The sequence below is a fragment of the Bradyrhizobium sp. CCBAU 45321 genome (assembly GCF_028128975.1).
Classification (GTDB): Bacteria; Pseudomonadota; Alphaproteobacteria; order Rhizobiales; family Xanthobacteraceae; genus Bradyrhizobium; species Bradyrhizobium yuanmingense.
On the sequence record NZ_LFKZ01000115.1, the window covers coordinates 1 to 56600 of the forward strand.

Annotated in this window: 52 protein-coding genes, 1 other RNA gene and 1 pseudogene (1 of these 54 running past the window's edge); 23 read left to right on the plus strand and 31 right to left on the minus strand. The window is 65.2% G+C overall.

What is annotated here, in order from left to right:
- Nucleotides 1-96: 96 nt before the first annotated feature.
- Together ACM43_RS14075 and ACM43_RS14080 are read left to right on the plus strand one after the other, a co-directional pair.
- Nucleotides 97-879: an ATP-binding cassette domain-containing protein gene (locus ACM43_RS14075; protein ID WP_271540695.1), complete on the plus strand. Its 783-nt coding sequence runs from the start codon at nt 97-99 to the stop codon at nt 877-879.
- A complete protein-coding gene (locus tag ACM43_RS14080) occupies nt 876-2435 on the plus strand; it encodes an ABC transporter permease/substrate-binding protein (RefSeq protein ID WP_271540696.1) in 1560 nt (519 codons plus the stop codon). Before ACM43_RS14075 ends, ACM43_RS14080 begins: the two co-directional genes overlap by 4 nt.
- Nucleotides 2436-2589: 154 nt before the next feature.
- Here the strand turns inward: ACM43_RS14080 and ACM43_RS14085 are convergent, their stop codons facing one another.
- Together ACM43_RS14085 and ACM43_RS14090 are read right to left on the minus strand one after the other, a co-directional pair.
- Complete coding sequence (locus ACM43_RS14085; RefSeq protein WP_157284708.1) at nt 2590-4302, minus strand: sulfatase-like hydrolase/transferase; 1713 nt, start codon at nt 4300-4302, stop codon at nt 2590-2592.
- A 210-nt stretch (nt 4303-4512) separates the two neighbouring features.
- On the minus strand, nt 4513-5166 hold the full coding sequence (locus ACM43_RS14090; protein ID WP_271540697.1) for a TetR/AcrR family transcriptional regulator: 654 nt from the start codon (nt 5164-5166) through the stop codon (nt 4513-4515).
- A gap of 105 nt (nt 5167-5271) precedes the next feature.
- Between ACM43_RS14090 and ACM43_RS14095 the strand changes: the two genes are divergently transcribed.
- Nucleotides 5272-5892 (plus strand): hypothetical protein, encoded by a 621-nt coding sequence (locus ACM43_RS14095; RefSeq protein WP_271540698.1) that lies wholly within the window; start codon nt 5272-5274, stop codon nt 5890-5892.
- Nucleotides 5893-6107: 215 nt separating this feature from the next.
- On the opposite strand, the gene ilvC is transcribed toward ACM43_RS14095, so the two are convergent.
- The 8 genes from ilvC to miaA all read right to left on the minus strand — a co-directional run bounded on the left by ilvC (nt 6108) and on the right by miaA (nt 14081).
- Nucleotides 6108-7127 carry a ketol-acid reductoisomerase gene (gene ilvC / locus ACM43_RS14100; protein WP_027577255.1) on the minus strand — a complete coding sequence of 340 codons (1020 nt, stop codon included), beginning with the start codon at nt 7125-7127 and terminating at the stop codon, nt 6108-6110.
- A gap of 133 nt (nt 7128-7260) precedes the next feature.
- The gene (locus tag ACM43_RS14105) at nt 7261-7863 is read right to left on the minus strand and encodes a LysE family translocator (RefSeq protein ID WP_036006650.1); all 603 of its coding nucleotides are present in this window, start codon (nt 7861-7863) and stop codon (nt 7261-7263) included.
- An 8-nt stretch (nt 7864-7871) separates the two neighbouring features.
- Nucleotides 7872-8747 (minus strand): EamA family transporter, encoded by an 876-nt coding sequence (locus ACM43_RS14110; RefSeq protein WP_271540699.1) that lies wholly within the window; start codon nt 8745-8747, stop codon nt 7872-7874.
- Between the two features lie 49 nt (nt 8748-8796).
- The gene (locus ACM43_RS14115) at nt 8797-9492 is read right to left on the minus strand and encodes a class I SAM-dependent methyltransferase (protein WP_036006616.1); all 696 of its coding nucleotides are present in this window, start codon (nt 9490-9492) and stop codon (nt 8797-8799) included.
- Nucleotides 9493-9495: 3 nt separating this feature from the next.
- A complete protein-coding gene (ilvN, locus tag ACM43_RS14120; protein ID WP_018640841.1) occupies nt 9496-10038 on the minus strand; it encodes an acetolactate synthase small subunit in 543 nt (180 codons plus the stop codon).
- A 22-nt stretch (nt 10039-10060) separates the two neighbouring features.
- Nucleotides 10061-11032: a threonine dehydratase gene (locus ACM43_RS14125; protein WP_271540700.1), complete on the minus strand. Its 972-nt coding sequence runs from the start codon at nt 11030-11032 to the stop codon at nt 10061-10063.
- A 4-nt stretch (nt 11033-11036) separates the two neighbouring features.
- Nucleotides 11037-12812: an acetolactate synthase 3 large subunit gene (locus tag ACM43_RS14130; RefSeq protein WP_271540701.1), complete on the minus strand. Its 1776-nt coding sequence runs from the start codon at nt 12810-12812 to the stop codon at nt 11037-11039.
- A gap of 327 nt (nt 12813-13139) precedes the next feature.
- Nucleotides 13140-14081, minus strand: a complete 942-nt coding sequence (gene miaA, locus ACM43_RS14135; RefSeq protein ID WP_271540702.1) for a tRNA (adenosine(37)-N6)-dimethylallyltransferase MiaA — start codon at nt 14079-14081, stop codon at nt 13140-13142.
- Nucleotides 14082-14092: 11 nt separating this feature from the next.
- Here miaA and serB point away from each other — a divergent pair, with 11 nt between their 5' ends.
- Nucleotides 14093-14998, plus strand: a complete 906-nt coding sequence (serB, locus tag ACM43_RS14140) for a phosphoserine phosphatase SerB (protein WP_271540703.1) — start codon at nt 14093-14095, stop codon at nt 14996-14998.
- Nucleotides 14999-15139: 141 nt separating this feature from the next.
- Here the strand turns inward: serB and ACM43_RS14145 are convergent, their stop codons facing one another.
- From ACM43_RS14145 to ACM43_RS14190, 10 genes are all read right to left on the minus strand, one after another.
- Entirely contained in the window at nt 15140-16657 is a 1518-nt protein-coding gene (locus ACM43_RS14145; protein ID WP_271540704.1) for a Do family serine endopeptidase, read from the minus strand.
- 144 nt (nt 16658-16801) lie between these two features.
- Nucleotides 16802-17008, minus strand: a complete 207-nt coding sequence (locus tag ACM43_RS14150; protein ID WP_025038031.1) for a DUF2065 domain-containing protein — start codon at nt 17006-17008, stop codon at nt 16802-16804.
- Between the two features lie 72 nt (nt 17009-17080).
- On the minus strand, nt 17081-17977 hold the full coding sequence (hflC, locus tag ACM43_RS14155) for a protease modulator HflC (protein WP_271540705.1): 897 nt from the start codon (nt 17975-17977) through the stop codon (nt 17081-17083).
- Nucleotides 17974-19110: an FtsH protease activity modulator HflK gene (gene hflK, locus ACM43_RS14160; protein WP_271540706.1), complete on the minus strand. Its 1137-nt coding sequence runs from the start codon at nt 19108-19110 to the stop codon at nt 17974-17976. The genes hflC and hflK overlap by 4 nt, the downstream gene beginning before the upstream one ends.
- Nucleotides 19111-19263: 153 nt before the next feature.
- A complete protein-coding gene (locus ACM43_RS14165) occupies nt 19264-19773 on the minus strand; it encodes a dihydrofolate reductase (RefSeq protein ID WP_271540707.1) in 510 nt (169 codons plus the stop codon).
- Entirely contained in the window at nt 19773-20258 is a 486-nt protein-coding gene (locus ACM43_RS14170) for a GNAT family N-acetyltransferase (protein ID WP_271540708.1), read from the minus strand. The genes ACM43_RS14165 and ACM43_RS14170 overlap by 1 nt, the downstream gene beginning before the upstream one ends.
- A gap of 6 nt (nt 20259-20264) precedes the next feature.
- On the minus strand, nt 20265-21059 hold the full coding sequence (locus ACM43_RS14175) for a thymidylate synthase (protein ID WP_271540709.1): 795 nt from the start codon (nt 21057-21059) through the stop codon (nt 20265-20267).
- Nucleotides 21060-21231: 172 nt separating this feature from the next.
- Complete coding sequence (locus ACM43_RS14180; protein WP_271540710.1) at nt 21232-22212, minus strand: tripartite tricarboxylate transporter substrate binding protein BugD; 981 nt, start codon at nt 22210-22212, stop codon at nt 21232-21234.
- A gap of 140 nt (nt 22213-22352) precedes the next feature.
- Complete coding sequence (locus ACM43_RS14185; RefSeq protein WP_271540711.1) at nt 22353-23867, minus strand: tripartite tricarboxylate transporter permease; 1515 nt, start codon at nt 23865-23867, stop codon at nt 22353-22355.
- Between the two features lie 7 nt (nt 23868-23874).
- Nucleotides 23875-24636 carry a tripartite tricarboxylate transporter TctB family protein gene (locus ACM43_RS14190; RefSeq protein ID WP_157284718.1) on the minus strand — a complete coding sequence of 254 codons (762 nt, stop codon included), beginning with the start codon at nt 24634-24636 and terminating at the stop codon, nt 23875-23877.
- Between the two features lie 585 nt (nt 24637-25221).
- Here ACM43_RS14190 and ssrA point away from each other — a divergent pair.
- The 10 genes from ssrA (at nt 25222) to ACM43_RS14240 (ending at nt 34893) form a co-directional block, all read left to right on the plus strand.
- Nucleotides 25222-25588, plus strand: a transfer-messenger RNA (tmRNA) gene (gene ssrA, locus ACM43_RS14195).
- A gap of 115 nt (nt 25589-25703) precedes the next feature.
- Entirely contained in the window at nt 25704-26222 is a 519-nt protein-coding gene (locus ACM43_RS14200; RefSeq protein WP_157284719.1) for an SspB family protein, read from the plus strand.
- A gap of 89 nt (nt 26223-26311) precedes the next feature.
- A complete protein-coding gene (gene fumC / locus ACM43_RS14205) occupies nt 26312-27745 on the plus strand; it encodes a class II fumarate hydratase (RefSeq protein WP_271540740.1) in 1434 nt (477 codons plus the stop codon).
- 275 nt (nt 27746-28020) lie between these two features.
- A complete protein-coding gene (locus tag ACM43_RS14210; protein WP_109144934.1) occupies nt 28021-28209 on the plus strand; it encodes a DUF4169 family protein in 189 nt (62 codons plus the stop codon).
- The gene (locus ACM43_RS14215; RefSeq protein WP_025038043.1) at nt 28206-28457 is read left to right on the plus strand and encodes a ribbon-helix-helix domain-containing protein; all 252 of its coding nucleotides are present in this window, start codon (nt 28206-28208) and stop codon (nt 28455-28457) included. The genes ACM43_RS14210 and ACM43_RS14215 overlap by 4 nt, the downstream gene beginning before the upstream one ends.
- 116 nt (nt 28458-28573) lie before the next feature.
- The gene (locus tag ACM43_RS14220) at nt 28574-28849 is read left to right on the plus strand and encodes a FeoA family protein (protein ID WP_036006563.1); all 276 of its coding nucleotides are present in this window, start codon (nt 28574-28576) and stop codon (nt 28847-28849) included.
- Nucleotides 28850-28885: 36 nt separating this feature from the next.
- Entirely contained in the window at nt 28886-30757 is a 1872-nt protein-coding gene (gene feoB / locus ACM43_RS14225) for a ferrous iron transporter B (protein ID WP_271540741.1), read from the plus strand.
- A 187-nt stretch (nt 30758-30944) separates the two neighbouring features.
- The gene (locus ACM43_RS14230; RefSeq protein WP_271540742.1) at nt 30945-31442 is read left to right on the plus strand and encodes a GNAT family N-acetyltransferase; all 498 of its coding nucleotides are present in this window, start codon (nt 30945-30947) and stop codon (nt 31440-31442) included.
- 233 nt (nt 31443-31675) lie between these two features.
- On the plus strand, nt 31676-33190 hold the full coding sequence (locus ACM43_RS14235; protein WP_271540712.1) for an ATPase domain-containing protein: 1515 nt from the start codon (nt 31676-31678) through the stop codon (nt 33188-33190).
- Complete coding sequence (locus tag ACM43_RS14240) at nt 33187-34893, plus strand: ATP-binding protein (protein ID WP_271540713.1); 1707 nt, start codon at nt 33187-33189, stop codon at nt 34891-34893. Before ACM43_RS14235 ends, ACM43_RS14240 begins: the two co-directional genes overlap by 4 nt.
- A gap of 41 nt (nt 34894-34934) precedes the next feature.
- Here ACM43_RS14240 and ACM43_RS14245 read toward each other — a convergent pair whose 3' ends face one another.
- The 4 genes from ACM43_RS14245 to ACM43_RS14260 all read right to left on the minus strand — a co-directional run bounded on the left by ACM43_RS14245 (nt 34935) and on the right by ACM43_RS14260 (nt 41685).
- Complete coding sequence (locus ACM43_RS14245; RefSeq protein WP_036024966.1) at nt 34935-35177, minus strand: hypothetical protein; 243 nt, start codon at nt 35175-35177, stop codon at nt 34935-34937.
- A 31-nt stretch (nt 35178-35208) separates the two neighbouring features.
- Nucleotides 35209-36327 (minus strand): DUF2336 domain-containing protein, encoded by a 1119-nt coding sequence (locus tag ACM43_RS14250; protein WP_271540714.1) that lies wholly within the window; start codon nt 36325-36327, stop codon nt 35209-35211.
- Between the two features lie 334 nt (nt 36328-36661).
- The gene (locus ACM43_RS14255) at nt 36662-40321 is read right to left on the minus strand and encodes an AsmA family protein (protein ID WP_271540715.1); all 3660 of its coding nucleotides are present in this window, start codon (nt 40319-40321) and stop codon (nt 36662-36664) included.
- Between the two features lie 134 nt (nt 40322-40455).
- Nucleotides 40456-41685, minus strand: a complete 1230-nt coding sequence (locus tag ACM43_RS14260) for a cytochrome P450 (protein ID WP_271540716.1) — start codon at nt 41683-41685, stop codon at nt 40456-40458.
- A gap of 131 nt (nt 41686-41816) precedes the next feature.
- On the opposite strand from ACM43_RS14260, the gene ACM43_RS14265 reads away from it, so the two are divergent.
- Nucleotides 41817-42428, plus strand: coding sequence for a TetR/AcrR family transcriptional regulator (locus ACM43_RS14265; RefSeq protein WP_271540717.1), 612 nt, complete (start codon nt 41817-41819; stop codon nt 42426-42428).
- Between the two features lie 26 nt (nt 42429-42454).
- Here ACM43_RS14265 and ACM43_RS14270 read toward each other — a convergent pair whose 3' ends face one another.
- Entirely contained in the window at nt 42455-42781 is a 327-nt protein-coding gene (locus tag ACM43_RS14270) for a hypothetical protein (protein WP_271540718.1), read from the minus strand.
- Nucleotides 42782-43152: 371 nt separating this feature from the next.
- Here ACM43_RS14270 and ACM43_RS14275 point away from each other — a divergent pair, with 371 nt between their 5' ends.
- The 3 genes from ACM43_RS14275 (at nt 43153) to ACM43_RS14285 (ending at nt 44111) form a co-directional block, all read left to right on the plus strand.
- Nucleotides 43153-43419 carry a hypothetical protein gene (locus tag ACM43_RS14275; protein WP_271540719.1) on the plus strand — a complete coding sequence of 89 codons (267 nt, stop codon included), beginning with the start codon at nt 43153-43155 and terminating at the stop codon, nt 43417-43419.
- A complete protein-coding gene (locus tag ACM43_RS14280) occupies nt 43412-43708 on the plus strand; it encodes a hypothetical protein (RefSeq protein WP_157284730.1) in 297 nt (98 codons plus the stop codon). The genes ACM43_RS14275 and ACM43_RS14280 overlap by 8 nt, the downstream gene beginning before the upstream one ends.
- Before the next feature lie 124 nt (nt 43709-43832).
- Complete coding sequence (locus ACM43_RS14285) at nt 43833-44111, plus strand: DUF1488 domain-containing protein (protein ID WP_036037411.1); 279 nt, start codon at nt 43833-43835, stop codon at nt 44109-44111.
- 99 nt (nt 44112-44210) lie between these two features.
- Here the strand turns inward: ACM43_RS14285 and rpsU are convergent, their stop codons facing one another.
- Nucleotides 44211-44486, minus strand: coding sequence for a 30S ribosomal protein S21 (rpsU, locus tag ACM43_RS14290; RefSeq protein WP_128263103.1), 276 nt, complete (start codon nt 44484-44486; stop codon nt 44211-44213).
- A 438-nt stretch (nt 44487-44924) separates the two neighbouring features.
- Between rpsU and ACM43_RS14295 the strand changes: the two genes are divergently transcribed.
- From ACM43_RS14295 to ACM43_RS14305, 3 genes are all read left to right on the plus strand, one after another.
- Nucleotides 44925-45134, plus strand: coding sequence for a cold-shock protein (locus tag ACM43_RS14295; RefSeq protein ID WP_197961561.1), 210 nt, complete (start codon nt 44925-44927; stop codon nt 45132-45134).
- 90 nt (nt 45135-45224) lie between these two features.
- Nucleotides 45225-45467 carry a transcriptional regulator gene (locus ACM43_RS14300; protein WP_157284815.1) on the plus strand — a complete coding sequence of 81 codons (243 nt, stop codon included), beginning with the start codon at nt 45225-45227 and terminating at the stop codon, nt 45465-45467.
- Between the two features lie 49 nt (nt 45468-45516).
- Nucleotides 45517-45738 carry a hypothetical protein gene (locus ACM43_RS14305; RefSeq protein WP_027572524.1) on the plus strand — a complete coding sequence of 74 codons (222 nt, stop codon included), beginning with the start codon at nt 45517-45519 and terminating at the stop codon, nt 45736-45738.
- 348 nt (nt 45739-46086) lie between these two features.
- On the opposite strand, the gene ACM43_RS14315 is transcribed toward ACM43_RS14305, so the two are convergent.
- The 4 genes and pseudogenes from ACM43_RS14315 to ACM43_RS14330 all read right to left on the minus strand — a co-directional run bounded on the left by ACM43_RS14315 (nt 46087) and on the right by ACM43_RS14330 (nt 53136).
- Entirely contained in the window at nt 46087-46278 is a 192-nt protein-coding gene (locus tag ACM43_RS14315; RefSeq protein ID WP_271540721.1) for a hypothetical protein, read from the minus strand.
- A gap of 129 nt (nt 46279-46407) precedes the next feature.
- Nucleotides 46408-48992: pseudogene (locus ACM43_RS14320) on the minus strand (EAL domain-containing protein).
- 156 nt (nt 48993-49148) lie between these two features.
- Nucleotides 49149-50444: an MFS transporter gene (locus ACM43_RS14325; RefSeq protein ID WP_271540743.1), complete on the minus strand. Its 1296-nt coding sequence runs from the start codon at nt 50442-50444 to the stop codon at nt 49149-49151.
- 262 nt (nt 50445-50706) lie between these two features.
- On the minus strand, nt 50707-53136 hold the full coding sequence (locus tag ACM43_RS14330) for a bifunctional diguanylate cyclase/phosphodiesterase (protein ID WP_271540722.1): 2430 nt from the start codon (nt 53134-53136) through the stop codon (nt 50707-50709).
- A 290-nt stretch (nt 53137-53426) separates the two neighbouring features.
- On the opposite strand from ACM43_RS14330, the gene ACM43_RS14335 reads away from it, so the two are divergent.
- Nucleotides 53427-54593, plus strand: coding sequence for an ABC transporter substrate-binding protein (locus tag ACM43_RS14335; protein ID WP_271540723.1), 1167 nt, complete (start codon nt 53427-53429; stop codon nt 54591-54593).
- Between the two features lie 6 nt (nt 54594-54599).
- On the opposite strand, the gene ACM43_RS14340 is transcribed toward ACM43_RS14335, so the two are convergent.
- Complete coding sequence (locus tag ACM43_RS14340; RefSeq protein WP_271540724.1) at nt 54600-55577, minus strand: hydroxyacid dehydrogenase; 978 nt, start codon at nt 55575-55577, stop codon at nt 54600-54602.
- Nucleotides 55578-55764: 187 nt separating this feature from the next.
- On the opposite strand from ACM43_RS14340, the gene ACM43_RS14345 reads away from it, so the two are divergent.
- On the plus strand, nt 55765-56600 hold the 5' portion of the coding sequence (locus ACM43_RS14345; RefSeq protein WP_271540725.1) for a caspase family protein. It continues 634 nt past the right edge of the window; only the first 836 of its 1470 coding nucleotides appear in the window; it begins with the start codon at nt 55765-55767; its stop codon lies beyond the right edge, outside the window.

The window sequence follows — 56600 nt, forward strand, 5'->3', positions numbered from 1 at the left end:
TCAGAATCGATTTCTCTCCAAATCGCAATGCCTTAGGATTACATGCGATTCCCCTGCCCTCCAGGGGAGGGTAAGAGAAGAGAGAGCTCACCTGCGATGTCTTCCAAGCTGGCGATCAGCTACCAGCACGTCACCAAGCGCTTCGGCTCCCTTGCAGCCGTCGATAACGTGTCGTTCGACATCGCCGCGGGTGAGTTTGTGGCCGTCGTCGGCGGCTCGGGCTCGGGCAAGACCACGCTGCTGCGGCTCGCCAACCGACTGATCGAGGCCGATAGCGGCACCATCACCGTTGAAGGCGAGGACGTGCGGAATGTCGATCCGGTCGCGCTTCGGCGCCGGGTCGGCTACGTCTTCCAGAGCGGCGGGCTGTTTCCGCATCTGAGCGTCGCCGACAATATCGGCATCACGCCGAAGCTGCTCGGCGAGCCGGAAGCGGCCGTTGCAGGCCGCGTCGACGAGCTGCTGGAGCTGGTGCAGCTCGACCGCGCATCGCATCGCGACCGGCTGCCCGAGGCGCTCTCCGGCGGCGAGCGTCAGCGCGTCGGTGTGGCGCGGGCGCTCGCGGCAAGGCCCCGCATCGTGCTGATGGACGAACCGTTCGGCGCGCTCGATCCCCTCACCCGCGATGCGCTCGGTGACGATTATCGCGCGCTGCACCGCAAGCTCGGCCTGACCACCGTGATGATCACCCATGACATGACCGAGGCGATCCTGCTCGCCGATCGCATCGCAGTGATGCGCGGGGGACGATTGCTCGCACAGGGTACGGCTGCGGAGCTCTCGAGCAGCAGCGACGATTACGTGCTCGAGCTGTTGCGTACCCCGCGCCGCCAGGTCGAGCGGCTGAACGCGTTACTGCCGATGGGCGGTGCGGCATGAGCCTCTTCACCGATCCGCGCTGGGGCGAGGCGCTGTCGCATCTGCCTGATTACCTCGGCAACCATGTGCGGGTGAGCCTCGCCGCCCTCGCGCTTGGCCTCGCCGTGAGCTTGCCGCTGGCGATCCTGACGCGCAATCGTCCGGCGCCACGCGGCATCCTGCTCGCGTTGGCCAGCATCGTGCAGACTGTACCCGGGCTGGCGCTGCTCGCGCTGTTCTATCCGCTGCTGCTGCTGGCTGCTTCCGTCACGCTGGCCTGGTTCGGAATATCCTTTTCGGCGTTCGGCTTCCTGCCGGCGATGCTGGCACTGGCGCTCTATTCGATGCTGCCGGTGCTGCGCAACGGCATCACCGGCCTCAACGGCATCGATCCCGCGCTGATCGAGGCTGCCGAGGGCGTCGGCATGACCGCGCGGCAATCGCTGCTGATCGTCGAGCTGCCGCTCGCGCTGCCGGTGATGATGGCCGGCATCCGCACCGCGGCGGTGTGGGTGATCGGCACCGCGACGCTGTCGACGCCGATCGGGCAGACCAGTCTCGGCAATTACATCTTCGCCGGCCTCCAGACCCAGAACTGGGTATTCGTGCTGTTCGGCTGCGTGGCTTCCGCCCTGCTCGCGCTCGCAGTCGACCAGTTGCTCGGCCTGATCGAGAGCGGCCTGCGCCGCCGCAGCCGCGCACGCAGCGGCCTCGGGGCGCTCGGAATCGCGGCGCTGGTTGCAGCAACGCTAGTGCCGACCATGGGGCGCTCGTCGTCAGGCTACGTGGTCGGCGCCAAAACCTTCGCGGAGCAATATGTGCTGTCGGCGTTGATGAGGGATCGCCTCCAGGCCGCCGGTCTGTCCGCGACGGCGCGCTCCGGCCTCGGCTCCAGCGTGATCTTCGGGGCGCTGAAGGCCGGCGACATCGATCTCTATGTCGATTATTCCGGTACGCTCTGGGCCAACCAGCTGCATCGCACCGACATCAAGCCCCGCGCAGAACTGGTCGCGGAATTGAAGACGGCGCTCGCCAAGGACAACATCACCCTGCTCGGCGAGCTCGGCTTCGAGAACGCCTATGCGCTGGTGATGCCAAGACGACGCGCCGATGCGCTCGGCATCCGAACCGTCGCCGATCTCGCCGCACATGCGGCTACGCTGTCGATTGCCGGCGACTACGAGTTCTTCTCGCGCCCCGAATGGGCTGCGCTGCAAAAGGCCTATGGGCTACAGTTCCGCGCCCAGCGCCAGATGCAGCCGGACTTCATGTATGCGGCCGTGGCCAGCGGCGAGGTCGACGTCATCGCTGGCTACACCAGCGACGGCTTGATCGCCAAATACGAGCTCACGGCGCTCGACGATCCCAAACGCGCGATCCCGCCCTACGACGCCATCCTGCTGCTTGCGCCCAAGCGCGCCGGTGACGCGCGACTGCAGGCGGCGCTCAAGCCATTGCTCGGCAAGATCGACATCGCCACCATGCGCGAGGCGAACCTGCGCGCCAGCGGCAATGATGCGAATTCATCACCGGATGCGGTGGCGAAGTGGCTGTGGGAGAAGGTGGGCGGGCGATAAGGTGAGATTTCGTAGGGTGGGCAAAGGCGCGTAAGCGCCGTGCCGACGGTCTTTGCGTGTGAGAGGTGGTGGGCACGCTTCAGCCTTCGCTCTCCGAGCTACGGCGGACAAGTCGCTTTGCCCACCCTACGGGTTCTCAGGTTGACGGTAAGGGCTACAGCCCCCGGATCATCCCCGCGTCGATCAGCAGCCGATTCAGCCGCCGCGCCTCGGCGCCATCCTTGCACCCGTAGAAGATGCCTTTGCAGCGGAGCATGATCTCCTTCTGCTCGGCAAAGGACGGATCGAGCGGGATGCCGGCGGCTTCCTGAACCACCAGCGGCAGATAGGGACCGTCAATCGTGTCCATCACGGCCTGGCTTCCGACCGGTTCGAAATTGATGGCGTCGATGGCGTAATAGGTCGCGTAGAGGCGCGGATCGTAGGCGTCGAGCTTCTTGCCGATGGCGCCCTCGTCGAGCCCGGGCTCGAGGATAGCAGCCGCAAACTCCGGCTGATGATCGCCGTAGCGAACGATCAGGAATGGCTCGCCGGGAAAGGTCTTCTTCAAACCGGCAACGAACGCCTTGTACTGCTCTGCGCTCATGGTCTGGCGGCGCAGATATTCATCGATGGACGGCATATTGCCCGGCGCGCGCCAATTCGGCAGCAGATCGGGACGGAAGCGGGTCTCCCAGGGGAAGTGGTTGGCACCGAGATAGATGAAGGCGAACAGCGGCTTGTTCGGCGGCTGCTGGCCGATCAGCTGAAGCGCCTTGTCGTAGAAGAAGCTGTCGGGCTCGACATCCTTGGCGCCGAGATCCTTGGAATCGAGGAAGCGCTCGATTCCCGTCGTCATCTGGAAGCTGCGCGCGCCCATGAAGCCGCCATGGGCGGGGTAGAGCGACAGCGTGTCATAGCCGCAGCGGCGCAGCGCCAGCGGCAGGCCGCGCTCGACCCGGTTCGAGGCGATGCGCGTGACGAAATAGGCGAAGCGGCCGAATGAACGCGAGGAAAGCCCTGCGAGCACGTTATACTCGGTGAACCAGCTCGGCCCGCCATTGCTCTCGGCGAGGAACGTGCGCTGCTTGCCGTCCCACGATTTGAAATAGTCGCCATAGCGCGGCGGCACCTTGATGCCCTGGGCGGCGCGGATGTCGAAGCTCGATTCATCATGGATCATGATGATGTTGGGGCGGCGGCCCGCCGGGTGGCAGGCATCGACCAGCGGCATGTTGAGCCGCTCGCCGGTCGAAGCAGACGCCTCCATGAAGCCGTATTGCGCAAAGTCGGAGACGGCCGTGACGCCCGAGCGGAAGAATTTCGAGAGATAGCCGTCGTCGTAATAGCCGCGCCAGGCCTCGTCCGGGTGATAGAGCGAATAGCTGACCAGGGCGGCAAGGCAGGCGAGCTTGCAGGCGAGCGCCGGCAGGCGACGGATGCGGAACGGATCGAGCCACCACAGCGCATACATCAGCGGCAGCGTGACGAGACCGGCCAGGATCACCGACCAGCGCAAATTCGGGAAGATCGTGAAAAGGAACGCGACGGTGTCGCGGTCGATCATCATCAGGTCGATGAAATTGACCGTCATCTGCACGACGTCGTGCTTGAGCCGCGACAGCAGCACCAGCACGACGACCATCGTCAGCGACAGCGCGCCCGACAGCGCGGGGCGACGCAGCAGCGTGATCCAGAAGAAATTAAGGATTCCCCAGGCCAGTGCGAAGGTCAGACGCGAGCCGAAATCGGTCTCGGTCTCGTACATCAGCGCGAGAGCCGCCAGATGCGGCGCTGCAACCGCGAGCAGCCGCCAGATGCCGAGCGCGGCGACGCTCGCCAGCACGGCCGTCGTGGCAGAAGGACCTGGATTGGGCGCGGACGCCATCGACGACACGCAACTTCTGGTCCGGCGCGGTGATGCCAAGCCTGGCTGGCCGACCTAAAAACAGCCAGGGCGTCCGGAGCAGCCGGAAGCCTGCACCGTGTCATAAAACTGTAACGGAATGGTCAAGGAGAGGCAACGCGCGGCGCGGTCCGACCTTCGCTTAATGTTAGCGGGCTGCGCCGTACGGCATCGACCAGAGCCGTTGGCCCGCTAGGGCTTTGCGATACCTGCGATGAACAGGTCGATCACCCCCTCCGCCATCCGTTCGATCTCGCCCTCCCCGACGCCCCAGCGCGGGAAATGGCCGTCGAGATTCATCCGGGCGAAACCGTAGACGAGGGCGCGCCCGGCGATCTGGATACGCTTAAGGTCGGCCGACCGCAGCAGGCCTTGCTCTGCCGCGTCGACCAGCATCTGCTCCGTTAGCGCGATCAGCTCGGCGTTGTCTCGTGTCAGGTCCGGCGAGCTGCCATGGGCAAAATAGCGCCCGGTTGAGATGATCTCGAAATGCGCGGGATTGCGCATGGCCCAACGCAAATAGGCGAGACCGAAGGCGCGGAAGCGGGCGAGCGGGTCGGCGGCCGGAGCCTCGCGCAGCGCCGCATCGATCTCGGCGCGAAAGCGCCGCTGCGCCTCCTCGGCCGCGGCTGCCATGAGCGCATCGCGGTTGGGAAAGTGTCGGAACGGCGCCCCCGGCGACACCGCGGCCCGGCGCGCGGCCTCCCGCACCGAGACTTCGGCGCCTTCCGCTGCGAGTTGCAGCGCAGCATCGATCAACACGCGGCGGAGGTCGCCGTGATGGTACGGCCGGGCTTCGGTGGCAGGGCGGCGCGCGCGCGGCTTGGACGGCTGACGGACAGGCATGGATCCTTCTAGCCTCACCCGAACGTGAATGTAAGCGATGATTACACCATTGACGGCCCGCAACGTCCAAATGTAATCACTGATTACATAGAGAGGGAGATCGCCATGTCCGAACGTCGAAGCTGGCTCGAAGGCTGGCGCCTGCTGGCCGTCCTCTGCTTGAGCCTCGTCACCCTCAGCCTATGGATCGCCTCGATGCGGCAGTTCGAGGTCGAGGGCGTTCGCATGGTGATCCGCTTCACGGCGCGAAGCTCGCTCCTGTTGTTCTGCCTCGCCTTCAGCGCCGCGGCGCTGGCGCGGCTATGGCCCAATGCCTGGACGCGCTGGCAGAAGCGCAACCGCCGCTATCTGGGCCTCAGCTTCGCGGCCTCCCACGCCATCCACGCGGCGGCGATCATGACGTTTGCCGGGATGGATCCGGCCGGATTTGCCGAGGCCATCTCGGCGGCCTCCTACATCTTCGGCGGCATCGGCTACGGCTTCATCATCGCCATGAGCGCGACGTCGTTCGACCGCACCGCTGCACTGATCGGCCCGCGCGCCTGGCGGGCCCTGCACCTTGTGGGCGGCTATTACCTCTGGCTCCAGTTCATGGTCTCGTTCGGCAAGCGCGTGCCGACGATGCCGCTCTATGCCGCCTTCCTACTTCCGCTGCTCATCGTGCTGGCGCTGCGCATGATTGCGATGGCCCACCATCCGCGTGGGCAGACCGTCCCGGCCGGCTGATGCGACGGCGTGCTTGGCAGGAGCCGAGCCGCTTCAGGCCGCGGAAAGAATGAGAGAGCAATGTCTCGCCGAGACGAAAGAGCGAGACCGCTGTTTGCGATCTCGCTCTACCATAGCCGCCAAGGTCCAAGATTTGGCTTGGCGAGCGAAGCTTGAATTTCGCTCGTCATTCCGCGGCGCGCGCTGAGCGCGAGCCCGGAATGACGGCGCAGACGTCAGTTCTTGCTCTTGTCGACCAGCGCGCCCTTCTTGATCCAAGGCATCATGTCGCGCAGCTTGGCGCCGACTTCCTCGATCGGGTGTGCGGCGAGCTTGGCGCGGGTCGCCTTGAACGAGGTCTGGTTGACCTTGTTCTCGAGCATCCAGTCGCGGGCGAACTTGCCGCCCTGGATGTCGGCCAGAACCTTGCGCATCTCCTTCTTGGTTTCGTCGGTGATGATGCGCGGGCCGGTGACGTACTCGCCGTACTCGGCGGTGTTGGAGATCGAGTAGTTCATGTTGGCGATGCCGCCTTCATAGATCAGGTCGACGATCAGCTTCACTTCGTGCAGGCACTCGAAATAGGCCATCTCCGGCGCGTAGCCGGCTTCGACCAGGGTCTCGTAGCCGCCCTTGATCAGCTCGACCAGGCCGCCGCACAGCACCACCTGCTCGCCGAACAGGTCGGTCTCGCACTCTTCCTTGAACGTGGTCTCGATGATGCCGGCGCGGCCGCCGCCGATGGCGGAGGCGTAGGACAGGCCGAGGTCATGGGCATTGCCCGAGACGTCCTTCGCAATTGCGATCAGGCAGGGCACGCCGCCGCCGCGCTGATATTCCGAGCGCACGGTGTGGCCGGGGCCCTTCGGCGCGATCATCAGCACATCGAGGTCGGCACGCGGATCGAGCAGGTTGAAGTGAACGTTGAGGCCGTGCGCGAACACCAGGGCAGCGCCCTTCTTCATGTTGTCGTGCAGGTGCTCGCGGTAGATGTCGCCCTGGAGCTCGTCCGGGGTCAGCATCATGACGAGGTCGGCCCATTTGGCAGCTTCCGCAACTTCCAGCACCTTGAAGCCGGCGGCTTCCGCCTTCTTCGCCGAAGCCGAACCCTTGCGCAGCGCAATGGCGACTTCCTTGACGCCGGAATCCTTCAGGTTGAGCGCATGGGCGTGACCCTGGCTGCCGTAGCCGACGATGGCGACCTTCTTGCCCTTGATCAGGTTCAGGTCGGCGTCGCGATCGTAATAAACACGCATAGGTCGTTTCCTCGTTCAGGGCCGAAATCGGCCAATGGTCAGTGTCCGAAGGGTGAAATTTGCGGATTTCGGGGGCTGTCTAGAGCATTTTCAGCCCTGAGGGAAACCCGTTTCTGCATGGAAATCCGCGACATCATGCATCCATGAAAACGGGGTAGAGGGAGGCCAGCAGCAGGATCGCCATCAGGATGTTGAAGGCGCGGACCAGCCGCTCGGAAGTCAGAACCGGCCGCAATGCGGTGCCGAACAGCGCCCAGACCACGGTCGAGACCGTGCCGACGACGAGGCTGATCACGGTCTGAATGGCGATGTTGAGCGGGAATTGGGCGATCGCCGCATAGGCAGTGATGGTGCCGATCACGATCACCCAACCCTTGGCATTGATCCATTGGAACATGGCCGCGCCCCAGAAGGTCATGGGGCCGCGGCCATTCTCCTCGCCCGGCTTGGCCGGACCGGCCATGGCGATCACAGCGGCGAGGTAAATCAGATAGGCAGCACCGGCATATTTCAGGATGGTCTGGAGGATCGGATAGGCCAGGAACACGGAGCCGAGCCCGAGGCCGACCGCGGCGACCATGAAGGCGAAACCGAGCACGATGCCGACGATGTGCGGGATGGTGCGCCGGAAGCCGTAGGTCAGGCCGGAGGACAGCAGCATGATGTTGTTCGGCCCGGGCGTGAAATACATCACGACCATGAAGACGAGGAAGGCGTAGAGCAGCGAGTAGGTCATCATCACCCTCACGCAGTCTTCGGTAGAACTTGCGGGCGCTTCGCCAGCACCATCACGGCGATCCCAAAGATCGCGGTCAGCATGCCGGCGAGGCGCAGCGGCCCGAACCGTTCGCCGAACACGATGCTGGAGGCCGCCGAGCCCACGAACGGCACCAGCAGTGCGAACGGCACCACTTGTGCAGCCGGATAGTCGCGCAAGAGGCGGCCCCATAGCCAATAGGCGATGCTGGTGGAAATGCCGCCGAGCATCAGCATGCAGAGCGCCGATGCCAGCGACATGTGCGTCAGCGACGTCCAGGTCGGCGCCGGACCGTTGGCGATCAGCGCCAGCACGAACAGCGGCACGGCCGAGGCGAGGCAGAGCCAGGCGAACAGATCGAACATCGGCACGCCGCGGGCGCCGCGCAGCAACAGATTGCCGATGGCGAAGCTGAGCGGCGAGACCATCAGAACCGCGAAGGCGCCGACGCTGAAATCATAGCCGACGGTGCCGCAGATCATCAAAAGGCCGGCCGCGGCAATGACGATCCCCAGAGTCTGCATCGGCGTCGGCCGCTCGCCGAACGCGAGCGCGGCAAAGCCGATCGTGAAGAGTGCCTGGCTCTGCACGACGACGCTTGTCAGGCCCACGGGCACCCCATGAGCGATGCCGTAGGCCTGCGACAGGAACTGACCGAGGAACAGCGTGAAGCTGATCGCGATCAGCAGTGACCAAGCGACCTTCGGCCTGGGAATGAACAGGCACGGCACCGCGGCGATGGTGAAGCGCAACGCCGTCATCAGCTCCGGCGACAGCTCGTCGAGCGCGATCCGGCTCGCCACGAAGGCAAGCCCCCAGATGATCGCCACCATGACGGCGATGAGGATGTCGGCCGGCTTCATTGTTGTTTCCGGTTCTGCTTTGTCTCGCAGCCCTGCTTGTTGTTTTGGTCTAGCCTTGCTCGCCGGCTTTCGGTTTCCGCAGCAGATACGTGCCGTGCATCGGCGCGTGGTAGTCGGCCGCGACCAGGGTGAAGCCGACGTCGGTCAGCATCCGCTCCATCACCCAGCCGAAGGTGGAATATTCGTCGCGCATGTGGGTCACCACGCCCTCGCGGGAGAAATCGTGGTTCTTGATCTGGAAGTCGGCCCATTGCTCGACGTCACGCTCGATCGCGTCGGGCATCGATGAGTAAACAATGTCGCGGAGATAAAATGTCGCTCCGGGCTTGAGCGCGCGAAAAATCCGCGACATCGCCACCGCTTTCCAGAAATCCGGCAGGTGGTGCAGCGTGAACTCGCTGACGATGAGATCGTAGGACTCGGGCCGGTAGGCGAAGCTGAGCAGACCGGCGGATTGGGTGCGCACGGGCGCCTTGCGGTCGCGGGCGTAGATCTCGGCGAGCGCCAGCATGGCCGGGGAAATGTCGATGGCGTCGACGTCGGCCCCCATCAACGCCGCTTCGGTGGCGAGCACGCCGTTGCCGCAGCCGATATCGGCAATGCGCCAGCCGCGCTGGACCCCGAGCATCTTCAGAGCGGCGCGCGCCCGTAGATCGGCATCGTCATGGTTGTCGTAGATCGAGGCCACAGCGGGCTCGATCCCCATCCGGTTCCGCTCGTTGTAGTACCAGTCGCGCGCCAACATGGCTCACATCCCTTCAGGCCCGCGACCGATCGCGGCAACACCCGTGCGCGACACCTCGACGAGGCCGAGCGGGCGCATCAGATCGATATATTGATTGATCTTGTCCGTATTGCCTGTGATCTCGAACACAAAGCTCTCGGTGGTGGCGTCGATCACACGGGCGCGGAACGCGTCCGCCAGTCTGAGCGCCTCGACCCGATGCTCGCCCTGCCCGCGCACCTTGACCATCGCCAACTCCCGCTCGATCGAGCGCTTGGTCTGGGTCATGTCGACGACCTGATACACCGGGATCATGCGGTCGAGCTGGTTCTTGATCTGCGCGATCACCATCGGCGTGCCCGTGGTCACGATGGTGATGCGCGACAGATGCTTCTGTGCCTCGGTCTCCGAGACCGTGAGGCTCTCGATGTTGTAGCCGCGCCCCGAGAACAGGCCGATGACGCGCGCGAGCACGCCCGGCTCGTTCTGCACGAGCACCGCAAGCGTATGCGTCTCGTTGGGATCGTGACGGTCCTCGATGAAATAGGCGGATGCGGGCTGGTTCATTGTCGTCCCCTCTGTCTCTCCGTCACGCCGTCGCCGGCGCGTCCGTCCCGACCCAACGGCGGAACAGTTCGAAATCGATATTGCCGCCGGACAGCACGAGACCGACGCGCTTGCCCTTCAGCTTGCTCTTTTCCTGCAGCGCCGCCGCCAGCGCGGCAGCTCCAGCGCCTTCGGCGAGATTGTGCGTGTCGGTCCAATAGGCGCGGATCGCGAGCGCGATCTCATCGTCCGTAACCTGGACGATGCGCGAGGCGCCCTTGCAAACAAGCGCAACAGCTTCCGCGTCCGGAAAGCGTGTCGCCACGCCATCGGCCAGCGTATCACTGGTCTCGGTCGTTACGACCTTGCCGGCCGCGAACGAAAGCGCATATGACGGCGCCTCGGTCGATTGCACACCGATGATCTCCGTCTTCAGGCCCAGCAAGTCGCGCACTAGGATGCAGGCGCTGATACCGGAGCCCTGCCCGATCGGAACGTAGAGCACGTCGAGATCGGGCACCGCGCGGAACAGTTCCAGTGCGTAGGTCGCCACCCCCAGCACGAGGTCATGGTGGAACGAAGGCACCATGTGCAGGCCTTCGAACTGCGCGCGGCGCCCGGCTTCTTCGCGCGCTAGCTGGAAATCGTCGCCGTGCTCGACCAGATCGGCGCCGAACGCGCGCATGGCATGGTTCTTCTCAACCGAATTGCCTTTTGGCACATAGATCACGGCGGGCACGCCGTGACGCCGCGCCGCGAAAGCAAGACTCTGGCCATGATTGCCGCGGGTGGCCGAGATGATGCCCGGCACGTTCGGCCGCTCTCGCTTCAGCCGATCGAGATAGACCAGGCCGCCACGCACCTTGAAGGCGCCGGTCGGCGTGTGGTTCTCGTGCTTGACCACGACCGCGGTGCCGAGCCGGCGGCTGAGCAACGGCCAGGCATGCGCCGGCGTTGCCGGCACCGCCTTCCCCACGATCGCATGTGCGCGCTCGAGTTCGTGCAGGTCGAACATGGCGTCACACCAACGCCTTGCCGCCGGCGAATGCCTTCGCGGTCGCCTCGTCGTTGGCCTGCTCCGGCAGCAGCATCTCGTTGTGGGCCTTGCCGGAGGGGATCATCGGGAAGCAGTTTTCGAGCGCCGCGACGCGGCAGTCGAACAGCACCGGGCGCTTGACCGAGATCATCTCCTTGATGGCGCCATCGAGATCGGGCGGCTTGTGCACCTGAAGCCCGACGGCGCCGTAGGCCTCCGCGAGCTTGACGAAATCCGGCAGCGCTTCCGAATAGGAATGCGACAACCGGTTGCCGTGCAACAGCTGCTGCCACTGGCGCACCATGCCCATGTACTGGTTGTTCAGGATGAAGATCTTGATTGGCAGCTCGTACTGAACCGCCGTCGACATCTCCTGCATTGTCATCTGCACCGAGGCATCGCCGGCAATGTCGATGACGAGGCTGTCCGGGTGGGCCACCTGAACGCCGACCGCGGCCGGCAGGCCGTAGCCCATCGTGCCGAGACCGCCCGAGGTCATCCAGCGATGCGGCTCCTCGAAGCCATAGAACTGCGCCGCCCACATCTGATGCTGGCCGACCTCGGTCGTGATGTAGGTATCCTTGCCGCGCGTCTGTTCGAACAAGGCCTGGATCGCGTGCTGCGGCAGGATGACGTCGCTGCTCTTCTTGTAATAGAGCGAGTTGCGGGCGCGCCATTGCGCAATCTGCTGCCACCACGACTTGATGTCGGGCTTCTTCGCCTCCGCCTTGAACACCTGGAGGATGTCGCCGAGGACGTTGCCGCAATCGCCGATGATCGGCACGTCGACGCGGATGTTCTTGTTGATCGAGGACGGATCGATGTCGATGTGGATCTTCTTCGAGCCGGGCGAAAACGCATCGACGCGGCCGGTGATGCGGTCGTCGAAGCGCGCGCCGACGCACAGCATGACGTCGCAATCATGCATGGTCATGTTGGCTTCGTAGGTGCCGTGCATGCCGAGCATGCCGAGCCAGTTGTTGCCCGACGCCGGATAGGCGCCGAGGCCCATCAGCGTCGAGGTGATCGGGAAGCCGGTGACCTCAACCAGCTCGCGCAACAGCCTGGTCGCCTCGGAGCCGGAATTGATGACGCCGCCGCCGCTGTAGATCACGGGACGCTTGGCGTTCGCGAGCAGCGAGACCGCCTTGCGGATCTGCGTCGCATCGCCCTTCACGCGCGGCGCGTAGGAGCGGTGCACGTCGGACTTGCGCGGGGGATGGTAAGTGCCGGTGGCGAACTGCACGTCCTTGGGAACGTCGACCAGCACCGGGCCCGGACGGCCCGAGGTGGCGACGTAGAAGGCCTCATGCAGCACCTTGGCGAGATCGTTGACGTCGCGCACCAGCCAATTGTGCTTGGTGCAGGGACGCGTGATGCCGACGGTGTCGCATTCCTGGAACGCGTCGTTGCCGATCAGATGCGTCGGCACCTGGCCGGAGATGCAGACCAGCGGAATGGAGTCCATCAGCGCATCCGTCAGCGGCGTCACCATGTTGGTGGCGCCGGGGCCGGAGGTCACCAGCGCAACGCCCGGCTTGCCGGTGGAACGCGCATAGCCCTCGGCGGCATGGCCCGCGCCCTGTTCGTGGCGGACCAGGATATGCTGGACCTCGCTCTGCTGGAAGATCTCGTCATAGATCGGAAGCACCGCGCCGCCGGGATAGCCGAAAATGTCGGTCACGCCGTGATCGATGAGTGCGCGGACGATCATCGCGGCGCCCGTCATCTGGTTCGGATCGTGGCTCTTGTCGCTCATTGGCTTGCTCCGGATGCGCTGTTGTCAGCGGCTTCGTTCGTGTCGGGTTCGGGAAATAAAAAAGGCCCCGAAGAGGGCCCATGCACACCGCCTGTCATGTGGATGGCAGCTAGCCACCCCCGGCGGTGTGCCTGGGTACGACGGCGATAAGGAGTTTGGTAATAATGTTACGCATGGCGGCGCTCGGCTTCCCAAAGGTTGCGCGAAACATAGCGGCCAAACCCTGGATGTCAAGGCAATGCGGCCGTTCCCGCGCGATTTCGGCAGTGTAGCGGTGTTCCCCGGGTTCGGCGAGAGGTAAATTCGGGAACCCGGCACAAAAGCGCGTCAGTCGGTGTGCCGTTCCGCCGACACGGCCGCGGCGAGCCATCCCCTCGCCTCCTCCCGCCTCACCCATTCGAAGTCCGGCAGCTGGTGCCGGAACCAGGTGAATTGCCGCTTGGCATAATGGCGGGTATCGGCACGGCCAATGCTGGCGGCCTCCTCCAGGCTGAGTTCGCCGCGCAGGTGCCGGATCAAGGATGGCACGCCATGGGCCTTCATGGCCGGCAGCAGCGGATCGAGATGCCTGGCGGCCAGCCGCTCGACCTCCTCGAGCGCGCCGGCGCCCAGCATGGCATCGAAACGGGCATCGATGCGGGCATAGAGCTCGTCACGTTCGGGCGCGAGGAAGACCGCGCGAAACCTGTCCTTGGGCAGCAGCGGTGGCTGTCCCTCCCGCTGCCAATCGAGCAGCGAACGGCCGGTTGCCTCGATCACCTCGAGCGCGCGGGCGATGCGGGTGCGGTCGCGCAGGTTCAATCGCTCGGCCGCGCGCGGATCGCGGCCTGCGAGTTCCGCGTGCAGCGCTTCGACGCCGTTCCGTTCCAGCCGCGCGCGCACATCCTCGCGCAGCTCGGCAGGGATCGGCGGCACCACGGAGAGACCTGTGGTCAGCGCCTTGAAATAGAGCCCGGTGCCGCCGATGAAGATCGGCAGCCGTCGCTGGGCCCTCGCCTCATCGAGCGCCTTCGCCGCATCGCTTACCCAGGCACCGGCCGAGAAATTCACGGCGGCATCGACGTGGCCATAGAGACGATGCGGCACGAGCGCCTCGTCCGCTGCGGTCGGCCGCGCCGTGATGATGCGGAGGTCACGATAGACCTGCATGGAATCGGCATTGATGACGACGCCGCCGGCGGCGCGCGCAAGCTCGAGCGCCAGCGCCGACTTGCCGCTGGCGGTCGGGCCTGCGATAAGCACGGCCTTGCTCGAATACCCCTCGCTCACGAAAACCTCAAATGTCCCTCGTTGCCACGCTGATCTGCAACCCTGACAATCCCGCGCTCGACTCGACCATCGTCGATGGCGCCCGCGCCGTGCTGCCGCAGGCGGCGCCCGCGCACTGGCTGTTCGACGGGGTTGCGGTCGACATCCCCTTCGGCGCGGACAGTAACCTCGAAGGCGACCGCAACGCCATCGAGCAGCGGCTCCGCGAACTCCGCGGCGATTTGCCCATCGACATCGTCGTGCAGCCTGTTGGCTTCCGGCGCAAGAAGCTTTTTCTCGCCGACATGGATTCCACCATGATCGGCCAGGAATGCATCGATGAGCTCGCCGATTTCGTCGGGGTCAAGGCGCATGTCGCAGGCATCACCGAGCGTGCCATGCGCGGCGAGATCGAGTTCGAGCCGGCGCTGCGCGAACGCGTCGCGCTGCTCAAGGACCTGCCCGCCAGCGCAGTCGACGAGGTGCTGGCCAAGCGCATCACGCTGACGCCGGGCGGCCGCGAGCTGGTCGCCACCATGCGCGCGAACGGCGCCTATACCTGTCTCGTCTCCGGCGGCTTTACATTGTTCACGCGCGCGGTCGCCGCCAAGATCGGCTTCCAGGAGAACCGCGCAAACGAGCTCGTCGTGCGCGACGGCAAGTTCACCGGCGAAGTGAAGGAGCCGATCCTGGGCCGCGCTGCGAAGCTCGCGACCTTGGTGGACCTGATGGAATCGTTCGATCTCGACGACATCGACTCGGTCGTGGTCGGCGACGGCGCCAACGACCTCGCGATGATCCAGGCCGCAGGTCTGGGCGTGGCCTATCACGCCAAGCCGGCGGTGGCGGCCGCCGCTTCCGTGCGGATCGATCACGGCGATCTCACCGCGCTGCTGTATGCGCAGGGGTATCGGCGCGAAGAGTTCGTGGAGGGGTAACCACTCTCGCTGCTCGCTCAGCAGCCGTAGGGTGGGCAAAGGCGCACTTTGCGCCGTGCCCACCACTTCACGCCGTGATGGCGGACAGAATGATGGTGGGCACGCTTCGCTTTGCCCACCCTACGGCGCTACGCGCTATCCCTACTGCACGCTCAGCGCGACGAAGCGCAGCTCGCCCTCGCCGTTCGAGACCAGCAGCAGCACCGATTTCTTGCCGTCCTTCTTGAGCTGATCGACCCGTTTCTGGATGTCGGCGCCGCTCGACACCGCCTCCTGCGCCACCTCGACGATGACGTCGCCGGCGGACAAGCGCTTTTCGGCGGCGTCCGAATTGGCGTCGACATTGGTGACGACCACGCCCTTGACGCTGTCCTTGATCTTGTAGCGCGTGCGCAAATCCTTGCTCAGGGCTGCGAGATCGAGGCCGAGCGCCTTCTGCGTCACCGGTTTCTCCGGCGCCGGCTCGTCGGTCTTCACCGCCGCCTGCACCTTGTCGGCATCCTGCAGGCGGCCGAGCGTGACCTTCTTGGTTTCCTCCTGCCCCTTGCGGATGATGACGACGTCGACCTCCTTGCCGACCGCGGTGTCGGCGACGACGCGGGACAAGTCCTTCGGGTCCTTGACGTCCTTGCCGTCGAACTTGACGACGACGTCGCCGGGCTCGATGCCGGCGGGCTTGGCCGGGCCCTTGTCGTCGACGCCGGCGACCAGCGCACCGCGCGCGGGTTTGATATTGAGGCTTTCGGCGATCTCGTCGGTGACGCTCTGGATGCGCACGCCGAGCCAGCCGCGGCGCAGCTCGCCGAACTGGCGGAGCTGGTCGACGACGCCCACCACCGTCTTCGACGGCACCGCGAAGCCGATGCCGATGGAGCCGCCGGACGGCGAGATGATCAGCGTGTTGACGCCGATGACGTCGCCATCGAGGTTGAACAGGGGTCCGCCGGAATTGCCGCGGTTGATGGAGGCGTCGGTCTGGATGTAGCTGTCGTACGGCCCCGAAGAAATGTCGCGGTTCTTGGCCGAGACGATGCCGGCGGTCACCGTACCACCGAGACTGAAGGGATTGCCGATCGCGACCACCCAGTCGCCGAGGCGCAGCTTGTCGGAGTCGCCGAACTTGACTGCGACCAACGGCTTCGTCGGCTTGATCCTGAGCACGGCGAGATCGGTTTTCTTGTCGACGCCGACCAGCTCGGCCTTGATCTTGGTGCCGTCGTTGAGGATGACGTGGATCTCGTCGGCGTCCGCAATGACGTGGTTGTTGGTGACGACGACGCCCGCGGTGTCGATGATGAAACCGCTTCCGAGCGAATTGGTCTTGCGCGGCGCGCTGTTCTCGCCGCCCTTGCTGCCGCCACCTGGTCCCCGGCGGTTCTTGAAGAAGTCGTCGAAGAACTCCTCGAACGGCGAGCCGGGCGGCAGTTGCGGCATGGTGTTGCTGCCGCCCCCCTTGGCGTCGACCGTCTGAGAGGTCGAGATGTTGACCACCGCGTCGATCACCTTCTCGGCGACGTCGGCGATGCCATCCGGTCCACGCGCATGGGCCGGCGCGCCGAACGCGCTGCAAGCACCGATGGCGAGCGCAACCAGCCCAAGTCGAACACCAAATCGCGCGCGGCGGCGCGAGCGGGACGGGGCAATGGTGGCAGCGGTCATTGTGATCTCCAGGCAAAAGGGATTCGGCGCCAGACTGCGCTCGAACGGGGGCGCGGCGCAAGCGCGGAGCTTAACGGGCCTCAAGAGCCCGATAATACGGCGAAAACCAGTCTGGCGCCTTCACTTTGGCGTTGGGCCGAAGGCTTAAATCGGGCGCCGCATAACCCAGATCAGGACCAGGCCGGCCACGGCCGAGCCGATCCCGACCGCCCGCAGGATGTTGTCCGGCGTGGCGATGGCGCTTTTCATGGCTTTGCGCATCCAGTTTGGACTGGCCGCGAACATCAAGCCTTCGAGGACGAACAGGATGCCTAGGCCGATGAGGAAGTCGGCGAACGCAATGGACCTCATCGGAATGGAACCTCCCGCTATGCTGTTCTTGTCTGGACGGAGGGCGGCGAAATCCGCCGCCCTCTGTCTAACTTACGGCTTCGCCGGCGTCTCAGTTGCCATCTTGCCGGACGGGTTACTGAAGTACCGGAAGAAATCCGTGTCCGGCCGCAGCAGGAAGCGGGTATCGCTGGCACGCAGCCCGTTCTCATAGGCCGTCATCGACCGGTAGAAGGCGAAGAAGTCGGCGTCCTTGCCGTAGGCTTCCGCAAACAGGCGGTTGCGCTCGGCATCGCCTGCACCGCGGGTCTGCTCGGCCTGCGAATTGGCTTCCGCGATGATGACGGTCGCCTCGCGGTCGGCCTTGGACCTGATCTCCTGAGCCTTCTGTCCGCCCTGTGCCCGGAACTCGGCGGCCTCGCGCTCACGCTCGGTCTTCATGCGCTGATAGACCGCCTGGCTGTTCTGCTCCGGCAGGTCGGCGCGGCGGATCCGGACGTCGACGACCTCAATGCCGTAGCCATCGGCTTCGCGGTCGAGCTGGTCGCGAATGCGCAGCATCAGCTTCTCGCGGTCGTCGCGCACCACGTTGATGAAGGTAACCTCGCCGAGCACGCGGCGCAGCGCCGCGTTCAGGAGCGTGGTGAGCTGGATGTTGGCAGCCTGGATCGAGCCGACGCTCTGATAGAAGCGCAGTGCGTCCTTGATGCGGTAGCGCGCGAAGGCATCGACCACGAGCCGCTTCTGGTCGGAGGCGATCGCCTCCTGCGACGGGTTCTCCAGGTCGAGGATCCGCTTGTCGATGTTGATCACCGAATTCCACGGCGCCTTGAAGTGCAGGCCGGGCGCCGTGACGACGTCGACGGGCCTGCCGAACTGGAGCACGATCGTCTGCTCGGTCTGCTGCACCGTGAACAGCGACATGTAGGCCACGATCAGGACCAGAAGCAGCCCGAGCAGCGTGACGAAACCTGTAACCGGAGACTTCATCGGTTGCCTCCGCTCGACTGCGGACCGGTCGTAGGTGTCCGTTTTGGCGTCAGTTCGGGAAGCGGCAGATAGGGCACCACGCCTTGGCCTGAGGGGCCACCGTCATAGACGAGCTTCTCGGCGCCGCCGAGCACGCGCTCCATCGTCTCCAGATAAATGCGTTCTCGCGTCACGTCGGGCGCCTTCTTGTATTCCTCGTAAACCTTCAGGAAGCGCGCGCTCTGGCCCTTGGCCTCGGCGACCGCCTGCTCCTTGTAGCCTTCGGCGTCCTGCAGGATCTTGGCCGAACGTCCGCGCGCCTGCGGCACCACCTGGTTGGCATAGGTCTGCGCTTCGTTCTGCAGCTGCTCGAGATTGGCTCGTGCGGCCTGGACGTCGCGGAAGGCATCGATCACCTGCGCGGGCGGATCGACCTTTTGCATCTGCACCTGGGTGATCTGAATGCCGGCGCCGTAGCTGTCCAAAGTCTTCTGGATCAGCTCGTGCACGCCCTGCTCGGTGACGTTGCGCGCTCCGGTCAGGATCGGCTGGATCTGAGATCGGCCGATCACCTCGCGCATCGCGCTCTCGGAGACCGCCTTCACGGTGCCTTCGGGATTCTGGATGTTGAACAGGAAGTCGCCGATGCCGTCCGGCTTGATCCGCCACAGCACGGTGAAGTCGACGTCGACGATGTTCTCGTCGCCGGTCAGCATCAGGCTCTCTTCCGGCACGTCCCGGATGGAGCGGCCGCGCCGCGCCGGGTCCTCGATCACCGTCATGCCGATGGAGGTGGTGTTGACGCGCAGTGCCTTCGGCAGCAGCACGGTCTCGATCGGATAAGGCAGATGATAGTTCAGGCCCGGCTGCACGGTGCGCACGTGCTTTCCGAAGCGCATCACGACGCCGAGCTCTTCGGATTGCACGCGGAAGAAGCCCGACAGCAGCCAGAATGCGACGATCAGCAGGATGATCAGCGTGATGCCGATGCCGGAGAAATAACCGCCCGGCATGATCTGCTGGAGGCGGTCTTGGCCGCGCCGCAGAAGGTCTTCCAGATCCGGCGGCCTCGGCCCGACCGGTTGCGGGCCTGAGCCCCACGGTCCCTTTGGACCCGAGCCCCACGGGCCACCGCCCTGATTCTTCCACGGCATTCGACGTTCTCCTCGGCAGGGTGGAATTGCCACCGCCCGCTTTGTCCGGTCCGGCTTTATAGGGGACAGGCAAGTCCCTTACAACGCAGCCCTGACCGTCTTCCGAGCTATGCTCGGGCACGAAAAAGTCAATGTAAACATTGGCAAAAGCGGTTAATGGCCGCGCCGCCGACGATATGTCACATAGGACAGGTCGGCGCTGTCGTCGGGGCCGGCCGGATGGCGGATGCGTTCGACCTCGTCCCATTCCGCCTTGTCGATGTCGAAATGCGTGTCCCCTTCGGGGCGCGCATGCACTTCGGTGATCTCGAGACGATCGGCACGACCGAGCCATTGCCGGTAGATCTCGGCGCCGCCGATCACCGCGATCTCAGTGACCGAACGCCGCAGAGCGTCGCCGCGCGCGACTGCCTCCGCATCCGCTGGCGATGTCGTGACGATGGCGCCATTGGCGCGATAGGCCGGATCGCGCGTGACCACGATGTTGGTGCGACGCGGCAGCGGCCGGCGCAGGGTCTCGAAGGTCTTGCGGCCCATGATCACCGGCTTGCCGATCGTCAGCGCCTTGAAGCGCGCCATATCGGACTTCAATCGCCACGGCATCGCATTGCCCGCGCCGATGACGCCATTCTCTGCGATGGCGACGACGAAGACGATCTCCATCAGGCAGAGCTCCCGGCAAGCTGGGTCAGCGCAGGCCCGGTGACCCGGCACAGCGTCCAGTCGTCCATCATGACCGCGCCGATCGATTTGTAGAACGCGATCGAGGGTGCGTTCCAGTCGAGCACCGCCCATTGCAGGCGCGACCAGCCGTTGTCGACGCATTCCCTGGCGAGATAGGCCAGCAGCGCCTTGCCGAGGCCCTGGCCCCGATGCGCCGGCCGCACATAGAGATCTTCGAGATAGATGCCGTGACGGCCGCTGAAGGTGGAGGAATTGAGGAACCACACCGCAAAGCCGACCGGCTCACGGTTCCACTCCGCGATCGCGCAATAGAGCTGCGGCCTCTCGCCGAACAGCGCGTCGGCGATGTCAGCCTCGGTCGCTTCCACCTCGTGCGACAGCTTTTCGTACTCGGCGAGCTCGCGGATGAAGGAGAGAACGAGCCCGGCTTCCCCGGGCCGTGCACGGCGGATGGTGAGCGACATAGGGCGCTAGACCGCCACGTCCGCCTTGATGTGCGGATGCGGTTCGTAACCGACGAGCTCGAAGTCTTCGTAGCGGAAGGAGAAGATGTCCTTTACGTCAGGATTGATCCGCATCACCGGCAGCGCGCGCGGCGCGCGGCTGAGCTGCAGCCTCGCCTGCTCCAGATGGTTGGAGTAGAGATGAGTGTCGCCGAGCGAGTGCACGAAGTCGCCGGGCTTCAGGCCTGTGACCTGCGCGACCATCATGGTGAGCAGCGCGTAAGAGGCGATGTTGAAGGGCACGCCGAGAAACACGTCGGCCGACCGCTGATAGAGCTGGCAGGACAGCTTGCCGTTCGCGACATAGAACTGGAACAGCAGGTGGCAGGGCGGCAGCGCCATCTTCTCGACGTCGGCCGGATTCCAGGCGGTGACGATCAGGCGGCGGGAATCAGGCGTGCGCTTGATCATGTCGATGACATTGGCGATCTGGTCGATGCTGCGTCCGTCGGCCGTGGGCCAGGAGCGCCATTGATGGCCGTAGACCGGGCCGAGATCGCCATTGGCGTCCGCCCACTCGTCCCAGATGGTGACGCCGTTGTCGCGCAGATATTTAATGTTGGTGTCGCCCTTCAGGAACCAGAGCAGTTCATGCACGATCGCCTTCAGCGGCAGCCGCTTGGTCGTCAGCATCGGGAAACCGGCCGACAAATTGAAGCGCATCTGATGGCCGAACACCGACAGCGTGCCGGTGCCGGTCCGGTCGGTCTTCTCGGCGCCGTCGGAAAGAATCCGCTCGAGCAGGTCCTGATATTGGTGCATGGGCGACTGAGCCTTTGGGGAGGCGGCGAACTTAGCGACACCCCCAGCGCTGCGACAGCGGCGATTCGCTGTCTCCGTCGATTATACCCGGAAAAGTGAGTGTTCCCGGCACAAACGACAAGGGGCGAAACGCAGCGTTCCGCCCCCTCGCCTAGCGCCTTGATCGCCTTCCTTAATTTGCTGGCTTGAGCACTGGGCTCCACTTCGCGATCTCGCTCCTGACGAGGGTCGCCAGCGCCTCCGGGGTGCGGTCCTTCGGCCCGGGGATGACGCTACCGAGCTCGAGCAGGCGCTTCTTCACCGTCTCGTCGTCGAGTGCCTTGATGGCGGCGGCGTTCACACTTGCCACGATCGCGGGCGAGGTTCCCTTGGGCGCGAACATCGCGTTCCAAGCCTGGGCCTGGAATGCCGGCAGGCCGGCTTCCGCCGTGGTCGGCACGTTCGGCAGCGACGGGTTGCGCTCGGCCGTGGCGATCGCATAGGCCTTGATGGTGCCGGCATTGATCTGCGGGACGGCGTTGACGATCTGGTCGCACATGTAATCGACCTGCCCCCCCACCAGCGCGTTCATCGCAGGTCCCGTTCCGTTGAAGGGCACGCCGACGGGCTTGATGTCGAGGATGGAGTGAAGGAGCTCGCACGAGACGTGCGAAACCGAGCCGACACCGGCATGCGCGGCGTTCACCTTCTCGGCATTCGCCTTCACATAGGTGACGAACTCCTTGAGGTCCTTCGGCGGAAAGTCCTTGCGCGCCAGGATCAGGATCGGCGTGCCGGCCAGAAGTGCGATCGGCTCGAAGTCCTTCTCGGGGTGATAGGCCAGCTTCGGATAGAGCGGCACGGAGGCGGCATGTGTGCCCATATGCCCGGTGATCAGCGTATAGCCATCGTTGGCCGCACGCGCGGCACGCGTCGTGGCGGTGGTGCCGCCGGCGCCGACCACGTTCTCGATGATGATGCTCTGCCCCAGCGTCTGCGCCATGTGCCCGGTGACGATGCGTGAGATCACGTCAGTCGGCCCGCCGGCCGCGAACGGCACGATCACGGTAATGTTGCGCGTCGGATAGGTCTGCGCCTCAGCCGTTGCGATGAAGGCGCCCAGCGATGCTATCGCAGCTGCACATGCGCCTGTGAGCGCGCGAATGAACGTCATGGCGATCCTCCCTTTGGACACACTAAAATGCCGGCCCAAAGGCCGGCATTTCCATTTCACAAAGCCGTAACACAAGTCGATTCGACTTCCGAATGCGGCGCGCCGACGCAGGACCGAAGCCGACGCAGGCGCACACAACATCAATTCTCGGACTCGGTGAACACCTCGTCGCGCTTGGCGCGCAATACAGGTAGCACCGTAAGGACAAGCAGGCCCGCCGCGACCGCGAGCAGCACCGCGGACAACGGACGCGTCAGGAACACGCTCCAGTCGCCGCGCGAGATCAGCAGCGCCCGGCGCAGGTTCTCCTCCATCAGCGGTCCCAGCACCATGCCGAGCAGCAACGGCGCCGGCTCGAAATCGTGCTTGATCAGCCAATAGCCGACGAGACCGAAGACGCCCGCGAGGATGACGTCGACCGGAGCATTGTTCACCGAATAGATGCCGATCGCGCAGAAGATCACGATCGAGGGGAACATCAGCCGGTAGGGCACGCGCAACAGCCGCACCCAGATTCCGACCAGCGGCAGGTTGATGATGATGAGCATCAGATTGCCGATCCACATCGAGGCGATCATGCCCCAGACCAGATCCGGCTGCTTCTGCATCACCTGCGGGCCCGGCACGATGCCATGGATGGTCATGGCGCCCACCATCAGGGCCATCACCGCGTTCGGCGGGATGCCGAGGGTGAGCAGCGGAATGAACGAGGTCTGTGCCGCGGCGTTGTTGGCACTCTCCGGCCCCGCCACGCCCTCGATAGCGCCGCGGCCGAACCGGGACGGATTCTTTGAGAGCTTCTTCTCGAGCGTGTAGGCCGCGAAGGACGCGATCACCGCGCCGCCGCCGGGCAGGATGCCGAGGATCGAGCCGAGCACGGTACCGCGCAGGATCGGCGGCGTCGCATCGGCCAGGTCCTTCCTGGTGGGCATCAGTCCGGTGATCTTCTGCTGCACGAGATCGCGGTTCATCCCGGCGCCGTGGTCTAGATTGCGAATGATCTCGGCAAAGCCGAACACCCCCATCGCCACCGTCGCAAAGCCGAGGCCGTCAGCAAGCTCCGGAATATTGAAGGCCATACGCGAGGCACCGGTTTCGATGTCCGAACCGACCATCGAGAGCAGCAGGCCGAACACGATCATCGCGATCGCCTTCAGCACCGAGCCCTTGGCCAGCACGACCGCGAAGATCAGGCCGAGCACCATCAGCGAGAAATATTCGGCCGGGCCGAACGCCAGCGCGAGTTTCGTCAGCGGCGCACCGAGCAGGGCAATGAGCACCGTCGCGACGCAGCCAGCGAAGAACGAGCCGATCGCCGCGATCGCCAGCGCCGGGCCGGCGCGGCCCTGCTTGGCCATCTGGTGACCGTCGATGGCGGTCACGACCGACGTCGCCTCACCGGGTATGTTGACCAGGATCGACGTGGTCGAGCCGCCATATTGCGCGCCGTAATAGATGCCGGCGAGCATGATCAGCGCGCCAACCGGCGGCAATCCGAAGGTAATCGGCAAGAGCATCGCGACGGTGGCGATGGTGCCGATTCCGGGGAGAACGCCGACCAGCGTTCCGACCAGGGCGCCGATCAAGCACATCAGCAGGTTGATCGGAGTAAACGCGACGGCAAAACCGTGAGCGAGGTTGGCAAAGATATCCATCACGCCCTCACTGGATCAGAAAACGCGGATACATCGGCATCGGCAGCCCGAGTATGTAAGGAAACAGAATGGCGCAACCGAGCGTCAGGCAGGCGCCGACGATCGCCGCTTCGAGCCAGCGTGTCTCGTGCGAACCGGCCGCCGAAATCATGAAGCTGGTAAAAGCCGTGACTACGAGGCCGAGGGAGCGGATCGACAGGGCGAAGAAGACGATCGCAGCCACCACGAACAGCGGTCCCCGCCAGGAATAATGGGCCATCGCCGGCCCGTTCGTCAGAAGACCCGTCAAGGCAATGCCGGCTGACAAGGCGACCAGCAACCCGCCGAACATGCGCGGCGCGGTCCCTGCGCCGAAGGAGAAGCCCCGCATGCCCTGCAGATCGCTCCCTGCCCACAGCGCGAACAGGGCGACGGCCATCAGAACGACGCCGCCGACATAATCCTGTGCCGATCGGATCGTCATGAACAACGTGAGGATCGCCACCGCAAACAGCGGATAGGAATAGATCAGCGCCAGCAGCACCTCGGACGACATCTTCTTGGCGCCGCCGCCGAACGATCCGAACAAGGCGCTGGGCGCGCCGGCGAGCAGCGCCGTCGCGTGGCCGGTGACGACCGCCGCCGGACCGCGGCCGGCTCCCCAGCCAAAGATCGTCCCGATCGACCAGATCAATTCGAAAATCTGCGGCGCAATCGCCAGCAGACAAAAGCCGAGCGCCAGCCTGGTATTTCGGGTGGCCGTCGCTGAGTGGCCCATCGTGTCGGCCATGCCTGTCTCCTCCGCGACCCGTAAGTCACGAGCACTGTTGTTTTAAATCGACTGGAACTGGATCCCCCGCCCCGGATCACTGCCTAGCGATTTTCGTTACACAATGCCAGCAAAACCCAACGCGCCGCCGGCAAGCAGAAGCCGGACTGGATAGTTGCGCGAGATGGACGCGGCCGCCGCAACCATTGCGTCAGACGCAGTGCAGCAATTGCTGGACCAGGCCGATTTAACATCACGATAAGCACGTTCGGACCTGGCGAGATCTGTGAAGTCGCGTGGGCGTTTTAGTCGGTGCTTTGCCCTGACCGCGATGCTGTGCGTCTTCGGGCACTGCCGCCGCAGCCCCGGCGAGAGAGCGAGATCCGGCCGAAGCTGGAGATCAGCTTGCGGCTCCTCGTGCTGCTACTTTCCGCCGCAGGAAATTAACCGACGCCGAGACTGACAATGTCGTTCGCTGGAGCAGCAGCGTCATCATGCGCAAGGATTCAGCACATCGGGCCGGCGACCTCTGCCAAAGGCCAGAGCCGCGATAGGCCCGGCAGTCCGAAGCCTATCCAAAGGGAACCGCGGGATCGCGCCCCCAACCCTCTGTTTTTCGAAAGCTTTGCCCCCTATATTGGGGGTGCCGGTTCGCCGGCTATGGAAATAAACGGTCGTCGCAATAAACCATTCGGACCCGGGGGCGGTACCCGGCGCCTCCACCAAAGCCCATCATCGGGCGTGCCCGAAGCTGGGCTTTGGCGGGGGCGAAATAGGATCGACGAGGGCGTAAAGGGCGTACTTTTTCCCGGTATTGTTCCGCCGTTATCGGGCTACTGCAATAGTTGCCAACGACAACTTTGCTCCGGTTGCTCAGGCTGCGTAACGCAGTTTGAAAGACCACTCTAAAGTCCTAGTGGGTTAAGCTCCGCTAGGCGGGGTTCGGAGGCACCTGGCAACAGAAGCCTCCACTTTACTCTTTGATTCTTCCCCGGCGGGGACTCCTGCTCGCCCGTCAGGCGCGGTACTATTGCGGCTTGGCGAGTCGGATCGGCAGGGTCCGGCTGCTTGGATGCAACAGGACCACCATGGCGACCGATCATATCCGATACGATGTGCTGGCCCGCGACGCGCTGCGCGGCGTGCTGCGGAAGGTGCTGACCGATGCCGCGGCGCATGGCCTGCCGGGCGAGCATCATTTCTTCATCACCTTCGTGTCCAAGGCCGAAGGCGTGAAGCTGTCGCCGCGGCTGCTCGCACAATATCCGGAAGAAATGACGATCATCCTCCAGCACCAGTTCTGGGACCTGACCGTGCTCGAGGATCGTTTCGAGGTCGGCCTGTCCTTTGGCGGCATTCCGGAGCGGCTCGTGGTGCCGTTCAGTGCCATCAAGAGCTTCCTCGATCCGTCCGTGAAGTTCGGCCTCCAGTTCGACACCTCCGACGTCGCCGAGGTCGCGCCGGACAATCTGCCGGCAGCGCCCGCACCATCGGCCGTATCGGTCCCGGCACCTGCCGCGGAGAAGCCGGAAGCTGCCGACGAGCCGCCGCCGCCGAGCCAGGGCGGCGCCGAGGTCGTGCGGCTCGATCGTTTTCGCAAGAAATGATCTAGGTTGGCCGCGAAGCCGTCGCGCCCGCCCAAACTGCCTATATAGAGAAGCACATGAACAGGCCGCGCGGCGTTTCGCGCGGCAGAATGGATGTGCTCATGGCCAAAGCGTCCCGCTCGAAGACTGCCCGCCCCGCAACCCGCACCGAGACCGACAGCTTCGGTCCCATCGAGGTCGCCGCCGACCGCTATTGGGGGGCGCAGACCGAGCGCTCGCGTCAGAATTTCCGCATCGGCACCGACCGCATGCCGATCTCGCTCGTGCATGCACTCGGCATGGTCAAGCTCGCCGCCGCACAATCCAACCTCGAGCTCGGCCTGCTCGACCAGCGCCGCGCCAATGCCATCATCCGCGCTGCACGCGAGGTGATCGAGGGCAAGCTGGACGACCATTTTCCGCTGGTCGTATGGCAGACCGGCTCGGGCACCCAGAGCAACATGAACCTCAACGAGGTGATCGCCAACCGCGCCAACGAGTTGCTCGGCGGCGAGCTCGGCGCCAAGAAGCCGGTGCATCCCAACGATCACGTCAACATGAGCCAGTCGTCGAACGACTCCTTCCCGACCGCGATGCACATCGCCGCGGCAAGCCGCATCAATGCCGATCTCGTGCCTGCCCTTGCCGAGTTGCTGCGCGCGTTGCGCAAGAAGGAGAAGGAGTTCTCGAAGATCGTGAAGATCGGCCGCACCCATACCCAGGATGCGACGCCGCTGACGCTCGGTCAGGAATTCTCCGGCTATGCCGCGCAGGTCGAAAGCGGCATCGCCCGGCTCAAGATCGCGGTGAAGGACCTCTATCCGCTGGCGCAGGGCGGCACGGCCGTCGGCACCGGCCTCAACTCGAAGCCGCGCTTTGCCAAGCTGTTCGCAAAGCACGTTGCCGGGATCACCAAGCTGCCCTTCACCAGCGCCGCCAACAAATTCGAGGCGCTGGCCTCGAACGATGCCTATGTGCTGGCGCACGGCGCCATCAATTCGGTCGCGACCGGCCTGTTCAAGATCGCCAATGACATCCGCCTGCTCGGCTCCGGCCCGCGCTCGGGCCTCGGCGAATTGATCCTGCCGGAGAACGAGCCCGGCTCCTCGATCATGCCGGGCAAGGTCAACCCGACACAGTGCGAGGCGATGACCATGGTGTGCTGCCAGGTGTTCGGCAATCACACCGCGATCACGGTCGCCGGCAGCCAGGGTCATTTCGAGCTCAACGTCTACAAGCCGGTGCTGGCCTACAACATGCTGCATTCGATCCGCCTGATGGCGGATGCCGCGCGCTCCTTCACCGAACATTGCGTCAGCGGCATCCGCGCCGACGAGAAGCGCATCAGGGAGCTGATGCAGCGCTCGCTGATGCTGGTGACGGCGCTGGCGCCGAAGATCGGCTACGACAACGCCGCCAAGGTGGCCAAGACGGCGCATGCCAACGGCACCACGCTGAAGGAGGAGGCGCTGCGGCTCGGCTTCGTCGCGGCCGACGAGTTCGACCGCCTGGTGCGCCCCGAGAAGATGACCAGCCCGGGATGATTCCGAATTCCGATAGCCATCCGTAATGATACGGACGCTCGGCGCCCAAAAAGATGCGGTTTTGGGGGCGGGATTTGATTACCGTCAATGTTGCGGCGGGGCGGCGTGTTACGCAGCTCCACTGCCCTCGACGGGGCGAATTTCATCGTTTGATGGCCCAAGGGCCGATTGACGAGGACGAGCGAATGGCGATCAAGTCTTCTGGGGCGCAATGCGGCGCCCTGTTTCTGAATGTTTCATCCTGCCTGACGAGGATCGGATGATGGAGACGCGGCATGGGGAACGTCATCAACCTGAATCGTTTCAGGAAGCGCGTCGAGCGGGAAGCCTCGGCGAAGCAGGCGGACGCCAACCGGGCGAAGTTCGGGCGCACGAAGGCGGAACGGTCGTCCGAGGCGAAGCGGGCGGACCAGGCCAAGGAGCATCTGGACCAGCACCGGATCGATCGCGAGGAGCAGCCATGAAGTCGCCGGTCGTGAAGCGGTCGATCGTCGTCGCCGGCCACAAGACCAGCGTCAGCCTGGAAGAGGCGTTCTGGAACGGCATGAAAGAGATTTCCGGCCTGCGCAACATGACGTTGTCCGAGCTGGTCGGCGAGATCGACAACAACCGCCAGCAGGGCAATCTGTCGTCGGCGATCCGCCTCTTCGTCCTGGACTACTTCAAGAGCCGCGCCATGGCCGCCCAGCCGGACAAGGTCCCGGCCCAGTAGCCGTCGGGAGGCGCCTGCGACGGCGCCCACGCCCCTGCACTTTAAAATCGCTCTAAGGTGCAGCTTCGGCGCGCGGGCACGCTTGACCTCAATGCCCGGCGTTGAAAATACAGGGCATGACCGACACCACTGATACGCGTTCGCACATGCCGCTGGGTCTGGCCCAGCGCGGCTATACCGGCGTCATCCAACACCTTGCCGCCAAAGAGGCTGGCTCGGCGCTTTCGGACGTCGAGCTCGAGAGCCGCCTGATCGAACTCGGCTTCGTCGAGGGCGCCCGGGTCGAGATCCTGCATGAAGGGTTGGTCGGGCGTGATCCGATCGCGGTACGGGTCGACAGCACCACGATCGCGGTCCGCCGTCGCGAAGCCATGGCCATCATCGTCGCCTGACGCGCGAGCGGAATCTTGCCCCAGGCCCTTGATCCCATGGAAGCACCGCTGCTGCATCTCGCCCTGGTCGGCACGCCCAACAGCGGCAAGACCTCGCTGTTCAACGCGCTGACCGGCAGCCGGCAGAAGGTCGCGAACTATCCCGGCGTCACGGTCGAGCGCAAGGAAGGCTTCTTCGTCACCCCGCTCGGCCGCCAGGTCTCCGTGGTCGACCTGCCCGGCACCTATTCGCTGCGCGGCCGCAGCCCGGACGAGGAGATCACCCGCGACTTCGTGCTCGGCAAGGCCTCCGGCGAGACCCTGCCCGATCTCGTGCTGTGCGTCGCCGATTCCACCAATCTGCGCCTGACCATCCGCCTGCTGCTGGAGCTGAAGCGCACCGGGCGGCCGATGATCCTCGTGCTCAACATGTTCGACATCGCAAGCCGCCGCGGCATCACTGTCGACGTCGAGCGGCTCGCCAAGGAGCTCGGCGTGCCCGTAGTCACCTCGATCGCGGTGCGCAAGGGCGGCACGGCCGACCTGCTCAAGCTGACCGACGAGATTTCCGCAGCGCTCGCCGCCGAGCCGGTCGAGAACAGCTGGCGCGCGCTCGGCGTCTCCGAGCTGCGCGCCACCCAACGCGAGGCCGACCGCATCATCGCCGACTGCGTCAGCTTGCCTGCTCGTCCCGACACCTGGACCGCACGGATCGACGCGATCGTGCTGCATCCGGTCGGCGGGCTGATCGTGCTCGCGCTGATCCTGTTCGTGATGTTCCAGGCGGTGTTCGCCTGGGCGCAGCCGGCGATGGAGCTGCTGAAGTCCGGCTTCGACTCGCTCGGAGAGCTGGTGCAGGCCACCCTGCCCGACGGCTTGCTGCAAAGCTTCTTGCAGAACGGCGTGATCTCCGGCGTCGGCAGCGTCATCGTGTTCCTGCCGCAGATCATCCTCATCTTCCTGTTCATCCTGCTCCTGGAAGATTTCGGCTACATGGCGCGCGCGGCGTTCCTGATGGACCGCATCATGGGCGGCGCCGGCCTGCACGGCCGCGCCTTCATTCCGCTGCTGTCGAGCTTTGCCTGCGCCATTCCCGGCATCATGGCGACGCGCGTCATCGACAACAAGCGCGACCGGCTGACCACGATCCTGATCGCGCCGCTGATGACCTGCTCGGCGCGCATTCCGGTCTATACGCTGATCATCTCCGCCTTCATCCCGGCCAAGGACGTCTGGGGCTTCATCAACCTGCAGGGCCTCGTGATGTTCGGGCTCTACGCCACCGGCATCGTCAGCGCTCTCGTCGTCTCGTTCCTGATCAAGTTCTTCATGCTGCGCGACTTTGCGCCGGCGCCCTTCATGCTGGAGCTGCCGGACTACAAGATGCCGCGGCTGAAGTCGGTCGCGATCGGCATCTTCACCCGCGCGAAGATGTTCCTGTACCGCGCCGGCACCACGATCTTCTCGATGATGGTGCTGATCTGGTTCCTGGCCTCGTTCCCGCAGCCGCCCGCGGGCGCGTCCGGGCCGGCCATCGAGTTCAGCCTCGCGGCGATGATCGGCAAGGCGCTCGAACCCCTGCTCGCCCCCGTCGGCTTCAACTGGCAGATCGCGGTGGCGCTGATCCCGGGCATGGCGGCGCGCGAGGTCGCGGTCGCGGCGCTCGGCACCGTCTATGCGATCGAGGGCGGCAACGAAGCGGTCGAGCAGATCGGCCAGGTGCTGGCGACGAAATGGTCGCTCGCGACCGCACTGTCGATGCTGGCCTGGTACATCTTCGCCCCGCAATGCGCCTCCACGCTGGCCGTGATCCGGCGCGAGACCGGCAGCTGGGCCTGGATGGGGGTCACCTTCGCCTACATGCTGGTGCTGGCCTATGCGGCGAGCCTCGTGACGTACAACGTCGCGGTCGCGCTGGGGGCGGGGTAGCCCCCTTCCAAAACAAAACTGCGAAAACAACCCCATGCACAGTAGACCGGGGGTCGTGAAATCAATGGATTGCGGATTATCCTAAGTCGCTGCTTGCTCCGTCGGGCAAAACAGTGGCATGATGTCAAAATTCAGCCCCAGCGATAGCACCATGAACGACACGCCACCGACCCGGCGATCTGTCCCCCTGGACCATTTCACCACCGACCGCCTGACCGCCGAGCGATTGCGCGAAGATCACCTCGGCGACCTTGTCGCGCTGCATCGCGACGCCGAGGTCTCCCGTTTTCTCGGCGGGGTACGGACGCCCGAGGTCACGAAGGCCTATCTCGCGACCAACATGGCCCATTGGGACCAGCACGGCTTCGGGCTCTGGACGCTGCGAACGAAGGACGGGGCCTTCGCCGGACGTGCCGGCATTCGGCACATTGTGGTGGACGATGTCGACGAGATCGAGATCGCCTACGCATTCAAGCGCGAATTCTGGGGCCAGGGATTTGCAAGCGAGATCGCGGCCAAGCTGACGGACATCGGCCTGTTGCAGCTTGCGCTGCCGTCCCTCATCGGCATCGTCCATGTCGGCAACACTGCATCCCGCCGCGTGCTGGAGAAGTCGAACTATCTCCTCGAGCGCAGCACGAACCGTCACGGCGAAGATGTCGTGATTTACCGCATCAGGCGGTGAATGCCGCGGCGGGGCCGACGGCGGCTGATCGCTTGTGTTCATTTTTGAACCGACACCCCCCAGGGGGTCGGCTCAGTCTGAGCGGCGAAGCGGTCGCCTGACAGCCCGAGGCATTCGAGCGGGAACTCAAGCCCGGCCTCGGAGTTCCTTAGACGGACCTTTCAGTCATCCGGCTCCCGGCAAGCGCTTGGAGCGCATGGAGAGCTTTGGGAAGATACGCGTAAGGGGGGTTCATGACCGGTCAATCCGCGGCTGCCCCAGGCAGCGACCTCAAGGATTCGCCGAGAGTTTCGACCGGCAGCGAAGGACTGGACGATATCCTCGGCGGTGGCTTGGACCCCAACCGGATGTACCTCTATGAGGGACGACCCGGCACCGGCAAGACCACGATTGCGCTCCAGTTTCTGCTCCGCGGGGTGCGGGACGGCGAACGCGTACTCTACATCTCGCTTTCCGAGACGAAGCGCGAGCTCACCTTGGTCGCGCAACGACACGGCTGGTCGCTGGACGGAGTCGACATCTTCGAGCTTGTCCCGCCCGAGACGACGCTCGATCCCGAGCGGGAGCTGACGGTTTTTCATCCTGCCGAGATGGAGCTGAGCGAGACCACGGGTCTGATCTTCAAGGAGGTCGAACGGATCAATCCCACCCGCGTGGTGCTCGACAGTCTCTCCGAATTGCGGCTGCTGGCGCAGAACCCGCTCCGCTACAGGCGCCAGGTTCTGGCCCTGAAGCACTTCTTCACCAACCGCAATTGCACCGTGGTTCTGCTCGACGATCTGTCCTCTTCCCAGGACGACCTGCAACTGCATTCGATCGCACACGGCGTCGTGATGCTCGAGCAACTGGCCATCGACTACGGTGCCGAGCGGCGACGGCTTCGCGTGATCAAGATGCGCGGCATCCGTTTTCGCGGCGGCTTCCACGATTTTACGATCGCGCAAGGCGGCCTGCGCATCTATCCCCGGCTCGTCGCAGCCGAACATCACAGATCATTCGAAGGCGACATGGTGTCCAGCGGCAACCCCGAGCTCGACCAGCTCCTCGGAGGCGGGCTCGAGCGCGGCACCAACGCGCTCCTGCTCGGCTCGGCCGGCGTCGGCAAGTCGTCACTTGCGCTGACCTACGCCATCGCGGCGGCGCAACGCGGCGAGCACGCCGTGTTGTTCGCATTCGATGAAGGACGCGGAACGGTTGAGGCACGTGCCAGGACGCTCGGACTGCCGCTGGACGAGCACCTCGCCTCCGGACGGATCCGCTTTCAGCAGATCGATCCCGCCGAATTGTCGCCGGGCGAGTTCGCGGCAACGCTTCGCCGCAGCGTCGAGGCCGACAATGCCCGCATCATCGTCATCGACAGCTTGAACGGCTATCTGAACGCGATGCCGGACGAACGCTTCCTCATTCTGCAGATGCATGAACTGCTCAGCTATCTGGCCCAGCAGGGCGTGCTCACCATCCTGATCCTCGCCCAGCATGGGCTCGTTGGCCCGATGGATACGCCGCTCGACATCAGCTATTTGAGCGATGCGGTGCTGATGCTGCGCTATTTCGAGTTCGGCGGGACGGTGCGGCGCGCGCTCTCGGTCGTCAAGAAGCGCAGCGGCAATCACGAACACAGCATCCGCGAGTTCCGGCTCGGCGGCGCGGGGATCAAGCTCGGTCCACCTCTCCAGGAGTTCAGCGGCATTTTCTCCGGCAATCCTCGTTACACCGGCACGGTGTTACCGGACGGACCGGCCGAATGAGTGCCGACCGGGACGACCGCATTCTGATATTCGCCCCGATCGGTCGCGACGGACCGGCATCGGCGGAGCTTTTTCGCGGCGCAAGCCTGGAAGCGGTCAATTGCCGGAGCTTGCCAGAACTCGTTGCCGAGATGGCGGCTGGCGTTGGAGCGGTTTTTTTGGCCGAGGAAGGACTATTCGGCAAAGACACGGCGCCGCTGGCACATTGGATTGCGAACCAGCCGCCATGGTCCGACCTTCCCTTTGTCGTTCTTACCAGCCATCGGGAGCAGCCGGCAGTTGTCGCATGGAGACGCAGTATCGTCGAGCTCCTGCGAAACGTTTCGCTGCTCGAACGTCCGGTCCAGCCGATCACGCTGACCAGCGCGATTCAATCGGCGATGCGCGCCCGACGGCGTCAATATGAAATCCGGGCTCTGCTCGAAGCACGCGAGCAGACCGCGCAGGAGCTCGAGAAACTGGTGGTCGAGCGGACGCGAGAGCTGGAAGAAGCCAACGAGCAGCTTCGCCTCGAAATGAACGAACGCACGCGCGTGGAGGAGACGCTGCGCCAGGCCCAGAAGATCGAGGCCATCGGCCAGCTCACCGGTGGTGTCGCCCATGACTTCAACAATCTCCTGATGGTGATTTCCGGCGGCCTCGACATGCTCGAACGCCAGACTGATCCGGCCCGCCGTCGCCGTCTGATGGACGGGATGATCCAGGCGGCGCAGCGCGGGGCAAGCCTGACCAAGCAGCTTCTGGCGTTCTCACGGCGGCAGAAGCTCCGGCCGGAGCCCGTCGACGTGGCCGCGCAGATCGGCGGGATGCGAGAACTGCTCGATCGCAGTTTGCGAGGCGACGTTCACGTCGAGTTCGACTTTCCGGACACTCTATGGCCGGTGGAGGTCGACCCCGGAGAGCTCGAGCTGGTCATTCTCAACCTGGCCGTCAATGCCCGCGATGCCATGCCCAATGGCGGGACGATCGTTGTGAGGGGCGAAAACCTACCTGGTTTCAACCACGGGCAGATCGCGGGCGACTACGTCCGCCTGTCCGTCATCGATACCGGCGTCGGCATGTCTCCCGAGATTTTGGCGCGCGTGTTCGAGCCGTTCTTCACGACCAAGGACGTGGGAAAGGGATCGGGGCTCGGGCTGGCGCAGGTCCACGGATTTGCCACCCAGTCCCGGGGCACCGTGCGAATTCAATCGGAAGTCGGGCGAGGCACGAGCATCGAGCTGTACCTGCCGCGATCGTACGAGCTTCCTTCCAGCGAACGACATCTGATCGACCTCACCAGGGTCCGGCCGAAAAAGAGCAATCAGGGCGAAATCCTGCTGGTGGAGGACGATGACGAAGTTGCCGCGCTGGTCAGCGAAATGCTCGGCCAGCTCGGTTACAACGTCACGCGGGCCGCGAGCGCTGCCGCGGCGCTCGGGGCTTTGGCCGATGGCCGCTCGGTCGATGTCGTTTTTTCGGATATCATGATGCCGGGCGGCATGAACGGGGTCGAGCTTGCGCGAGAGATCCGAAATCGGCGAAGCGACATCCCGGTGTTACTGACCAGCGGATATTCGGAAGCGTCCGCTCACGAGGCCGACGCAGCGGGCATTCAGATCCTGGCGAAGCCCTATCACATCGACGAGCTGGCGGCAGCGCTGAGCGCGGCGAGATCAAGTCTAAGGCTCGATGCGGAATCCAAGCGCTCCCATTCCTGCTGAGAGCGATCCCCGATTCGCTGCGTCTCGCAGGCTACGAAGTCTTACCTGAAATATCCCAGCACGAGATCGACGTCCGCGCTGCGGGCCGCCGTGCCGTTCAGCTCGGCGTCGATGACGCGGCGGCAGGCGTCCACCGCGGCGTGGTCGCCGAGGTCGTTGGCGGCTTCCAGCACGAGCCAGGCGGCGTCCACCGAGGCCTTGTCCGGAGCTGCGCCGCCGAGATCGGTGGCGCCGGCATTGGCGAGATTCTTCTTGCGAACGGCGGTGCCGAATTGAGGCAACATTGCAGGTACTCCCATCTCCTCAGTGGACCTGTCAGTGGACTTGAAGTTCGGGCTGACGGCCCGCATCGGCACCCGCGCCGGTCTTGCGCGACTGGTAGAACTTCAGAATGCTGCGCGATGTCTCGATGTTGAGCCGGCCGAACTCGCGCTCGTTGTCGCGAAGGTCGCGCGCCGTGATCAGATGATCCTTGGCGCCGAGGAACAACAGCGACATCGTCGTGTCCCAGGAGAAGTCGAGCGCCTTGCACAGCACCAGGATCATCTCGCGGTTGCGGTCCATCAGCGCGCGCTCGATCACGTCGACCGGCAGCGCCGACAGCAGCGACAGGCCGATCTGCACCTCGTCGAAGCGATGCTGGCGGGCATAGTTCGAGATCGAGTCCTGGTTGAGATTGCCCTGGCGATACTGCGTCGTGACCACGCGCTTGGCGACGAAATAGCTGCGCGAGGACGGGCCGAACTTGGACTGGAGATCGCCGGTGACCTCGGTGACCGAGCTCTGGATCTGCGACATCATCTCGGGCCGCTCGGTCTCGAGGCGGCGGCGGACGTCTTCGGAGGCCTTCGCGATCAGCTGCTGGAAGATGTGGCGCGGCACGTCCTTGCGCAGGCCGAGCTGCTCGGCAAGGATCGAATCGCCCTCGGCGCGGCGGACCATGTGCAAGAGACCCGAGCCGGAGAAGCGCGCGCCCTCGTTCTTGGCGACCGAAGTCACGACCTCCTGGTTGCCGCGCTTGACCAGCACGTCGGTCACGGCTTCGCCGATCGACTGGCGCTGCGAGATCGCCAGCAGATGCGCCTGGCCCTTGGTCATGGCGCTCTGGACCAGCATCTTCTCGTCGATGCGGTTGGAATCGCGCAGCACGGGACCGGCAACCGCGATCTCGTCGTCGAGGGCGAGCCTTTCGATGACGTTGAGCGGAGCATGATCGCAGGCCGACATCACTTCGGAGAGCTGCGCGCGCGCTGCCACCTCGATCTCGTCGGCGAGCCGGCCGATCACCTCGCCGAACATGCTGATCTCGTCGTCGCTGTAGCGGCCGGTGATCAGGATGTCGGTCGCATGCCACAATGCACGCGCCCGGCTTTCGTCGGTGCCGCGCGCGATCGCGTCGTCCAGATCCTGCAGAAGCGATTTCGCCCCGTTCATCTCGATCACCCCAGTTCTTGGCAGCCCGTTGGCGAGCCGTCCCGCCGCTCGCGGCGCGACGCCGAATTCCTCTGGGAACCCACGCTAGAGATGAAACGCGAGAATTCAGTAAAGTCGGCAAATCAGTTTTGCCGACGAAAATTCGTTCAAATGCGAGGGAATGGATTTACTGTTGTGCAAGAGCCGAGAAGCTTTGGGCACTGAAACCTCTCCGCGTCATGGCCGGGCTTGTCCCGGCCATCCACGCCTTGCCGCATGGCACAAAGAACGTGGATGCCCGGGACAAGCCCGGGCATGACGAGCATCGGCACCGGAGCGCTTTAGATAGCGCCGTCTACGGATTCTGCGGCGTCAGCACCAGCGGCGGCTTCGGCCTGGGCTTGGCGGGCGGCGGGCCCGGGGCGGGCTTCACGTCGATGGCCGGAGGGAGCGGCGCGAGCTGCTGGCTCGCGAGCGGCGGGCTCGTCAGTGAAGGGCTGGGCGCGGCGGGCGCGGCCTGCGGAGCTTTCGGGGTCGGCGCCACCCTGGGCTTTGCCGGCGCGCGGCGCGGGTCCTGGCCCGGCAGCGGCACGTTGGGTGGCGCCTGCTCGGTCGCTATCTCCGGGGACACCAGCGTCGGCAGCGCAGCGGTGGCCGGCGGCGGCTCGCCGCGCTCGATGGCGTCGAGCCGCCGCGTCTCGCGATCGATCGTGCGCACCGCGAGCCATGACGACAGCGGTGCGAGGTCGATGGTACGGGTCAGCCTGTCGGGCGGGCCTGCCGCAAACAGCTGGATCTCGGGCGGGGCGCCGGAAAGCCCGGTCATGATTGGCGTCAGGCTGGCGCGGATGTCGGCCTGGTCCGCCGGAATGTCGTAGCCGCCGGAGACGATGGCGCGGGCGTTCTTCGCTTCCAGCGGCGTTGCGCCGATGCGCAGGCGGCCGTCGCGGATCGTGAACGGAATCTGCGCCGAGGGCACCGCGATGCGCCCCGCCGACAGCGCGGGCTCGACAAGCTGCCGCAGCCGGTTGTCGTCATTGACCTGGCCGCCGTCGCTGGCGCGGATGGCGATCTCGAACGCACGCGGATTGAGGCCGGCGATCTCGGCGGATTCGAGCGTCACCGTGCCGTTGCCGGCGAGCGCGCCGGTCAAGGCCGCGACGCTGCGGCCCTGGCTGGTCAGCGCCATCTGCACCGAGGCGCGCCCCTTGGGCAGGGCGAGGTCGCGATAGCGCAGCGCCGCCGCATCGACGTTGCTGAGCTCGATGCGCGCGTTCAGCGCAAGACCACCCGCGCCATTGCGCGCGTCCAGGCTTGCGGACATGTCGCCGCCGCCGACGCCGCCCTTGAGCGCATCGAATGCGAGCGACTGGCCGTCGCTCCGGATCGTGCCGCCGAAGGGGCGGAGCTCTATGCCGCCGGGCAACGTTCCGCGTAAGGCCTGGAAGGCGATGCGGCCGCGCCAGCCGCTGACCAATCCTGCGCTGAGCGGCTCGCCGGACTCACGACCGGCTGCGCCGACGGCGATTGCGAGCGCCGGCGCCAGATCGAGCGAGTCGAGACCGACCTCGCCGTCGATGCTCTTGTCCTGATCGAGCGTCACCGAAACATGGCCGCGCAGATGCGAGCCCGCGGCATTGCCTTCGAGATCGCCGAAGGTCAGGCGATTGCCGGAGAGCGTGAGGCGGGAGGACAGGCTGACATTCTGCGCCGACTTGCCGGCCAGGCTGGTCCCGAGCAGCGGCGCCAGATTGGCGTTGCGCACGCGCAGGTTCACGCTCGCCTTCGGTTCGAACGATTTGGGTTCGGACGATTTGGGCTCCGACCATTCGACGCTGCCTTGCGCGTCGGCATCGAGCCCGCCGCCGCTGAGCTTTGCGTTCAATTGCGAGGGACGGCGCCAGGCTCCGCTCAACCGTCCTTCGAATTGCGAGGCGCCCTCGCCCGCGGCCACGATGCGATCGAGCCCGAGCAGCGCCAACAGCGCGCCGGCCTGCGGCGCCGCGACTTTCGCGTCCAGCGTGAAGTCGCTGTTGCGCAGGCGTTCGAGGTCGATACCGCCGATGGCGGCCGCCGGCGTCTGCGCGGCCAGGGTCGCCGTGGTCTTGAGCTGCGGTGCGTCGAGGTCGAGCACGAAGCGGGCATTGCTGCGATCGGCATGCTCGGCGTTCTTGTCGAGGCTGAGATCGAGCTTGAGACGGGTCGCGCCTGGCAAGGACGGGAGCGCATCGAGGCGCGCGCGCAGCGCGGGCGCGAACGGCTCGACCAGCGCGGTGAGCTCGCGCAGCGAATTGGCCGAGGATTTCAGCGCGAGCTTGCCGGTCGTCTTGGTGCGGTCGAAGCTGCCGCTCGCCTCCGAGGTCACGCCGCCGCCCTGGCCGAAGCGCAGCTGCTCCAGCGACAGCGACGCCGGGCTGTAGGCGAGCCTGGCTGCGAACGGCCGCAGCTCCTGGCCGGCGGAGATCGCGCGGCCGATATCGAGCGAGAGCTTTGCCTCTTCCGGCCATTCGCCTTGCGGCCCCGCCAGCGCGCGCACGAAGCTCGCGGCGGCATCGAGGTCGAGACGGTCGGCCCTGAGGTCCGCATCGATCCGCGAGCCCTTGCTCGCGCCTGTCTGCACGAAGACGATGCGGCCTTCGACCGCGCCGCCGTCGATGTCGGCCTTCAGCCTCTCGATGGCCAGATGATTGGCGGCGATGGTGACGTCGCCGGAAAGGCGCAGCGGCCGCGTGCTGCGGCGATTGATCTCGCTGCGGCCCTGCAGCCAGGCCACCAGCGTGTCTGGATCGGAGGATTCGACGCTGAGCCGGCCGCTGAAACTGTCGGCGCCGGGAGCTGCGCCATTGAGCGAGACCTGCGTCATGCCGGGCGCGCGCAGCTCCAGCCGCCGGAACGTCCAGGACCGGCCGTCGGTCGCAAGCTCGGTCGCGATATTCTGGAGCGGACGGCCGCCGAGCATGATCTGATCGGCATTGAACTCGATCTGGGCAGGGATCGGCACCTGCGGGATCGCCGCCAGCCCTGCGCGCAGCGCCGGCAGGACGCGCTGCGGATCGGCATCGTCCTTGGCGGTCAACCTGTCGGCATCGACCTGCCGCGCCGACAGCACCGCGCGCAGCAAGGGCGATGCGCCAAACCTGAGGTCGCCCACGCCGCCGAGCTTCAGCGCGGTGTCCTCCGGGCCGAAGCTCGCGTCGATCTGCTCGAATTTCGCGCCGGCCGGATCGGCCTTGAGCCTGGTCGCCAGCTTCCAGGGCGTCGGTCCCGCCTCGCCCGCCTTCCTGGCCGCGGGCACGGCGAGGGTCAGCGCGCCCTCGAATTTCGGCTGGCGGTTGTCGAAGGCGAGCACGCCCTCGAGATCGGCGAGGATGGCGCGCTCGCCGGGATCGATGTTGAGGTGGAGACGGGTGGCGCTGCCGTCGGCGCTGGGGCCGGAGGAGACACGGAACGGGTAGCGCACGCCGCGCGCGGCGAAGCTGCCCTCGCCCCGCACCGAGCCTGCGAGCGAGCGCACGTCGCCGGAGAAGGCGATGTCGTTCAATTCCAGCGTCGAGCGGCTGGCGGCATCGTGCAAGGCGATGCGGCCGGCGAGGTTCAGCCGCTCGATGGCGAGGGAGGCCAGGTTGAAGGTGCCGCTCGCGGTGGAGGGCAAATCGACCCGTCCGCGCGCGTCCAGGCCAAGATCGACCGCCATGCCGCCGACCGAAAGCTCGGTGGCGCGCCATTCGCCGCGCATCAGGGAGCCGAGGCTGAACTCGACGTCGAGCTTGTCGGCGCGCAGGCGGCCGAGATCGTTGTTGCCACCGAAGGTGACGCCGCGCAGCCGCAATGTCGGCGCCGGCAACAGCCGCGCATCGAGCTCGCCCGCCACCCGCACCGGCACGCCGATGATCTTGCCGGCCTCCGCCTCGAACTGGGGCCTGAACTGGTTCCAGTCGATGTAGTAAGGCCCGATCAGCGCGGCCAGCAGCGCAATGATGAAGGCAATCGCCAATCCGAGCAGCGTCGTCTGCACGGGTCTCCCCTCGGCCAAACCGGCCTGGGCCGAAGCTGAGAGCCTCAGGCGCGCCGGAACAGCCCCTTATATAGGGGGAAGTGTGGCGAAGTCACAGCGACTGTTGCGCGCGGAGGTTAACGCGCAAGCCCCCTTCACCAGCTCGCCGGCAGCCGCTTCAGCCCGCGCAGCACGAAGGTCGGCCGCCATTCCGGGGTCTCGATGTCGTCGATGCGCAGATCCGGCAGCCGCCGCAGCAGGGTCGCGATGGCGATCTCGGCCTCGATCCGCGCCAATTGGGCCCCCAGGCAGAAATGGATGCCGCCGCCGAACGACAGCGGCTTGACGTTCGCCCGGGTGACGTCCAGCCGGTCGGGCCTGTCGGGGTAGACCGCGCCATCGCGGTTGGCCGAGCCGAGCAGGCACAGCACGGTCTCGCCCTTGGGGATCTTCACGCCGCCGAGGTCGTCGATATCCTCCAGCGTAACGCGCCCGGTCATCTGCACCGAGGAATCATAGCGCAGGAACTCCTCGACCGCGTTCGTGATCAGCTCCGGTTTCGCCTTCAGCAGCGCAAGCTGATCCGGGTTGCGGTGGAGCGCGAGCAGCCCGTTGCCGATCAGGTTGACCGTGGTCTCGTGCCCTGCGCCGAACAGCAGGATGATGTTGGCGGTCAGCTCCTCGTTGGTGAGCTTGTTGCCGTCCTCCTCGGCCTGCACCAGCTGGGTGATGAGGTCGTCGCCGGGATTCTTGCGGCGCAGCTCGAACAGCTGCTGGAAATACATCTGCGCCATCAGGTTGGCGGCGTTGCCCTGTTTGATCTTCTCCGGCGAGAGCGGCACGGGATCGAGCAGCCGCCCGCCGTCCCGCGAGCTCTTGTAGAACACCTCGCGATGCTCCTCGGGGATGCCGAGCATGTCGCAGATGATGGTGACGGGCAGGCGGAAGGCGAAATCCTCGATCAGGTCCATGTGCCCGCGCGCGATCACGGCATCGATCGCCTGGTCGACGATCTCCTGGATCCGCGGCCGCATGTCCTCGACGCGGCGGGCGGTGAAGGCCTTCACGACCAGGCCACGCAGGCGCGTGTGGTCCGGCGGATCGGCTTGCAGCATCCATTGGCTCATGCTGCGAAACACCGGCTCCTTCATGATCTCCGGGCCGTAGCGGCGCGTGGTGCGTTCGACGAAATCCTTGCCGAAGCGCTTGTCACGCAGCACGAGGCTGACCTCGGCGTGACGGCTGGCGACGTACTGGCCGAACGGCGTCACATGGATCGGATCGACCGTGCGCAGCCGTTCATAGTGCGGATAGGGATCGCGGATGAAATCCGGCGAGAGCGGGTTGAACAGCGGTCCGCCAAATGGTTGCACTTGCTCGTTCATGGTGACCTCGGATCGGTTGCCGCATGACACGCATACGCAAGGCTGCCCCATCGCCCGGCGTAACCATCCCTCGAAGATTATCAACTCGATACATTGTTGTATCGAGTTGCATTCTGCCCTAAGCTGCGCCGATGTCAAGGGTGAGAACCAGGCCGACCAGGGACGACACGCGCGAGGCGCTGTTCGAGGCGGCCGCGCGCGTGTTCGAGGCGGACGGCATCGGCGGCGCCAGCATCGAGGCGATCGCGGCGGCGGCGGGCTTCACCCGCGGCGCGTTCTATTCGAACTTCAGGAGCAAGGACGAATTGATCTTCGCCATGCTCGAGGATCATGTCGCGCAGTCGATCCGGCGCAACATGGACATCCTGGCGCAGCACGACAATCTCGACGATTTCATCGCGGCGCTGAAGGCGATGGATCGCAGCCGCCAGGATCCGCTCGGCCGCTCGCCCCTGCTCCACATGGAGATGATCCTGTTCGTCGCGCGCGCCGAGAAGCGCCGCCCGGAGCTCGCCAAACGCCTGCGGGCGCGGCGCAGGCTGGTCGCCGACATCGTCGAGGCGACATCGAAGAGCAACGGGCGCAACGTCAATCTGAACCCGCCCTGGATCGCCTCCGTCGTGCTCGCGCTGGAAGACGGCTTTCGCCTGCACCGGCTGATCGACCCCGAGACGACGCCGGCCGACAGTTTCCTGCGCGCGATCACGGATCTCCGGCGCAGGACTGGATTGGCCCCGGCCTAGCGGGTGCCTTCCGCGACCGGCGCTCCTTACTTCTTCTTTGCGGGTCCGAAATCCGGTTGCCAGGCGACTTCCTTGCGGGACGGAGCCGCGGCGATGACCTTGGCCTTTTCCTTCTTCGGCTTCTTGGCTTCGCGGTTGCCGCGTTGCTGGCCCTTTGCCATGTCGCTCTCCGTTGCTGGTTTGAGTTCGTCGAATTCATTCGGCTGCAGGACACGGCCGCGCGGGGTGCAGACCCTGACGTCCATGTAGCCCTCGCGCAGCAGCTTTTCCGCGAGACGTAGCGCGACCGTCGCAGTTCCGCGGCCGAGATTGGAGCTGCCGTATTCGTTGGTGCCGCTGACCAGATACGGCACGCGTGTTGTCCTAGCCATTGATGACCGCAGCGGCGCACACGAGAATCAGAAGAAACAGCGGAACGATCACCGGCGGCACGATCCATTCCAAGATGCGGACACGCGACATCGAACGCTCCTGCGAAGCCTTCGGCGGGAGCACACGTGACCCTCAGTCACCGGTCGATGCCGTTGAGAAGCGCGGTGATGACAACGACCCTACGCCCGGGCCGAACCAATAGCGAGCGCTAAATGCGTCGCGGGCCAGCGCCGCACCGTGACAAACCGTTCGCCGCTAACGCAGACGATAGTGCTGGCTATTGCCGCGCCAAAGGCGCATGCTCGTCGCAGCCAGCACCGGTTGGGGCTTCACTTGCGAAAGGCAGGCGTGCATGACCATCCGCTCGCGGCGAGAGACCGTCATCTTCAGGCGTCCGTTCCAAATCCGCGGCATCGCGCGCACCTTGCCGGCGGGCACTTACGAGGTCGTCACGGATGAGGAGACGATCGACGGCTTGACATTCGCCGCCTATCGCCGGGTTGCCACGATGATCACTGTCCCTGCGGAAGGCCTGCGCGGTACCACGGAGGTACTGTCGATCGGTTCTGTCGATCTTGCTGATGCGCAAGCAGCGGACGCGAGCATAGCCAATGACTGACCGGCCGGTCGATCTCGACAAGCACCGTGGCATGGCCGCGCAGAAGGCCACCGACCTGCGCCGCGCGCTGGCCGAGGTCGAGGCCCATGTCAGGGAGTTGCGCGAGCGCGAGGCCGATCTCGAGCACCGCATGATGACGGTGCCCGCTGCGTCCTGGCAGGAAGCCGCGGTGAAGGCGCGCCATCTGCTCAACCTCTATGCTGCGAGTCTTCCGGCAGAGGACACGCGCCACCGCGCGCTCGTGTCGGCGCTGTTCGACGATTTCGCACGGCTGTCCGGGGACGGCTGAGCCGAGCGACGGCCGCCCGCATTCTACGCGCATGCCGGTGCGAGCCAGGAAACCGGCGCGCGGTCCCGGTCAATGACCGGATGGCGCGACCGCGCCAGGACACCGACGTGCAATGGAGTAGGCCATGACCCTGACGAGCGGCCGCTTTATCGGCCATGAATACGAGCGGATGATCGTACGGTTCTCGATGCATGACGGCGCCAGGGAGATTCCTTGCGCAATTTCGACCTCCGCGATGGACGATCTCGAGCAGGGCCCGCAAGTCAGGCCCGAGCAGCGGGAAGCCCAATTCGCGCGTCTACGGGATCGCATCGAAGCGTGTGCTGCGAGCAAGTATCGCGCCACAGAGTTCGAAGGTACCCCGCCGGGCATCGTTCTGCGCGGCATCGATTTCAGGCGATAGGATCTCAGCCCATCGAAGACAGCCCGCGAAGCCTGGTCGGGCTTTTCTGCAGCGTCACGCTGACGCGGCATGGTATGAGATCCGGAAAGTCGATCGTTGCTACTCGGGCCTTGCCTTGATCTCCGGCAATGGCGGCTTGCGCTCGAAAGGTTTCTTTTTCGGCGGCGCGGGCAGCAATCCTTCCCTGATCGCCTGCTTGCGAGCCAGCTTGCGGGCGCGGCGAACGGCCTCGGACTTCTCGCGGGTCTTCCTCTCCGACGGCTTTTCGTAGGACCGTCGCTGCTTCATTTCCCGGAAGACGCCCTCACGCTGCATCTTCTTCTTGAGAACGCGCAGTGCCTGCTCAACGTTGTTGTCTCTGACGAGTACGTGCAATTGATCCTCCTGGCTCGGGCTGCGAATGCGACACGTCCTGCAGGGCAGCCAATTGCGCAGGAGCTTCATTGCGATGTGTGATGATGGTGGGCCGCGACATTGGTCGCGGCTTCGGACGAGCCGATCTGCTTGTCACAGCGAGCAGCTTGGTGGCGCCACGTGACCATTGTCGTGCTGCGCTGTCAATCGATAACGCCTTGCTCGCTGATTGACCGACACTCGCAAAGCGCCACGATCGGAACAGAAGAACCGCCTTGCAGCAAACAAACTGGCTTCGCTCCTTGCAAATGCGCGAAAGTCGTATATATTGAAGTTGTTCGATTAGCCGCTGTGCCTTGTTGAATGCGCCCGCGGGCTCCTTTTCCAAAGACATCGACGAAGTTGAAGGTAACCGCGCGATTGTCGCGCGGGATGCGCTCGCGCGCTTTGGAGAAGACAATGACGACAGGTACGGTCAAGTGGTTTAACGGCCAAAAGGGCTTCGGTTTCATCCAGCCAAACGACGGTGGCAACGATGTGTTCGTTCACATCAGCGCCGTTGAACGGGCTGGGCTCGCTGGTCTGGGCGAGGGCCAGCAGGTCAATTTCGAGATCAAGACCGACAAGATGCGGGGCAAGTCCAGCGCCGAGAACCTCTCGCTGGCTTGATATCTTGGCGCCGTTTCACGGATGTACTGAAACGGTCGCTTTGCCCGCTCAATCCCTGGATTGAGCGGGTTTAGTCTTTGCGGGTGAATGATGAGCAGCAAGAAGCCGGCAGAGCCGTCACCCGAAAGCATTGCGCGTTCCGATCGCAAGCGCCTGGCCGCTGAAGAGGGCGCGCGGGCATTGGCGGACGTGGAAAGGCAAGCCATCGAGGTTCGCAAGAACATGGCGCGGCTCCGAGAGGCGCGCCAGGCAAGGGAAGCGGCCGATGAAGCTCTTCGGTCGACTTTGCCGGTGCCTAAGCTCAAGAAGCGGACAAGGAAGCTGGCGCGATAGCCGTCCAACATCGCCGGCGAAATCTGAAGTGCCGATCCCATGCCGGAGAGTGCAGATCGTGCCTCGCATAAAGCCAGATCACGGAACCATCACTTTCTTTCTCGCGTCCGGCGCAAATCGGCAGATGTGCCGGCTTGCAACGACATTCAACACGCAGAAGCAGGCCTTCAGCTATCTACAGAAGCATCGCACGGAATTCGAGCGTATGGCGCGGGCGCGCCTGGCTTCAGGAGAGCTCGAAGACGGGATTGTCGTCCTGTCGATGCTCTGAAGCGCGATTATCTCCGAGATGAGCGTCATCCTGGTTGACCGGTCCAGCTCTCGTCATAGAAGGACGCTCTGAAGGCGCTCCCGCCTGCGTGCCTATGCGACACTAACTCGTCTTCTCGGAGGGGCTTTGTCGCTCGGCCTCCCTCGCCAGACGTTCGGCCTTTAGCCGCTCGCGATTTGCGTGGAAGGCTTGGTCTGCTTTCTCGTAATCAGTCGCTGGTTTCGTCGCGGTCTGCTTGAACAGGTTGTTCGCCTCGGTTACCGCACGCGCTTGGGAATTCCGTCTCATGGCTTGTCCTCCGTCGTGAATTCGACGTCCGCCGGCGTGGCGGCTTGGTTGCTGCTCGGCCTATTCTCGGGTCGGCTTGCGGCGCTTGGACCGAACAATTCGCACCCCGCGGAACTCGTTGGGCCCATCGAGCAGATGCTGCTTGCGGGTTGCCCTATCCTCCGCCGTCGTTGCCGCATCGCCCATGCGGTCGATCTTGTCAGCGGCCATTTTGCGAGCGCGCACCTTCTGATTATCCTGATCGGCGTGCAACGCAAGCCTCAAGTCCACCAGACGGCTTATTGCCCCGGACCATGGCGCGGTACCTCTCCGGTGGATGCCGTACACCAAACCGTCTGTCGCAGATGCGTTCCTATGGGCCGGGAATATCGCCCAAGGCGGCTACGCCGTCCGCTTCGCCGCCTCGTGTCCGACTGCCGCAACATCGAGCCGCCCCAGCATCGCCCTCGCCTGCTCGGCGCAATGCTCGATCAGCCAGCGCTCGAAGGCGGCCGGCGGCAGCGGGGGAGCGTAGAGGAAGCCCTGGACGATGTCGCAGCCGAGCTCGGCCAGCGTGCTACGCTGCCCCTCGGTCTCGACCCCCTCGGCGACCACGCTCATGCCGAGGCCCTGACCGACGCGGACCACGGCGGTGGCGATCGCGAGCGCGCCCGCGTCCTGCTCGATGTCACGCATGAAGCTGCGGTCGATCTTGAGCTCGCGGATCGGCAGATGCGCGAGCCGGCTGAGGCTGGAATAGCCGGTGCCGAAATCGTCCACCGAGAGGCCGACGCCGAGCTCGCGGATCGCGTTCATCGTCTCCAGCGCCGCGGCGCCGTCCTGCATGAACGCGCCTTCGGTAATCTCCAGCATCAGCGCGTCCGGCCGCAGATCGTGCTCGGCCAGATGTCCTTGAGCCGCGCGGCCAGCGTGACGTTGCGGAAATTGATCGGCGACAGGTTGACCGAGACGCAGGGGATGTTGAGCCCGGCGCGGCGCCAGCTCGCCATCTGGCGGCAGGCCTCGCGCACGGACCACAGGCCGATCTGCTCGATCAGCCCGCATTCCTCGGCGAGCGGGATGAACTTTGCCGGAGAGACGTCGCCGAGCTCAGCATCGCGCCAGCGCGCGAGCGCCTCGACGCCGTGGATCGCGCCGTCGCAGCTGCGGATCTGCGGTTGGTAGTTGAGGCTCAGCGCACCTTCCGCGACGGCGCGGCGCAGCGCCGCGATCAGCGCCAGCCGCTGCTCCGCGAGCACGTTCATCTCGGCACTGAAGAGGCGATGCGTCGAGCGTCCGGCCTGCTTGGCCATGTACATGGCGGCATCGGCCTGCTGCATCAATGTGTCGATGTCGGTGGCGTGATCGGGATAGAGGCTGATTCCGATGCTGGCGGACATCGGCATCAGCTTCGATCCGAGCCGCAACGGTGCGGACAGGGCCTCGGTGATCCCGGCCGCGATGCGCTCGGCGGCCTCGGCATTGCGTTGCGGCAGCAGGATGACGAACTCGTCGCCGCCGAGCCGTCCCAGCATGTCGTCGGGACCGATCTGCTCGCGCAGGCGCTGCGCGAGCAGGATCAAGAGATCGTCGCCGGCGGCGTGGCCGAGCGTGTCGTTGACGTCCTTGAAATGATCGACGTCGAGGAAGGCGAGCGCGACATGGCCTCCGGTCGGACAGGCATTAATCGCGGTCGTGATCAGGTGGCGCAGCTGCGCGCGGTTCGGCAGGCCGGTGAGCATGTCGTGATAGGCGAGCCGCGCGATTTCGGCGCGCGCCTCCTTGCGCTCGATCGCGAATGCGCCGAGGTTGACGCAGGCATCGACGATCTCGTGGTGCCATCTGCTCGGCGCCCGCGGTTCGCGATAATAGAAACCGAAGGTGCCGATGACCCGGCCGTCCTTGGCCTTGATCGGCGTCGACCAGCAGGCGCGCAAGCCCACTTCGAGCGGCCGCGCCTTGTAGGGCTGCCAGCGCGGATCGGCATCGATGTCGGCGACCAGAACCGGAATGCCGTAAAAGGCTCCGGTTCCGCACGTGCCGACCTCGGGACCGATCGCGATGCCGTCGAGCGAACGGGAATAGTCCTCGGGCAAGCTCGGGCCGCCCAACGGATGGAGCAGGCCGGCGGCGTCGACGTGCAGCAGCGAGCAGACGACGCCGGGCGCGATCTGCTCGACGCGGCGGCACAGCCGATCGGCAATCTCGGTGATCGGCGCCTCGTCGGCGAGCGCCGCCATGATCAGTTGCTGCAGCGAGCGCAGCTGCCGGGATTCGGTGATGTCCTCGAGCAGCGCGAAGATGTGCTTGACCCGGCCTTTCTTGTCGCGGAAGGCGTCGATCCGGGCAGAGACCCAGATCTCCTCACCATCCCTGTCGTAGACGAGCACCTCGGCCTCGTCGCGCTGGCCGCCCTGCATCAGCCGCTTGACGAGCTTCGCAACCGCCTTGCGATCGGTGTGGCGGCCGGCGATGAGCTCGCCGGCGCGGCGGCCTTCGGCCTCCTCGCTGGTATAGCCGAACAGCGCCGTGAACGCGGAATTGACGTAGACGATGTTCTGCTCGACGTCGGTGATGATCACCACGCGGTTGGTCTGGTCGGAGACTGCGTGGAGAAGTGCGATCCTGGCGCGGCGTTCGGCATCGAGGGTGACGTCGCGCGCGAACACGATGTGATGGGTCGCGCCGTCGACCGTCGCCGACGACATCGCGATCTGCGCCTTGATACGGCTGCCGTCGCGCCGCGCGAGGCTGATCTCCTCGCGGAAATCCGCGGTCGCACCGGCCTCAAGACATTTGAGGGTGAGGACGGCGGCATCGCGGCCGAGCACCTCGGCGGCAGCGAGCTTCCAGATCCGCTCCGCGGCGGGGTTGAAATGGGTGATGCGATGCGCCTCATCGACGATGACGATGCCGTCGTCGGCGCGTTCGAGCGCGGCGCGCAGCACGTCAGGAGTTTCTGTCGCAAGGTGATCGGAGGCGGGCATCGTCTGGACCAGCGGCATCGGGAAATGCGGCAATCGGCGAGAGGTTAACGCTCCGATGGTGTCCAAGACGTTTTTGCAATCCGGTCGCGCTGCGCCAAGAGGCGGCATGATTAACGCTTCGCGAAAACGCCGAAGGTATCTTGAAGCGTACTGGACCTATTCGGATCCCATTTTGAGCTTGGGCAGCCGGCCGGCCACGGCCCTCACCTTGCCCGGCGCCGCCCGCCAGATCGCGAGCGCCGACACGCCGCTCACCACCATGGCGAGGGCAAAAGCCAGCGTATAGTCCCCGACGCGATCATAGAGAACGCCGGTCAGCCATGGTCCGGCCGCACCGCCCGCCAGTGCCGCGAGCATGATCGTGCCGAAGATGCTGCCCTGGTGCCTGCCTTGGAATATCTCGAACACCACCGCGCCCATGATCGAGGTGAGGCCGTAGCCGAACGCGCCTTGCGTGAACACCATGAGATAGACCAGCCCGAGCGAAGCCTGGTACTTCAGCGCGATCAACGCGGCGTAGCAGACGACGAAACCCGCACAGCTGATCGCCCACACCCACTCCCTGCCGATGCGGTCGGAGACATGCCCCAGCATGATCTGGCCGGGGATACCGAGCAGGCTGACCATGCCGAGTGCCCACACCGCAACGCCGGGGCTGAAGCCGACATCGAGCAGGAATTTGGTCTGGTGCACCTGCACCGCGTACCAGACGTACAGGCCGCAAAAATAGCCGAGGGCGATCCACCAGAACCGCGCGGTCGCGACGGCTCGCCGCAGCGTCCAGTCGGTGTTGACCCAGGCGTGATCGACCACGTTGGAGACCGGCCCTGCCGCGCCTGCGGCCGGAGCGGCATCGCCGTCCGGCTGGAGGCCGATGTCCTCGGGACGCTTGTGCAGCAGCAAGTTGATCGGCGCCAGCGCGATCAGGACGAGCAGGCCCATCGCGGTGCAGGCGGTGCGCCAGCCGGTCTGCTCGATCATGTGCTGCACCCAGGGCAGCAGCGTCACCGAGCCGATACCGACGCCGGCAAAAGCGATGCCGATGGCGAAGCCGCGCTTGCGGATGAACCAGTTCGGCAGGAACAGTGACTGGCCGGAATAGCCGAGACAGACGCTGCCGGCGCCGACCATGACGCCGATGGTGACATAGAGGTGCCAGGGCGCGCTCGTCAGCGGCGCCAGCAGCAGGCCGCCGCCCATCAGCACGACCCCGAGCTCCATCACCGCGCGCGGACCGGCGCGGTCCATCAGGCGACCGATTAGCGGGCTGACCACGCCCGACACCACGAAGCCGAAAGAGAAGGCGCCCGCCGTGACGCCGCGCTCCCAGCCGAATTCGGAGATGATGGGCGGAAAGAACAGCGAAAAGGCGGTGCGCGCGTTGACGCCGATCGCCATGGTGACGAAGGTCACGGCGACCACGACCCAGCCGTAGAAGAACGGAAGCCGCATATTGTGTGCTTGTTTCATCCCTAGACGGTTCTTCGGACCATCCGGGCCTGTCCGGGTCAAGCGCTTTTCGCGCATGCCCGCTGGGCAGCAACGCCGTTGGAAATGAGAGCGGCCTCGCGGCCATCCTTCGAGACGCCCGCTTTAGGCGGGCTCCTCAGGATGAGGACCGAATGCGCGGCAGCCGTTTCAACGGGCACGGATGCCGCTCAGCCTCATCCTGAGGAGACCGCGAAGCGGTCGTCTCGAAGGACGAGGCGTGCGCTCAGGCGGCGTCGAGCCGTGAGGATTTGGCCGGCGCGTCGAACAGGATCCGCTCGATCGGATGCGGCCGGCCGAACAGATAGCCTTGCGCAAAATTGACGCCGAGCGCCTTCAGCCGGTCGAACTCCTCGCGCGTCTCGACGCCTTCGGCGGTGACCGACATGTCCAGTCCGCGCGCCAGCGTCACGATCGAGGAGATGATGGCGGAAGAGCGCGGCTGCTGGGTCAGGTTGCGAATGAACGACTTGTCGACCTTGATCTTGTCGAACGGGAACGCGGTCAGGTAGCTGAGCGAGGAATAGCCGGTGCCGAAATCGTCGAGCGCGAGCTCGACCCCGAGCTGCTTCAGCCGCTCCATGAAGGCGTGGTTCTCGCTGCCGCGCTCCAGCAGCACGGATTCCGTGATCTCGATCTCGAGCCGCTGCGGCGGCAGGCCGGAATCGGCGAGCGCCGCACAGATCATGTCGAACAGCTCGGCTTCCTTGAACTGGATCGGCGACAGATTGACGGCGATCATGAGATCGGCGGGCCAGCCGGCTGCGTCCGCGCAGGCGCGCCGCAGCACGAATTCGCCGAGCGGCACGATCAGCCCGGTCTCCTCCGCAAGCGCAATGAACTGGTCCGGAGGGATCAGGCCGCGCGTCGGATGCCGCCAGCGCACCAGCGCCTCGAAGCCGCGTCGTTCGCCACTGAGGGCATCGACGAACGGCTGGTAGTGCACCTCCAGCTGGCAGCGCGCGATGGCGTCGCGCAGATCTCCTTCCAGCGTGTTGCGGGCCTCCAGCTCGGCCGACATCGCCTCATCGTAAATCGTGAAGCAGTTGCGGCCGGCCGATTTCGAACGGTAGAGCGCGAGATCCGCTTTCTTCAGGAGCTGCTCCTGATCGCTGCCATGATCCGGCGCGATCGCGATGCCGATGCTGGTGCCGATCTCGACGCGGTGTCCGGGCAGCAGGAACGGCTCGCTCACGAGCTTGGCGATCCGCGCCGCCAGCTCGGTCGAGCAGGCGCGCTGGTCTTCGCCGGCTTGCTGGATGATGGCGAATTCGTCGCCGCCAAGCCGCGCCAGCACGTCGTCGGCGCGCAGTGCCGATTTCAGCCGCTGCGCCACCTGGCGCAGCAGCGCATCGCCGGCCGCGTGGCCGAGGGAATCGTTGACGTTCTTGAAGCGGTCGAGGTCGAGCATCAGGATCGCGAAGGGCTGGCCCCTCGCGCTCAACTTGCCGTTCATCTCGTCGAGACGGGTGAGGAAGAAGGCGCGGTTCGGCAGTCCGGTGAGGATGTCGGTCTGGGCAAGCTCGAGCACCCGCCGGTTCGCCAGCGACAGCCGCCGCGAATTGCGGCTGGCGAGCATCAGATAGGTCGACAGCGACAGCGTCAGCAGCATGCCGACGACGAGGACCGCAACCGCGCGGTCGTAAGTCGTCGCCAGCGGACCGCCGGCGGTCGGAACCGCCCGCACCTGCCAATCGATGTCGCCGATCTTGAGACTGCCCGACCAGTGCAAGGTCCGCGCGATGTCCCGCATCGACCGCAGCGCCGAGGCGGCCGACGCATAATCCGGCAGCATCTGCTCCAGGCTGACGATCTGCGCCGTGAACGGCGGGAAGACCGTCATGCTGACGGCGGGGCTGGCTCCGGTGGTCACGCGGATGGACTGGATCAGCAGCGGCAGGTCGAAGACGCCGACCACGACGCCGGCGATATTGCGGCGCCGGTCCGCGATCTCCTCGCGCGAGGTTCCCTTGGCGTAGACGGGAACGACGACGAGGACATAGGACGGCCGGTCGCTGTCCTTCGGCCCGAACAGGCGCGTGCGCATGGCTGCGACGCGATCGTTGTCGCGCGCGCGCTCCAGCACCGCCCGTCGCTCCGGAACGGTCGTGTAGTCCATGCCGTAGACCGACGAGGTCTTCGGCTGCGTCGAGTAGAACACCGGAAAATATTCGTCGCTCTGGGGCGCGGTGACGAAGCTCTCGCCCTGCAGCGCCTTGATGTGATAGCTCGACAAACCATCCCGGACCGCCGCGGCCTCGTATTCCGCGCGCTCCTTGCGGTTGACGCGCGGCAACCAGGAAATGCGCAGCATTCCGGGGTGACGCTCGAACAAGCGGGCGCTGAAGGTCTCGAATTCGCTGCGGGTGACTTCTTCGTTGGTCGATTCGAACAGCGTGCGCAGCGCGAGAAGCCTCGATATGTACTCGTTCATGCCGTTCTGCAGGACGATCGCCTGGGTCTCGGCCGCGTTCTCGAACTCGATCTTGTTGACGCGATCTTCCCACCGCGCGACGGCGGCAGCGCCTACGATCGAGAACAGCAGGCCGACGCCGACCGCGACGAGCGCAGGACGATAGAGCCCGAGCAGCGGCGCGGCACGCCACCATCCGCCTCTACGTCTCCGATCCTGATCGTTCTGATCGCGACCGCCCATCTTGAAGCCGCCGTCCCCTATCCGCGACGAACCGAACCTCTGGTTGAGGTGCCGGTGCCGCTATCGGAACAAGACGGCGGTTAAGAAGTGCACAATTTCGCAAACTGGTCGTACCGCAATGCGGAAATTAGTTAACGAAGTGCGCGAACGATCCCGGCTTTCTCGACATAAGTTGCCGGTTTTCCCCGGTGTACTACGGCCTATCTGAGTCGTGCCGCTTAGCGAGCTATTCAGGCTCGCAAGGCTATGTTGCGCAAGGTTTCCTTCCCATGATCCGGCAAAGCCTCCCGATGCATCGATTTCGATCAGCGAGATCCGTCGTCCTGACCGTCGCGCTTCTGGCCGCCACCATGCCGGTTGCGAGAGGCGACGAGGCCGGCATCAGCGAGGATGCGATCCTGCTCGGCCAGGCCGCGGCGCTGGAAGGCCCCTCCTCCGCGCTGGGACAGCGCATGCGGCAAGGCATCGTCGCCGCGTTCACCGAGGTCAACGCCAAGGGCGGCGTTCATGGCCGCAAGCTCCAGCTCATCAGCCGCGACGACGGCTACGATCCCGACCGTTCGGTGGCGCAGACGCTGCGTCTGATCGACGACGACAAGGTGTTCGCGCTGATCGGTGCGGTGGGCACGCCGACCGCGATGGCGACGATACCGATCACCAGCTCCAGGAACGTGCCCTTCATCGGCCCGTTCACCGGCGCCGAGTTCCTGCGCGATCTCGAGCTTCCGAACGTCGTCAACATCCGCGCCAGCTACGGCGCGGAGGCGGAAGCCTGGATCAAGCATCTCACCGAGGATCGCAAGTTCACCCGCATCGGCATCTTCTATCAGGACGATTCCTTCGGCCGCGACGGGCTTGTCGGCGTGAAGCGGGCGCTCGCCAAGCGCGGGCTCGAGCTCGCCGCCGAGGGCACTTACGAGCGCAACACCCGCGCGGTCGGCCAGGCCTGGCGCATGATCAAGCGCGCCGACCCCGAAGCCATCGTCATGGTCGGGACCTATGGTCCGTGCGCGGAGTTCATCAAGCTCGCCCGCCGCAGCGGCGCTCGTCCAACCTTCGTCAACATCTCCTTCGTCGGCGCCGTTGCGCTCGCCGCGGAGCTCGGCCCGGAGGGCGACGGCGTCATCGTCTCGCAGGTGGTGCCGTTTCCCTGGGACCGCTCGCTCAAGCTCGTCGCCGACTACCAGGCGGCGCAGAAGGCGTTCGACCCTACGCTGACACCGGATTTCGTCTCGCTGGAAGGCTATCTGTCCGGCCGCCTTGCGGCCGCGGCGCTGGAAAAGGCCGGCCCTAATCCGACCCGCGCCAGCCTGCTGCGCGCCATCAACGATACCGGCCGTTTCGACATCAGCGGCAGCATCGTCACCGTCGGCACACGCATGCTCGACACGCCGCCGAAGGTGTTCCTGACGGTGATCCAGAAGGATGGGACGTTCAAGGCGGTGGACCGGCTTTGAGACCCTTCACGGCCGCCGCGTCCAGCGGTCGGCGTTGACGGCACCTTGCGGGATTTCTCCCCTTGCGATGGCCTCGACCTGTCGCACCGTCTCCAGCGACTGGTATTCGATGGCCTGCGGCGTCAGCCCGCCGACATGCGGCGTCGCGATGACATTCGGCAGCCTGGCGAGCTCGGGCGTCGGCATCTGGTCCGGTGCGCGGCCGACATCCATGGCGGCGCCGGCGATGCGGCCCTCACGCAGCGCGTGCGCCAGTGCGGTCTCGTCGACGAGATTGCCGCGCGAGAGATTGATGAAGACGGCATGCTTCTGCATGCGCGCCAGCGCCGCCTCCCCGATCAGATTCTCGGTCTGCGCGTTGGCGACGGCTAGGCAGACGACATAGTCCGATGCGACGAGGAGCTCGTCGAGACCGACCTGCCGGATCGCGGCATCGCTGACGGTTACGAAGGGATCGGAGACCAATACCTCCATGCGCAGCACTCTTGTGATCTCGGCGAGGTAGCGCCCGATGCTGCCGTAGCCGATGATGCCGATCCGGCTGCCGGCGAGCTGGCGGCCCATCCGTGCTTCCGGCTTGCGGCCTGCCTGGTAATCTGCGGTGGTCCGCGACACGCCGCGGGAGAGATCGACCATGAAGCCCAGCGCGAGCTCGGCCACGGCCTGCACGAAGCCGGGCCCGGCGCGGGTCACGAGCACGCCGGCTTGCGAGGCCGCATCCACGTCGACGTTGCGGATGTCGACGGCGCAACGGACGAAGGCCCGCAGATGCGGCAATTGCGCAAAGATCTCGCCGCGCCCTTCAGTCATGCGGTCGGCGACGATGATGTCGGCGTCTTTGGCTGCGCGCACCAGGCTGGCTGCGTCCAGCGGCTCATCCTTCTCGTGCAGGATTACCTCGGCGACCGCACGAAGGCCGTTCAGGCTGCGATCGCCGTAATAGTTGCGCCGCATCTCCGGGGTGTGCGCGAGCAGAACCTTCACGACAAGCCTCCTTCAATAGCCGAATGCCCGCGGCAGCGCGGTCGAAACGTCTAGCACAGGGACGGCTCCGGCAGATACCCTGCCCCATTTTGCCGCGGCCCCTGAGTGATCCAGCGCACAGACGCCCTCATGGCGCGGACTTAGAAATAGTGACATCATCGTGCGCATTGCCGTTGGAGGTGACATCATGCGCCGTCCAGTCTTTTCGAATTTGCTTGTTGCGTCCGGGCTTCTCGCACTCACCCAGTTGGTGACGCCGACGGACGCGGCCGCCGAAGCGCGGCTTGCGCTGGTAATCGGCCAATCGGCCTATCGCACGGTGCCGGAGCTGCCCAACGCCGCCAACGACGCCAAGGGCATGACGGAGCTGCTCGGCAGTGCCGGCTTCACCGTCACCACGGCGGCCAATCTGGCCCAAACCGAGATGCGCGCGGCGATCTCGGACTTCGCCGGCAAGGTCAGTGCCAGCGGCCCCGACACCGTCGCGCTGGTGTTCTATGCCGGCCACGGCCTTCAGGTCGACGGCGAGAACTATCTGGTGCCTGTCGATCTCGATCCCAAGCGCGAGGCCGACATCCCGCTGCAGGGCGTGCGGCTGAACGACATGCTCAACACGCTCGGCGCGCTGCCGACGCGGGCGCGCATCTTCATGCTCGATGCCTGCCGCAACAACCCGTTCCCAGCGCTCAGCGGCGCCGGCCACGGCCTTGCGATCGTCGATACCAAGGCCGGCGCGCCCGGCTCGTTCATCTCCTATTCGACCTCGCCCGGCGCCGAGGCCGAGGACGGCAACGGCCTCGACAGCCCCTATACGACGGCCGTGCTGACGGTCGCCAAGCAGCCGAACCTGCCGATCGAGGAGATGTTCAAGCGCATCCGCGTCGCGGTGGCACAGTCGACCGACGGCCGGCAGATCCCCTGGGAAAGCTCCTCGCTGACCACCGATTTCAGGTTCTTTGGCGAGAGCGGCGGCAGCACGCCCGCTCTTCCCGGCGCATCCGCCATGGCGCTCGCCGGCGGCAC

Coding starts and splice junctions, on each gene's coding strand:
- ACM43_RS14130 (WP_271540701.1), bottom strand. CDS start 12,812: ATGAGCGACAAGAGCCACGATCCGAACCAGATGACGGGCGCCGCGATG.
- ACM43_RS14170 (WP_271540708.1), bottom strand. CDS start 20,258: ATGTCGCTCACCATCCGCCGTGCACGGCCCGGGGAAGCCGGGCTCGTT.
- ACM43_RS14295 (WP_197961561.1), top strand. CDS start 44,925: ATGACGACAGGTACGGTCAAGTGGTTTAACGGCCAAAAGGGCTTCGGT.
- ACM43_RS14240 (WP_271540713.1), top strand. CDS start 33,187: ATGAGTGCCGACCGGGACGACCGCATTCTGATATTCGCCCCGATCGGT.
- ACM43_RS14335 (WP_271540723.1), top strand. CDS start 53,427: ATGCATCGATTTCGATCAGCGAGATCCGTCGTCCTGACCGTCGCGCTT.
- hflC (WP_271540705.1), bottom strand. CDS start 17,977: ATGAAGTCTCCGGTTACAGGTTTCGTCACGCTGCTCGGGCTGCTTCTG.
- ACM43_RS14265 (WP_271540717.1), top strand. CDS start 41,817: ATGTCAAGGGTGAGAACCAGGCCGACCAGGGACGACACGCGCGAGGCG.
- ACM43_RS14300 (WP_157284815.1), top strand. CDS start 45,225: ATGAGCAGCAAGAAGCCGGCAGAGCCGTCACCCGAAAGCATTGCGCGT.
- ACM43_RS14080 (WP_271540696.1), top strand. CDS start 876: ATGAGCCTCTTCACCGATCCGCGCTGGGGCGAGGCGCTGTCGCATCTG.
- ACM43_RS14325 (WP_271540743.1), bottom strand. CDS start 50,444: ATGCGGCTTCCGTTCTTCTACGGCTGGGTCGTGGTCGCCGTGACCTTC.
- ACM43_RS14110 (WP_271540699.1), bottom strand. CDS start 8,747: ATGAAGCCGGCCGACATCCTCATCGCCGTCATGGTGGCGATCATCTGG.
- ilvN (WP_018640841.1), bottom strand. CDS start 10,038: ATGAACCAGCCCGCATCCGCCTATTTCATCGAGGACCGTCACGATCCC.
- ACM43_RS14285 (WP_036037411.1), top strand. CDS start 43,833: ATGACCCTGACGAGCGGCCGCTTTATCGGCCATGAATACGAGCGGATG.
- ACM43_RS14185 (WP_271540711.1), bottom strand. CDS start 23,867: ATGGATATCTTTGCCAACCTCGCTCACGGTTTTGCCGTCGCGTTTACT.
- ACM43_RS14180 (WP_271540710.1), bottom strand. CDS start 22,212: ATGACGTTCATTCGCGCGCTCACAGGCGCATGTGCAGCTGCGATAGCA.
- ACM43_RS14175 (WP_271540709.1), bottom strand. CDS start 21,059: ATGCACCAATATCAGGACCTGCTCGAGCGGATTCTTTCCGACGGCGCC.
- ACM43_RS14165 (WP_271540707.1), bottom strand. CDS start 19,773: ATGGAGATCGTCTTCGTCGTCGCCATCGCAGAGAATGGCGTCATCGGC.
- ACM43_RS14220 (WP_036006563.1), top strand. CDS start 28,574: ATGACCGACACCACTGATACGCGTTCGCACATGCCGCTGGGTCTGGCC.
- ACM43_RS14280 (WP_157284730.1), top strand. CDS start 43,412: ATGACTGACCGGCCGGTCGATCTCGACAAGCACCGTGGCATGGCCGCG.
- ACM43_RS14115 (WP_036006616.1), bottom strand. CDS start 9,492: ATGTTGGCGCGCGACTGGTACTACAACGAGCGGAACCGGATGGGGATC.
- serB (WP_271540703.1), top strand. CDS start 14,093: ATGTCCCTCGTTGCCACGCTGATCTGCAACCCTGACAATCCCGCGCTC.
- ACM43_RS14245 (WP_036024966.1), bottom strand. CDS start 35,177: ATGTTGCCTCAATTCGGCACCGCCGTTCGCAAGAAGAATCTCGCCAAT.
- ilvC (WP_027577255.1), bottom strand. CDS start 7,127: ATGCGTGTTTATTACGATCGCGACGCCGACCTGAACCTGATCAAGGGC.
- ACM43_RS14200 (WP_157284719.1), top strand. CDS start 25,704: ATGGCGACCGATCATATCCGATACGATGTGCTGGCCCGCGACGCGCTG.
- ACM43_RS14330 (WP_271540722.1), bottom strand. CDS start 53,136: ATGGGCGGTCGCGATCAGAACGATCAGGATCGGAGACGTAGAGGCGGA.
- ACM43_RS14085 (WP_157284708.1), bottom strand. CDS start 4,302: ATGGCGTCCGCGCCCAATCCAGGTCCTTCTGCCACGACGGCCGTGCTG.
- ACM43_RS14235 (WP_271540712.1), top strand. CDS start 31,676: ATGACCGGTCAATCCGCGGCTGCCCCAGGCAGCGACCTCAAGGATTCG.
- ACM43_RS14095 (WP_271540698.1), top strand. CDS start 5,272: ATGTCCGAACGTCGAAGCTGGCTCGAAGGCTGGCGCCTGCTGGCCGTC.
- ACM43_RS14125 (WP_271540700.1), bottom strand. CDS start 11,032: ATGTTCGACCTGCACGAACTCGAGCGCGCACATGCGATCGTGGGGAAG.
- ACM43_RS14250 (WP_271540714.1), bottom strand. CDS start 36,327: ATGAACGGGGCGAAATCGCTTCTGCAGGATCTGGACGACGCGATCGCG.
- ACM43_RS14145 (WP_271540704.1), bottom strand. CDS start 16,657: ATGACCGCTGCCACCATTGCCCCGTCCCGCTCGCGCCGCCGCGCGCGA.
- ACM43_RS14210 (WP_109144934.1), top strand. CDS start 28,021: ATGGGGAACGTCATCAACCTGAATCGTTTCAGGAAGCGCGTCGAGCGG.
- ACM43_RS14190 (WP_157284718.1), bottom strand. CDS start 24,636: ATGGCCGACACGATGGGCCACTCAGCGACGGCCACCCGAAATACCAGG.
- hflK (WP_271540706.1), bottom strand. CDS start 19,110: ATGCCGTGGAAGAATCAGGGCGGTGGCCCGTGGGGCTCGGGTCCAAAG.
- ACM43_RS14260 (WP_271540716.1), bottom strand. CDS start 41,685: ATGAACGAGCAAGTGCAACCATTTGGCGGACCGCTGTTCAACCCGCTC.
- fumC (WP_271540740.1), top strand. CDS start 26,312: ATGGATGTGCTCATGGCCAAAGCGTCCCGCTCGAAGACTGCCCGCCCC.
- ACM43_RS14090 (WP_271540697.1), bottom strand. CDS start 5,166: ATGCCTGTCCGTCAGCCGTCCAAGCCGCGCGCGCGCCGCCCTGCCACC.
- ACM43_RS14105 (WP_036006650.1), bottom strand. CDS start 7,863: ATGACCTACTCGCTGCTCTACGCCTTCCTCGTCTTCATGGTCGTGATG.
- ACM43_RS14150 (WP_025038031.1), bottom strand. CDS start 17,008: ATGAGGTCCATTGCGTTCGCCGACTTCCTCATCGGCCTAGGCATCCTG.
- ACM43_RS14075 (WP_271540695.1), top strand. CDS start 97: ATGTCTTCCAAGCTGGCGATCAGCTACCAGCACGTCACCAAGCGCTTC.
- feoB (WP_271540741.1), top strand. CDS start 28,886: ATGGAAGCACCGCTGCTGCATCTCGCCCTGGTCGGCACGCCCAACAGC.
- ACM43_RS14275 (WP_271540719.1), top strand. CDS start 43,153: ATGACCATCCGCTCGCGGCGAGAGACCGTCATCTTCAGGCGTCCGTTC.
- ACM43_RS14215 (WP_025038043.1), top strand. CDS start 28,206: ATGAAGTCGCCGGTCGTGAAGCGGTCGATCGTCGTCGCCGGCCACAAG.